At 63.2% G+C, this 55,919-nt stretch carries 52 protein-coding genes, 1 tRNA gene and 1 pseudogene (1 of these 54 cut by a window edge); 24 read left to right on the top strand and 30 right to left on the bottom strand.

Features of this window, described 5'->3' with window-relative positions; translation table 11 throughout:
* The 7 genes from ACSX1D_RS08085 to ACSX1D_RS08115 form a co-directional block, all read left to right on the top strand.
* Positions 1-169 carry the final stretch of an alpha/beta hydrolase gene (locus tag ACSX1D_RS08085; protein ID WP_439861750.1) on the top strand. The gene continues 602 nt to the left of window position 1, outside the view, so 169 of the gene's 771 nt are visible here — the last part of the coding sequence; the start codon falls outside the window, past its left edge; its stop codon occupies positions 167-169.
* Positions 170-173: 4 nt separating this feature from the next.
* Positions 174-578: a hypothetical protein gene (locus tag ACSX1D_RS08090; RefSeq protein ID WP_439861751.1), complete on the top strand. Its 405-nt coding sequence runs from the start codon at positions 174-176 to the stop codon at positions 576-578.
* Positions 579-813: 235 nt separating this feature from the next.
* The gene (locus ACSX1D_RS08095; protein WP_439861752.1) at positions 814-1,575 is read left to right on the top strand and encodes an SDR family oxidoreductase; all 762 of its coding nucleotides are present in this window, start codon (positions 814-816) and stop codon (positions 1,573-1,575) included.
* Between the two features lie 291 nt (positions 1,576-1,866).
* Complete coding sequence (locus ACSX1D_RS08100) at positions 1,867-2,208, top strand: ribonuclease E inhibitor RraB (protein ID WP_208709501.1); 342 nt, start codon at positions 1,867-1,869, stop codon at positions 2,206-2,208.
* A 357-nt stretch (positions 2,209-2,565) separates the two neighbouring features.
* Positions 2,566-3,975, top strand: coding sequence for a circularly permuted type 2 ATP-grasp protein (locus ACSX1D_RS08105; protein WP_439861753.1), 1,410 nt, complete (start codon positions 2,566-2,568; stop codon positions 3,973-3,975).
* A 2-nt stretch (positions 3,976-3,977) separates the two neighbouring features.
* Positions 3,978-4,928 carry an alpha-E domain-containing protein gene (locus ACSX1D_RS08110; RefSeq protein ID WP_208709505.1) on the top strand — a complete coding sequence of 317 codons (951 nt, stop codon included), beginning with the start codon at positions 3,978-3,980 and terminating at the stop codon, positions 4,926-4,928.
* Positions 4,925-5,722, top strand: coding sequence for a transglutaminase family protein (locus ACSX1D_RS08115; RefSeq protein ID WP_439861754.1), 798 nt, complete (start codon positions 4,925-4,927; stop codon positions 5,720-5,722). The genes ACSX1D_RS08110 and ACSX1D_RS08115 overlap by 4 nt, the downstream gene beginning before the upstream one ends.
* Positions 5,723-5,813: 91 nt before the next feature.
* Here ACSX1D_RS08115 and ACSX1D_RS08120 read toward each other — a convergent pair whose 3' ends face one another.
* Entirely contained in the window at positions 5,814-6,614 is an 801-nt protein-coding gene (locus ACSX1D_RS08120; RefSeq protein WP_439861755.1) for a c-type cytochrome, read from the bottom strand.
* Positions 6,615-7,366: 752 nt separating this feature from the next.
* Here ACSX1D_RS08120 and ACSX1D_RS08125 point away from each other — a divergent pair.
* The 4 genes from ACSX1D_RS08125 to ACSX1D_RS08140 all read left to right on the top strand — a co-directional run bounded on the left by ACSX1D_RS08125 (position 7,367) and on the right by ACSX1D_RS08140 (position 12,578).
* Entirely contained in the window at positions 7,367-8,572 is a 1,206-nt protein-coding gene (locus ACSX1D_RS08125) for an acetyl-CoA C-acetyltransferase (protein ID WP_439861756.1), read from the top strand.
* A gap of 163 nt (positions 8,573-8,735) precedes the next feature.
* A complete protein-coding gene (locus tag ACSX1D_RS08130) occupies positions 8,736-10,880 on the top strand; it encodes a 3-hydroxyacyl-CoA dehydrogenase NAD-binding domain-containing protein (protein WP_439861757.1) in 2,145 nt (714 codons plus the stop codon).
* Between the two features lie 221 nt (positions 10,881-11,101).
* Positions 11,102-11,704 carry a hypothetical protein gene (locus ACSX1D_RS08135; RefSeq protein ID WP_439861758.1) on the top strand — a complete coding sequence of 201 codons (603 nt, stop codon included), beginning with the start codon at positions 11,102-11,104 and terminating at the stop codon, positions 11,702-11,704.
* 145 nt (positions 11,705-11,849) lie between these two features.
* Positions 11,850-12,578, top strand: a complete 729-nt coding sequence (locus tag ACSX1D_RS08140) for an amidotransferase (protein WP_439861759.1) — start codon at positions 11,850-11,852, stop codon at positions 12,576-12,578.
* Positions 12,579-12,806: 228 nt separating this feature from the next.
* On the opposite strand, the gene ACSX1D_RS08145 is transcribed toward ACSX1D_RS08140, so the two are convergent.
* The 4 genes and pseudogenes from ACSX1D_RS08145 to ACSX1D_RS08160 form a co-directional block, all read right to left on the bottom strand.
* A complete protein-coding gene (locus ACSX1D_RS08145) occupies positions 12,807-13,529 on the bottom strand; it encodes a 1-acylglycerol-3-phosphate O-acyltransferase (RefSeq protein WP_439861760.1) in 723 nt (240 codons plus the stop codon).
* A 164-nt stretch (positions 13,530-13,693) separates the two neighbouring features.
* Entirely contained in the window at positions 13,694-14,521 is an 828-nt protein-coding gene (locus tag ACSX1D_RS08150) for a methyl-accepting chemotaxis protein (protein ID WP_439862281.1), read from the bottom strand.
* Between the two features lie 78 nt (positions 14,522-14,599).
* Positions 14,600-15,574, bottom strand: a pseudogene (locus ACSX1D_RS08155) (cache domain-containing protein); the annotation flags it as partial.
* Between the two features lie 548 nt (positions 15,575-16,122).
* Positions 16,123-16,812: a crotonase/enoyl-CoA hydratase family protein gene (locus ACSX1D_RS08160; RefSeq protein WP_439861761.1), complete on the bottom strand. Its 690-nt coding sequence runs from the start codon at positions 16,810-16,812 to the stop codon at positions 16,123-16,125.
* Between the two features lie 364 nt (positions 16,813-17,176).
* On the opposite strand from ACSX1D_RS08160, the gene ACSX1D_RS08165 reads away from it, so the two are divergent.
* Positions 17,177-17,266: transfer RNA gene (locus ACSX1D_RS08165), tRNA-Ser, on the top strand.
* A gap of 90 nt (positions 17,267-17,356) precedes the next feature.
* Here ACSX1D_RS08165 and ACSX1D_RS08170 read toward each other — a convergent pair.
* Positions 17,357-17,803, bottom strand: a complete 447-nt coding sequence (locus ACSX1D_RS08170) for a DUF3592 domain-containing protein (RefSeq protein ID WP_439861762.1) — start codon at positions 17,801-17,803, stop codon at positions 17,357-17,359.
* Positions 17,804-18,155: 352 nt separating this feature from the next.
* Here ACSX1D_RS08170 and earP point away from each other — a divergent pair, with 352 nt between their 5' ends.
* A complete protein-coding gene (earP, locus tag ACSX1D_RS08175) occupies positions 18,156-19,295 on the top strand; it encodes an elongation factor P maturation arginine rhamnosyltransferase EarP (protein ID WP_439861763.1) in 1,140 nt (379 codons plus the stop codon).
* Between the two features lie 33 nt (positions 19,296-19,328).
* A complete protein-coding gene (efp, locus tag ACSX1D_RS08180; protein ID WP_208709529.1) occupies positions 19,329-19,904 on the top strand; it encodes an elongation factor P in 576 nt (191 codons plus the stop codon).
* Positions 19,905-20,023: 119 nt separating this feature from the next.
* On the opposite strand, the gene ACSX1D_RS08185 is transcribed toward efp, so the two are convergent.
* Positions 20,024-20,878, bottom strand: coding sequence for a LysR family transcriptional regulator (locus tag ACSX1D_RS08185; protein ID WP_439861764.1), 855 nt, complete (start codon positions 20,876-20,878; stop codon positions 20,024-20,026).
* A 96-nt stretch (positions 20,879-20,974) separates the two neighbouring features.
* Between ACSX1D_RS08185 and ACSX1D_RS08190 the strand changes: the two genes are divergently transcribed.
* The 3 genes from ACSX1D_RS08190 (at position 20,975) to queF (ending at position 23,041) form a co-directional block, all read left to right on the top strand.
* Positions 20,975-21,238, top strand: a complete 264-nt coding sequence (locus ACSX1D_RS08190; RefSeq protein ID WP_439861765.1) for a DUF1127 domain-containing protein — start codon at positions 20,975-20,977, stop codon at positions 21,236-21,238.
* Positions 21,239-21,407: 169 nt separating this feature from the next.
* On the top strand, positions 21,408-22,106 hold the full coding sequence (gene pyrF, locus ACSX1D_RS08195) for an orotidine-5'-phosphate decarboxylase (RefSeq protein WP_439861766.1): 699 nt from the start codon (positions 21,408-21,410) through the stop codon (positions 22,104-22,106).
* A 104-nt stretch (positions 22,107-22,210) separates the two neighbouring features.
* Positions 22,211-23,041: an NADPH-dependent 7-cyano-7-deazaguanine reductase QueF gene (queF, locus tag ACSX1D_RS08200; RefSeq protein WP_439861767.1), complete on the top strand. Its 831-nt coding sequence runs from the start codon at positions 22,211-22,213 to the stop codon at positions 23,039-23,041.
* A gap of 48 nt (positions 23,042-23,089) precedes the next feature.
* Here queF and ACSX1D_RS08205 read toward each other — a convergent pair whose 3' ends face one another.
* Both ACSX1D_RS08205 and ACSX1D_RS08210 read right to left on the bottom strand, forming a co-directional pair.
* The gene (locus ACSX1D_RS08205) at positions 23,090-23,356 is read right to left on the bottom strand and encodes a DUF4404 family protein (RefSeq protein WP_208709539.1); all 267 of its coding nucleotides are present in this window, start codon (positions 23,354-23,356) and stop codon (positions 23,090-23,092) included.
* A gap of 156 nt (positions 23,357-23,512) precedes the next feature.
* A complete protein-coding gene (locus tag ACSX1D_RS08210; RefSeq protein ID WP_439861768.1) occupies positions 23,513-24,229 on the bottom strand; it encodes an HAD family phosphatase in 717 nt (238 codons plus the stop codon).
* 247 nt (positions 24,230-24,476) lie between these two features.
* Here ACSX1D_RS08210 and ACSX1D_RS08215 point away from each other — a divergent pair, with 247 nt between their 5' ends.
* Positions 24,477-25,178, top strand: a complete 702-nt coding sequence (locus ACSX1D_RS08215) for an MlaA family lipoprotein (protein ID WP_439861769.1) — start codon at positions 24,477-24,479, stop codon at positions 25,176-25,178.
* Between the two features lie 80 nt (positions 25,179-25,258).
* On the opposite strand, the gene ACSX1D_RS08220 is transcribed toward ACSX1D_RS08215, so the two are convergent.
* On the bottom strand, positions 25,259-25,558 hold the full coding sequence (locus tag ACSX1D_RS08220; protein WP_439861770.1) for a PilZ domain-containing protein: 300 nt from the start codon (positions 25,556-25,558) through the stop codon (positions 25,259-25,261).
* Between the two features lie 212 nt (positions 25,559-25,770).
* Here ACSX1D_RS08220 and rssB point away from each other — a divergent pair, with 212 nt between their 5' ends.
* Positions 25,771-26,955, top strand: coding sequence for a two-component system response regulator RssB (gene rssB / locus ACSX1D_RS08225; RefSeq protein WP_208709547.1), 1,185 nt, complete (start codon positions 25,771-25,773; stop codon positions 26,953-26,955).
* Between the two features lie 8 nt (positions 26,956-26,963).
* A complete protein-coding gene (rssC, locus tag ACSX1D_RS08230) occupies positions 26,964-27,446 on the top strand; it encodes an anti-sigma factor antagonist RssC (protein WP_208710219.1) in 483 nt (160 codons plus the stop codon).
* A gap of 60 nt (positions 27,447-27,506) precedes the next feature.
* Here rssC and tal read toward each other — a convergent pair whose 3' ends face one another.
* Complete coding sequence (tal, locus tag ACSX1D_RS08235) at positions 27,507-28,433, bottom strand: transaldolase (RefSeq protein WP_439861771.1); 927 nt, start codon at positions 28,431-28,433, stop codon at positions 27,507-27,509.
* A 64-nt stretch (positions 28,434-28,497) separates the two neighbouring features.
* Positions 28,498-29,508, bottom strand: coding sequence for a tRNA dihydrouridine(20/20a) synthase DusA (gene dusA, locus ACSX1D_RS08240; protein WP_439861772.1), 1,011 nt, complete (start codon positions 29,506-29,508; stop codon positions 28,498-28,500).
* 109 nt (positions 29,509-29,617) lie between these two features.
* Between dusA and ACSX1D_RS08245 the strand changes: the two genes are divergently transcribed.
* Entirely contained in the window at positions 29,618-30,799 is a 1,182-nt protein-coding gene (locus tag ACSX1D_RS08245) for a tyrosine-type recombinase/integrase (RefSeq protein WP_439861773.1), read from the top strand.
* Here the strand turns inward: ACSX1D_RS08245 and ACSX1D_RS08250 are convergent.
* The 17 genes from ACSX1D_RS08250 to ACSX1D_RS08330 form a co-directional block, all read right to left on the bottom strand.
* Positions 30,769-31,044: a pyocin activator PrtN family protein gene (locus ACSX1D_RS08250; RefSeq protein WP_074915953.1), complete on the bottom strand. Its 276-nt coding sequence runs from the start codon at positions 31,042-31,044 to the stop codon at positions 30,769-30,771. The genes ACSX1D_RS08245 and ACSX1D_RS08250 overlap by 31 nt on opposite strands.
* Positions 31,045-31,201: 157 nt before the next feature.
* A complete protein-coding gene (locus tag ACSX1D_RS08255) occupies positions 31,202-31,561 on the bottom strand; it encodes a histone-like nucleoid-structuring protein, MvaT/MvaU family (protein ID WP_208709555.1) in 360 nt (119 codons plus the stop codon).
* A 150-nt stretch (positions 31,562-31,711) separates the two neighbouring features.
* A complete protein-coding gene (locus tag ACSX1D_RS08260) occupies positions 31,712-31,981 on the bottom strand; it encodes a helix-turn-helix domain-containing protein (RefSeq protein ID WP_208709557.1) in 270 nt (89 codons plus the stop codon).
* Positions 31,982-33,307: a type II toxin-antitoxin system HipA family toxin gene (locus ACSX1D_RS08265; RefSeq protein WP_439861774.1), complete on the bottom strand. Its 1,326-nt coding sequence runs from the start codon at positions 33,305-33,307 to the stop codon at positions 31,982-31,984.
* Positions 33,308-33,489: 182 nt separating this feature from the next.
* Positions 33,490-33,717, bottom strand: a complete 228-nt coding sequence (locus ACSX1D_RS08270; RefSeq protein ID WP_439861775.1) for a DUF2274 domain-containing protein — start codon at positions 33,715-33,717, stop codon at positions 33,490-33,492.
* Positions 33,714-34,994 (bottom strand): TrbI/VirB10 family protein, encoded by a 1,281-nt coding sequence (locus ACSX1D_RS08275; RefSeq protein ID WP_439861776.1) that lies wholly within the window; start codon positions 34,992-34,994, stop codon positions 33,714-33,716. The genes ACSX1D_RS08270 and ACSX1D_RS08275 overlap by 4 nt, the downstream gene beginning before the upstream one ends.
* Before the next feature lie 2 nt (positions 34,995-34,996).
* Positions 34,997-35,980, bottom strand: coding sequence for a P-type conjugative transfer protein TrbG (trbG, locus tag ACSX1D_RS08280; protein ID WP_439861777.1), 984 nt, complete (start codon positions 35,978-35,980; stop codon positions 34,997-34,999).
* Positions 35,977-36,684 carry a conjugal transfer protein TrbF gene (trbF, locus tag ACSX1D_RS08285; protein ID WP_439861778.1) on the bottom strand — a complete coding sequence of 236 codons (708 nt, stop codon included), beginning with the start codon at positions 36,682-36,684 and terminating at the stop codon, positions 35,977-35,979. The genes trbG and trbF overlap by 4 nt, the downstream gene beginning before the upstream one ends.
* Positions 36,685-36,696: 12 nt before the next feature.
* The gene (gene trbL, locus ACSX1D_RS08290; RefSeq protein WP_439861779.1) at positions 36,697-37,875 is read right to left on the bottom strand and encodes a P-type conjugative transfer protein TrbL; all 1,179 of its coding nucleotides are present in this window, start codon (positions 37,873-37,875) and stop codon (positions 36,697-36,699) included.
* Entirely contained in the window at positions 37,872-38,060 is a 189-nt protein-coding gene (locus tag ACSX1D_RS08295) for a hypothetical protein (RefSeq protein ID WP_439861780.1), read from the bottom strand. Before ACSX1D_RS08295 ends, trbL begins: the two co-directional genes overlap by 4 nt.
* A gap of 12 nt (positions 38,061-38,072) precedes the next feature.
* A complete protein-coding gene (trbJ, locus tag ACSX1D_RS08300) occupies positions 38,073-38,807 on the bottom strand; it encodes a P-type conjugative transfer protein TrbJ (protein WP_439861781.1) in 735 nt (244 codons plus the stop codon).
* Complete coding sequence (trbE, locus tag ACSX1D_RS08305) at positions 38,804-41,233, bottom strand: conjugal transfer protein TrbE (RefSeq protein ID WP_439861782.1); 2,430 nt, start codon at positions 41,231-41,233, stop codon at positions 38,804-38,806. Before trbE ends, trbJ begins: the two co-directional genes overlap by 4 nt.
* 11 nt (positions 41,234-41,244) lie before the next feature.
* Complete coding sequence (locus ACSX1D_RS08310) at positions 41,245-41,517, bottom strand: VirB3 family type IV secretion system protein (protein ID WP_439861783.1); 273 nt, start codon at positions 41,515-41,517, stop codon at positions 41,245-41,247.
* Positions 41,514-41,855 (bottom strand): TrbC/VirB2 family protein, encoded by a 342-nt coding sequence (locus tag ACSX1D_RS08315; protein WP_439861784.1) that lies wholly within the window; start codon positions 41,853-41,855, stop codon positions 41,514-41,516. Before ACSX1D_RS08315 ends, ACSX1D_RS08310 begins: the two co-directional genes overlap by 4 nt.
* Positions 41,852-42,868 carry a P-type conjugative transfer ATPase TrbB gene (gene trbB, locus ACSX1D_RS08320; protein WP_439861785.1) on the bottom strand — a complete coding sequence of 339 codons (1,017 nt, stop codon included), beginning with the start codon at positions 42,866-42,868 and terminating at the stop codon, positions 41,852-41,854. The genes ACSX1D_RS08315 and trbB overlap by 4 nt, the downstream gene beginning before the upstream one ends.
* Complete coding sequence (locus ACSX1D_RS08325; protein WP_439861786.1) at positions 42,865-43,299, bottom strand: CopG family transcriptional regulator; 435 nt, start codon at positions 43,297-43,299, stop codon at positions 42,865-42,867. The genes trbB and ACSX1D_RS08325 overlap by 4 nt, the downstream gene beginning before the upstream one ends.
* Entirely contained in the window at positions 43,296-45,287 is a 1,992-nt protein-coding gene (locus ACSX1D_RS08330; RefSeq protein ID WP_439861787.1) for a conjugal transfer protein TraG, read from the bottom strand. Before ACSX1D_RS08330 ends, ACSX1D_RS08325 begins: the two co-directional genes overlap by 4 nt.
* 358 nt (positions 45,288-45,645) lie before the next feature.
* Between ACSX1D_RS08330 and ACSX1D_RS08335 the strand changes: the two genes are divergently transcribed.
* From ACSX1D_RS08335 to ACSX1D_RS08345, 3 genes are all read left to right on the top strand, one after another.
* On the top strand, positions 45,646-46,431 hold the full coding sequence (locus ACSX1D_RS08335) for an NYN domain-containing protein (protein ID WP_439861788.1): 786 nt from the start codon (positions 45,646-45,648) through the stop codon (positions 46,429-46,431).
* A gap of 292 nt (positions 46,432-46,723) precedes the next feature.
* Positions 46,724-47,491: a potassium channel family protein gene (locus tag ACSX1D_RS08340; protein WP_439861789.1), complete on the top strand. Its 768-nt coding sequence runs from the start codon at positions 46,724-46,726 to the stop codon at positions 47,489-47,491.
* Positions 47,481-48,671 carry a DUF4236 domain-containing protein gene (locus ACSX1D_RS08345; protein ID WP_439861790.1) on the top strand — a complete coding sequence of 397 codons (1,191 nt, stop codon included), beginning with the start codon at positions 47,481-47,483 and terminating at the stop codon, positions 48,669-48,671. Before ACSX1D_RS08340 ends, ACSX1D_RS08345 begins: the two co-directional genes overlap by 11 nt.
* Positions 48,672-48,900: 229 nt before the next feature.
* Here ACSX1D_RS08345 and ACSX1D_RS08350 read toward each other — a convergent pair whose 3' ends face one another.
* Positions 48,901-55,599, bottom strand: coding sequence for a DUF3320 domain-containing protein (locus ACSX1D_RS08350; protein WP_439861791.1), 6,699 nt, complete (start codon positions 55,597-55,599; stop codon positions 48,901-48,903).
* Positions 55,600-55,919: the final 320 nt, after the last annotated feature.

Below are 55,919 nucleotides of genomic sequence, written 5' to 3' on the forward strand. Positions count from 1 at the left end.
CCTGGTCAGGGCGCACAAGTGGGTCGAGAGCTGGCGACAACTGGGCCACGTAGCCACGCTCGAACTGGCGGAATTGCAGGGTGGCGAGCACGATTTCGCCCTGTGCGCCGAGCAGACCGACATGCTGCAAAGAGTTTCCCGCTTCCTGGCGCGGCCAGAAGGAAATTGAGGATATGAAAACACTATTGATGAGTTCCCTTGGCGCGATCCTGCTCGCCGGTTGCACGACCCTGGCCGTTCCCAGCAAGGACGCTCCGCAGTTGCTCGACGCCAGGCAGGTAACCGCCGCCTTTTCCGGCAACACCGTGCGCTCCTACAACCGCTCGCGGAAAATCAATACCTATACCTATTACGCTCCAGACGGCAGCGTGCTGCAGGAACGCTTCTGGGAGGTCCGCAAGGGGCGTTGGCAGGTCATGCCCGATGGCCAGATCTGCCTGGTCTTCAAGAAGAAATCCTGCCGTTTCATTGGTCGGGTCGGCGACAAGCTGTACAAGTACCGGCGCAGCTCCACCGGGCAGTTGAAGCCGATCATTCGCTACTCCGACTTCACCGCGGGCAACTACGTCGGCTTGTAGGCGACGAGCCAGCCTTGCCGGCGTAGCGGTTCCAGGCGGATCGCTTGCTCTCGTGGGCGCGTCTGGCTGACGCCCACAGCGTGGCGGGACTATACCTAGAACTGTGCGAGCTGACCCTGGCAGCGGATTGCGCCGCTGCTCCATGCTGCCGTCTAACTCAACCTGGCGCTCGGCCCTGCGGACTCGCTCCATCCCGCGTCGGGCGTTGATCGTGCAGAGCCTGCGAGGTGGCCGAGTGGACAATATCCTGATCACCGGCGCCGCTTCGGGCATCGGCGCCGCCACGGCCCGGTTGTTCCATTCCCGCGGCTGGACGGTCGGCCTGCTTGACATCAATCACCATGATCTGGCCGAGCTGGCGAGCGAGTTGGGTGGCGTCTGGCACGCCGAACTGGATGTGGCCGACCCGGATGCGGCGCAGCTGGCGCTGGCGGATTTCTGCGCCATGCATGACGGGCAGTTGCGGCTGCTGTTCAACTGCGCGGGGCTGATGTGCTGCGGTTACTTCGAGGAAATTCCCCAGGCCGAGCAGATGCGGATGCTGCAGGTCAATGTGCTCGGCGTACTCAACATGAGTCATGCGGCCTTCCCCTACCTCAAGGACACCAGCAATGCCCAGGTGATCAACATGGGCTCGGCCTCCGCAATCTACGGCGTGCCGCACCTGGCCAGCTACTCGGCGTCGAAGTTCGCCGTGCGCGGTCTGACCGAGGCGCTGGAGCTGGAGTGGCTCCGGCATGGCATCCGGGTTGGCGACCTGATGCCGCCCTTCGTCGCCACGCCGATGCTCGCCAGCCAGCATTTCGACGCGCCGGTGATGCGCCGTCTGGGCGTCAGGCTGCAGGCCCGGGATGTCGCCGAGGCCGTCTGGCAGCAGGCCCAGGGGGCTGCGGTGCATCGCCCGGTCGGTCTGCGCTTCCGGCTGCTGTACTGGGCCGCGCAGCTCGCGCCGGCCTGGATCAATCGGCGGATCATGGGCCGGCTCAGCCGCGAGTAGCCTGGGCGGCCACCGGTTACCGGCGCGCCGCCGGTCGCCACCGAAACTTTTCGTGATGGGTTGCCACAGCAAAGTTGTCCGGCTCGCGCTACCCTGCAATAGACGGCTCTGAATCATTCGATCTGAATGGCGCAACGTCGACCAGCCCTGGCTTCAGGTCTGGCTTATGACACATCAAGCAGCACTTGCTTGATTCTCGGGCGGCACCTTCGGGTGTCGCGACACCGCCGCAGTAAAGACGGTTGCAATGGGAAAGCGGTTAATCCATCCATCGCCTGAGGAGATCACTTCATGAGCACAGCCTTGCACGATGATGTCAGCAGCGGAGTATTACGGCGGATGAAGGAGGGCGGTTTCGACTTCGCCAGCTTCCATCCAATCGAGTTCTACGCCATTTTCCCGGACGAGGAGCGGGCCCGTATGGCGACCAGGAACTTTCGTGGAGAGTCCTTGCATGCCCTGGTGACCGAGCGCGATGACGGCGCCTGGCACCTGCAGGTGAGCAAGGTGATGTATGCGACCCATGCCGGTATCGGCGACTTCGAGCATGATCTGGAGTCGGTGGTGGTACCCCTTGGCGGCACCCTGGATGGCTGGGGGGTGACGCAGGAGGTCAAGGCTTCACGGCCTTGATCGCCGGCCTGCAGCAGTCCCTCATCGGCTCTCGGCCGGTGAGGGCGCGAGCCGCCTCGCCCATGCCTGAACCGACCCTGCGGCACACCCTGTGCGCTTTCGCGGGGCTTGCAGCCGACGACCGTCGTCGCGCCGGCCGGCGGCGCACTGGCGAATGCCTATACTGAACGTTAGTGATTTCTGATCGTGGCGCTTAATGCCGCGTCTTGGGGCGCGTTGAGCACGATTGTTCGCCCTGCTGTGCCGTCTTGGTGCGGGTAACTACCATCAGCTGCCTATCAGATTGATCTTTCAGGGATAAGCCTGATGGCTCGGGCTTTGCAACGCTCTAGTGCATCCGGGGGCAAGGAGTACGGCATGGCGCGAACTTACTACGATGAGATGTACCTGGCGAACGGCGAGTGCCGGGAGCACTACCGCGAGTTCACCCGCTGGCTGGCCGAAACGCCCAAGGACTCCCTGGCCCAGCGGCGGCGCGAGGCCGACCTGTTGTTCCACCGTGCCGGCATCACCTTCACCCTCTACGGCGATGACCAGGGCACCGAGCGGCTGATTCCCTTCGACATCATTCCGCGCAGCATTCCGGCGAGCGAGTGGCGCATGGTCGAGCGCGGCTGCATCCAGCGGGTGCAGGCGCTGAACATGTTTCTCGCCGACCTCTACCATGACCAGCGCATCCTCAAGGCCGGCATCATCCCGGCCGAGCAGGTGCTGACCAACGAGGGCTATCAGATGGCGATGCAGGGGCTCGACCTGCATCGTGACATCTACGCCCATATCGCCGGCGTCGACCTGGTACGCGACGGCGATGGCAGCTATTACGTGCTGGAGGACAACCTGCGCACGCCCAGCGGTGTCAGCTATATGCTCGAGGACCGCAAGATGATGATGCGGCTGTTCCCCGAGCTGTTCTCCGCGCAGCGGGTGGCGCCGATCAATCACTACCCGAGCCTGTTGCTCGATACCCTGAAGAGCTCCAGCGAGCTGGATAATCCCACCGTGGTGGTGCTGACCCCCGGGCGTTTCAACAGCGCCTATTTCGAGCACGCGTTTCTCGCCCGCGAGATGGGCGTTGAGCTGGTCGAGGGCGCCGACCTGCTGGTGCGCGACGACAAGCTGTATATGCGCACCACCTCGGGGGCCAAGCAGGTGGACGTGGTCTACCGGCGCATCGACGATGCCTACCTCGATCCACTGGCCTTCAACCCGGACTCCATGCTCGGCGTGCCGGGGCTGCTGTCGACCTACCGCTCCGGCAACGTGGTGCTGGCCAACGCCATTGGCACCGGGGTGGCGGACGACAAGTCGATCTACCCCTATGTCGACGAGATGATCCGTTTCTACCTGGACGAGGACGCCATTCTCAAGAATGTGCCGACCTGGCAATGCCGCAAGCCCGAGGAACTGTCCCATGTACTGGCCAACCTGCCCGAGCTGGTGGTCAAGGAAACCCAGGGCTCGGGTGGCTACGGCATGCTGGTCGGGCCGGCGGCGAGCAAGGCGGAGATCGAGGATTTCCGCGCTCGCCTGATCGCCAGGCCGGAGGCCTACATCGCCCAGCCAACCCTGTCGCTGTCGACCTGCCCGACCTTCGTCGAGAACGGCATCGCCCCGCGCCACATCGACCTGCGGCCGTTTGTCCTGTCCGGTCGCGAAACTCGCCTGGTGCCAGGCGGCCTGACCCGTGTGGCATTGCGCGAAGGCTCGCTGGTGGTCAACTCGTCGCAAGGCGGCGGGACCAAGGACACCTGGGTAGTGGAGGATTAATCATGCTGTCGAGAACCGCCTCCGATCTGTACTGGATGTCCCGTTATCTGGAGCGTGCCGAGAACCTCGCGCGCATGCTCGACGTCAGCTATTCGCTGTCGCTGATGCCGCAGGACGGTAGCGGCGACGGCCTGGACGAACTGGCCATGCCATTGCTGATCACCGGCACCCTGGACGAGTACCTGGAGCGTCATGGGCAGATGCATGCCGAGCGCATGCTGAACTTCTTCGCCCTGGATGCCGACAACCCGGCGAGCATCTATTGCTGCCTGCAGGCCGCGCGCACCAATGCGCATGCCGTCCGCGGCCGCATCACCGGCGACATGTGGGAGAACATCAACGCCACCTGGCTGGAGATTCGCGGCATCTCCGAACAGGGCTTGGGGCGCTTCGGCATCAGCCGCTTCTGCGAGTGGGTCAAGGAGCGCTCGCACCTGTTCCGCGGCGCCACTTTCGGCACCATCATGCGGGGCGATCCCTACCGTTTCATTCGCCTGGGCATCTTCATCGAGCGCGCCGACAACACCCTGCGCCTGCTCGATGCCCGCTACGAGTTGCTCGGCGAGGACATCGACGAAATCGACGGTCGTCCGGCGCGCAGCTATTACCAGTGGACCGCCTTGCTCAGGGCGCTGTCGTCCTTCGAGGCCTTCGCCGAGATCTACCGCGGCTCGCCCGGGGCGCGCAAGGTCTCCGAACTGTTGCTGCTGCGCCCGGAGGTGCCGCGCTCGCTGCGCGCCTGCCTGGAGGAGCTCAATCTGATGCTCGCCAACCTGCCCGGCGAAAACGGCCGCCCGGCCCAGCGCCTGGCCGCCGAGCTGGAGGCGCGCCTGCGCTATACCGGCATCAACGAAATTCTCGATGAGGGGCTGCATGCCTGGCTCACCGAATCCATCCAGCAGGTTCGCCTGCTGGGCCAAGCCATCCAAACGTCATACCTGGAGGTAGCATGAGACTGTCGATTAGCCATGACACCACCTACCACTACGAGGACCAGGTGCGCGCGAGCATCCAGTACCTGCGCGTGACCCCCCATGACAGCGAGCGCCAGCATGTGATCAGTTGGCAGCTCAAGCTGCCTCATCCGGTCCGCGCGCAACTCGACCCTTTTGGCAATATCCTGCATGTGCTGACCCTGGACGAGCCCCATGACACCGTGGTGATCGGCGCTCACGGGGAGGTAGAGATCGACGAGCACCGCGAAGCGGAGCACGAGGATCTTTCCGCTTTGCCGTTCCTGCGCAGCACCAGCCTGACCTCGGCGGACGAGGCGATGCGTGAGTTCGCCGTGCAGCACTGCCAGCAGCGTCGCGACCGCGCAGCGCTGATCGACCTGATGCACGCATTGAACGCGCATATCAGCTACCTGCCGGGCAGCACCGAGACAGGGACCAGCGCCGCCGAAGCCTTCGCCGGGCGCCAGGGAGTCTGCCAGGATCAGGCCCACGCCTTTCTCGCCTGCGCCCGCAGCCTGGGGATTCCGGCACGCTACGTTTCCGGCTACCTGTTCACCGGTGACGACGAGCAGCTGGCCAGTCATGCCTGGGCCGAAGCCTGGCTGGACGACGCCTGGTACAGTTTCGACGTGACCAACTGCCTGGCCATCGCCGAGCGGCATCTGAAGCTGGCCGTGGGCCTGGACTACCTGGACGCCTGCCCGGTACGCGGCGTGCGTCGCGGTGGTGGCGGTGAGCAGATGAACGCGAAGCTGGCCGCTCTACCGCAGTTGCGTGCCCGGGCCCAGTGACGGCTACGTGGTCATGTCTGCGCCGCTATGCCCGGGGCGGCGGCGCCATTGCTGGCGTTGCAGCGCCTGGTCGGGTCCGCGCAGTCACGGGTTAAGGGGCTTTCACCTTGCGTTGCGCCATATGCCGCAGGTAGTCGAGCAACTGGGCCAGTTCGCTGTCGCTCAGCTGGGCCTGGTCGAATCCCGGCATCCGTCCCTGGGGCCAGCGCCGCAGGCTTTGCGGATTGCGGATGTAGCGGGCGAGGAAGTCGCCGGCGAAATATTCGGTGGGGTTGTGTGGAATGTTCAGGTCGGGGCCGAACCTGGAATCGCCCGCGCCGTTCAGCCGATGGCAGGCCATGCAGTGCTTCTGGTACTGGGCGAAGCCCGCGTTGATCTGCTTGCCGGCGTTGCGGGCCGGTAGTAGCTGTGGAAAGCGCTGTGCGAGCGGCGCCAGTCTGCGGATCTGGGCGATGCGGAACGGCCATTGCTCCGGGCCGATGCGAGCGGCCGCGGGGTTTGTCCAGACCAGGTAGAAGGGCCCTGCGCTGGGCTTGTTCGGCGCCAGCGGCGGCCAGGGTCGAGCCGGATCCTCCACCGCCAGCCAGGCTACGGCGCCGCTCGAGCCGAGCAGTAACGCGGCCGGCAGTTCGGCGGCAAAGCCGTCGCTGGCTACCGCCTGCAGATGATCTTCCACGCCAACCCCTTGCAGCAGCGCAGCCAGTGGCACGGCCCGGTAGCTCATGCTGCGTTTGTAGCTGACGTCCTCGCCGACTTCGATGCGTTGTGCCCGCGGATGGGCGAGCAGCTCGGCGCTGCTCCAGTCGCGGCTGCCTGGGCCAATGTCCAGGCGCAGGTCGGCGCCCTGCACGCTGGCGCTCAGTACCATCAGGGCGATTATCAGTCCACGCATGTTCGTTTCTGCCGCTGGTCGAAAGGTCGGTGATGCCGGCCGTTTCGTGCCGCGATGGGCGTGCACGAATACGGAGGCCGGGGCCCAAGGCCCACAGCCGCCGATTCTAACGTGACAGGGTGGTATCCCGCTTTTCGCTGTGCGTAACGCGCTACGGCGACGCCCGGCGCCAGGGATGGTGGCGGGTCAGCTGACCAGACGGGTCAAGTTGGGGAGGATCAGGATAACGGTGGTGGCAAAGACGATCAGGCTTGCTTGCCGAAACTTGGGTTGTCTGAACATGGCCATCTGCCTTGTATTTATTGTTGGAGTGGCGTCGGGTGCCTGTTCGCCAGGCATCCTAGGCTACGGCGTCACACCAGGTGTGGACTGACATCCCGCCCCGGCAATACCCGGCGGCGGTCCTTGGCATGTGTCGATCACTGCATTCCAGCTCCTGTAACTCTAGGGGGCGCATCAGGTTTTTATTAGATGACTTGGTTTCAATAACCATGCTGCTTGGAACATCGGGTTATCGGGGATGATTCACTCCACTGCGCCGGGCCTTGAGCCAGACGCTCCACGCTGGGCCGTGCCGGTATAGGGCCAGTAGCCGACCGTTTGTCTGAACGGAGTGGTCAATGGCCCTGAGCATTTAGGTCATTGAGCCTGGCGGGGCCAGGGGTATGGTAGAGCGGATCAGCGATGGCAGCGCCCGGCGAAGAGCGACGGGGCCCTGCCGTTATCCAGCCCCAGGGAGGTCCGAGGACACCATGACCGAAGCATTCATTTTCGATGCACTGCGCACGCCCCGTGGCAAAGGCAAGAAGGACGGGGCGTTGTACAGCGTCAAGCCGGTCAGCCTGGTCGCCGGCCTGCTGAGAGCGCTGCAGCGGCGCAATGGCTTGGACACCAGCCAGGTCGATGACGTCGTCCTTGGCTGTGTCACCCCGGTGGGCGATCAGGGGGCCGACATCGCCAAGACCGCGGCCATGCTCGCGGACTGGGACGTCAGCGTCAGCGGCGTGCAGCTCAACCGCTTCTGCGCCTCGGGTCTGGAGGCGGTGAACATCGGGGCGATGAAGGTACGCTCGGGCTTCGAGGACCTGGTGGTGGTTGGGGGCGTGGAGTCCATGTCGCGCGTGCCCATGGGCTCGGACGGCGGTGCCTGGGCGATGGACCCGGAAACCAATCTGCACAGCCAGTTCGTCCCGCAGGGCATCGGCGCCGACCTGATCGCCACCCTGGAGGGCTTCAGCCGCGCCGATGTCGACGCCTTTGCCCTGCGCTCGCAGCAGAAGGCCGCGCGCGCCAGCGCCGATGGTTCGTTCAGCAAGTCCCTGGTGCCGGTCTGCGACCAGAATGGCATTGTCCTGCTCGAACATGACGAGTTCATTCGCGGCGACTCGACCCTGGCGGGACTGGGCAAGCTCAAGCCGAGCTTCGAGATGATGGGCCAGATGGGTTTCGACGCCACGGCCCTGCGTGTCTACAGCCAGGTCGAGCGCATCGACCACGTGCATACCCCGGGTAACAGTTCGGGCATCGTCGATGGGGCCGCGCTGATGCTCATCGGCTCCGCCGCCAAGGGGCAGGAACTGGGCCTCAAGCCCCGCGCACGCATCGTCGCCAGTGCGGTGACCGGTACCGATCCGACCATCATGCTCACCGGCCCGGCGCCGGCTACCCGCAAGGCGCTGGCCAAGGCGGGGCTCAAGGTGGAGGACATCGACCTGTTCGAGGTCAACGAGGCCTTCGCCTCGGTGGTGCTGAAATTCATGAAGGACATGGGCCTGAGCGAAGAGCGGGTCAACGTCAACGGCGGCTCCATCGCCATGGGGCACCCGCTGGGCGCCACCGGTTGCGCCATCCTCGGCACCCTGCTCGACGAACTGGAAGCGCGCCAGCTGCGCTATGGCCTGGCCACCCTCTGTGTCGGCGGCGGCATGGGCATCGCCACCATCATCGAACGGACCTAAGGAGTCTTCATCGGCCACTGCGCGCGACCCTGCAGCGTTGAGAGTCGAGCGGTAATGCGCATCTACAGCCCGTAGCCTGCGCTTGCCCCTCGACTGTCGCCTCGCCTGATCCGCGATTCTGACGCCTGTGAAGAGCTCCCCAACTGACTTGGGGTTGAAAGAAATGACTGACGCCATTCGTTACGAAAAGGGCCCGGACAATATCGTTGTCCTGACCATGGACATGCCAGGGCAAAGCGCCAACACCATGAACGCGGCGTATCGCGAGGCCATGGGCCAGGTGATCGAGCGCCTGGAGGCCGAGCGCGACGCCATTGCCGGCGTGATCATCAGCTCGGCGAAGAAGACTTTCTTCGCCGGTGGCGATCTCAATGAGCTGATCAAGGTTGGCAAGGCCGACGCCAAGGACTTCTACCAGATGATCCTGCGGATCAAGGGCCAGCTTCGCCGCCTGGAGACCTTGGGCAAGCCGGTGGTGGCCGCGATCAACGGCGCCGCCCTGGGCGGCGGCTGGGAAATCTGCCTGGCCTGTCACCAGCGTATCGCCCTGGATAGCGCCAGCGTGCAGCTCGGCCTGCCGGAGGTGACCCTGGGCCTGCTGCCGGGCGGTGGCGGGGTGGTGCGCATGGTCCGCCTGCTTGGCCTGGAAAAGGCCCTGCCATATCTCCTCGAGGGCAAGAAGGTGCGCCCGCAGGCCGCGCTGAAAGCCGGCTTGATCGACCAGCTCGCCTCGGACCAGGGCGACCTGCTGGCCAAGGCGCGCGCCTGGATAGTGGCCAACCCCGAGGCCAGGCAGCCTTGGGACGAGCAGGGCTACAGGATGCCCGGCGGCACCCCGTCCAGCCCGAACGTGGCGCAGATGCTGGCCATCGCGCCGAGTGTGCTGCGGGAAAAGACCAGGGGCTGCTTGCCGGCGCCGGAGAAGATCCTCTGTGCCGCGGTCGAGGGCGCCCAGGTGGACTTCGACACCGCGCAGCTCATCGAGGCGCGCTACTTCACCGAGCTGACCACCGGGCAGGTGGCGAAGAACATGATCGGCACCTTCTGGTTCCAGCTCAACCAGATCAATGCCGGCGGCTCACGGCCGCAAGGCCTGGCCCCCTCTACCACGAAGAAGGTCGGGGTCATTGGCGCCGGCATGATGGGCGCGGGCATCGCTTATGTGACGGCCGCGGCGGGGATCGAGGTGGTGCTCAAGGACGTCTCGCTGGAGAGGGCGGAAAAGGGCAAGGGCTATTCGGCCCGGCTGCTGGAGAAGAAGGTCAGTCGCGGGCAGATGAGCGTCGACAAACGTGACGCCATCCTGGCACGGATCACGCCCAGCGACAGGGACGCCGATTTCGCCGGCTGCGACCTGATCGTCGAGGCCGTCTACGAGGATCGCGACCTCAAGGCCAATGTCACCGCGGCGGCCGAGCGGGCGGCACTGAGCGATGCGCTGATCGCCTCGAATACCTCGACGCTGCCGATCACCGGCCTGGCCACCGCGGTGGACGGTCAGGATCGGTTCATCGGCCTGCACTTCTTCAGCCCGGTGGACAAGATGCCGCTGGTGGAGATCATCCGCGGCGAGCATACCAGTGACGCCACCCTGGCCCGCGCCTTCGACTACGTCATGCAGATCAACAAGACGCCGATCGTGGTCAGCGACAGCCGCGGCTTCTTCACCTCGCGGGTCTTCGCCACCTACACCCATGAGGGCATGGCCATGCTCGGCGAGGGCGTGTCGGCGGCGCTGATCGAGAACGAGGCGCGCAAGGCCGGCATGCCGGTGGGGCCGCTGGCGATCAGTGACGAGGTGTCGCTGAGCCTGATGCAGCATATCCGCCAGCAGACCCTGAAGGACCTGGCCGAGGAGGGCAAGGAGGCGCCCGAACACCCGGCCTTTGCGGTGATCACGCAGATGCTTGAGCAATACCAGCGAGCGGGCAAGGCGGCCGGAGGTGGCTTCTATGAGTACCCCGAGGCCGGCAGGAAACACCTGTGGCCGGAGCTCAAGCGCCATTTCGAGAAGGCCGACCGGCAGATCCCGGCCGCGGACGTGCGCGATCGCATTCTGTTCATCCAGGCGATCGAAACCGTCAGATGCCTGGAGGAGGGCGTGTTGCAGTCGACCGCCGACGCCAATATCGGCTCGATCTTCGGCATCGGTTTCGCCGCGTGGACCGGCGGTGCGTTGCAGTTCATCAACCAATACGGTCTCCAGGACTTCGTCGCTCGCGCCCAGTACCTGGCCGAGCAGTACGGCCAACGCTTCCAGCCGCCGGCGTTGCTGCTGGAGAAGGCGGCTGGCAAGCAGGCGTTCTGAGCGGCGGCAGGCCTTGGCGCCTGCCAGGTGTGATCCAGTCGTACCGGTGGTCGGTTCAGGCGACCCAATTGCCGGGGCGTTCACGTTTTATCCAGCGTGCCGCCTCGGTTCGCCGCCGCCTCCGGCGCAACGGAGCTAGACTCTGCGAAGTTACCTGGCCCGATCAGGGCCGTGCTGGCGCCGTATCCTGGAGAGCTGCCATGTTGAAAATAAAGACACTCATGACCTTGTCATTCTGTGCCCTGATGTTGTCGTCGGTGGCCGTGCCGCAGATGAATCTGCTGGTCGACTCCGCCTACGCTAAAGGCGGTGGCGGTGGCGGTGGCGGTGGCGGTGGCGGTAATGGTGGTGGCAACGGTGGCAACGGTGGCGGCGCTGGCAATGGCGGTGGAGGTGGTCACGGCGGTGGCCACGGTGGTGCCGGTGCCGAGGGCGGTCATGGCCATGGTCATGGCGGCGGCATAGGTGGCGGTCGTGCTGGGCACGCCGAAGGCGGCTCCAACGGCAAGGGCAAGGGCGCCAGCGCGAGTGGGGGGCATGGCGCGGCAACCTCCGAAGCGGCGAAATCCAAGGAGACCACTGGCCTGGCCAAGGCCATGTCGGTGGTGGCCAGCACGCCGGCAGCCTTGGCTGCTGCGCTGGGCTTGGAAAACGCCCTGGCCAACAGCACAAAGCATGATGGCGAGGCCGAAGACGGCACCGATACATCCGACGACGATGCGGCCGATACCGATACCGATACCGATACCGATACCGATACCGATACCGATTCGGGAGAGGGCGAAGGTGAGGGTGAGGCGAGCGGCAGCGAACTGGCCGACTGACCTCAGGCTATTGCGGCGCGACCCCGGCCCGGCTTATCTGCCGGGCCTTTTCATTCTGCCGCCGTCGTCCACTTGCCTTGCGGTCCGTGCTTAGGCAGGCTTGAGCCTTGTAGTCATCATCTCCCGCGTTTCAGGTACCCGCCCCATGTCGCTGAACATCTGCATTCTGGAAACAGACATTCTTCGTCCCGAGTTGATCGACCAGTACCAGGGCTACGGCCGGATGTTCGAGCGGCTCTTCGCGCACCAGCCGATCGCCGCCGAGTTCAGCGTGTACAACGTGATGGAGGGCAACTACCCGCCGGACAGCGCGCATTTCGACGCCTACCTGGTGACCGGCAGCAAGGCCGACTCCTTCGCCACCGATCCATGGATCGAAACCCTCAAGACCTACCTGCTGGACCGCTACGCCAAGGGCGACAAGCTGCTGGGCGTGTGCTTCGGCCATCAACTGCTGGCGCTGCTGCTCGGCGGCAAAGCCGAGCGTGCCGAGCAGGGTTGGGGCGTGGGCATCCATCGTTATCGCCTGGCACACCAGCCGGCCTGGATGACACCGGTACTGGAGGAGCTGACCCTGCTGATTAGCCATCAAGACCAGGTCACCAAGCTGCCCGATAATGCGACGTTGCTAGCGTCCAGCGACTTCTGCCCGATCGCCGCCTATTGCATCGGCGACCAGGTGCTGTGCTTCCAGGGGCATCCCGAGTTCGTTCACGACTATTCCAAGGAGCTGCTGGAAATCCGCCAGCAGCACATTGGCGAGCAGGCCTATCGCCAAGGGGTGGACAGCCTCCAGCATGATCACCAGGGCCATACGGTGGCCGAGTGGATGATGCGTTTCGTCGCCCATGGACGCTCGGGGCTGGAGCTCTAAGCGAGACTGCGCGAAGGCTCGGGTCCGCGCGGGGTATTCTGATCCCCGCGCACCTGATTCGAGGGTGGTGTCGGGGATCTTGCGGTTCCGGCGGCAGTCACGGGAGCAGTGCGGACTCGCGCCCTGCCGCGTTCTTGTGGGGTGAAGACCAAGGCGGCGTGCAGCCAAGCGCGCCCGAAGGCCCACGTTTCGCCGTGGACGGCGTCGCTGCGGTCTCGTCTCCGGGACTCAGGAGCTGGCCAGTTGCCGATCCATCGCGGCGATGCACTGCTGCATCTGCTGGCGGCACTGCTCCATCAGGCGCGGCAGGTCGTCTAGGCTCAGGCCGGCGGTGGGAATGGCCGGCAACGAGCGGATCAGGATGCGCCCGCTGTGCCAGCGGTTCAGGCGCATCTGCCTGACGTAGCTGCTGGCGCATACCGGGATGATGGGCACGCCGGCGGCTATGGCCATCTGGAAGGCGCCTTTCTTGAATGGCAACAGCTCACCGCCGCCGTTGCGCGTGCCCTCGGGAAAGACCCAGATCGAGGTGTTGCGCTGCTTGAGGGTGTCGGTGGTCTTGAGCATGGCCCGCTTGGCCCGCTGCGCGTTGCTGCGGTCGAGCAGCACATTGCCGGCCAGCCAGTAGAGTTGGCCGAAGAACGGCAGCCACTTCAGGCTTTTCTTGCCGATGCTCACGGTGCGCTGCGGCACCACGCGTCCGAGGACGTAGAGGTCGTAGTTGGACTGGTGATTGGCGATTATCACGCAGGCGGGATGGTGCTCCAGCAACGGCTTGACCTCGGTCTTCACTTTCAGGCCGAGCAGGCAGAGCGCCGGTAGGGAGTAGAGGCGGGCGCAGATGCGGCTGTTATCCGGGTTGAACGGCCGCAAAAGGCCGAGCAGCAGGCCAAGCATGCCGGCTAGAACGAAGTGCACGGCCATCGCTAGCATGCGCAGAAGAAACAGCATTGGGAACGCCCGAGAGGAGAAAGGGCGCGCAGTGTAGGGGGGCGCTCTGCACTCGGCAAATGCTGCTGATCGGTGGCGCTGGCCGGGTTCTGCAGCGAGCGAGGCGCCTGCCTGGCGCTCGCTCGTTGCCAGCGGGCGGCTTGCCCGCTGGGCTCGCCGTCGACTCAGACCTTGAAACGGCCCAGAAGGCGATCCTGGTGCCCGACCTGATCGACCATCACCGCGCACTGGCGAACCTGCTGCTCGGCGCCGTTGGCGACCTCATGGCTGATGTCGCGAATGTTGGTGGTGTTGCGGTTGATCTCCTCGGTGGTGGCGCTCTGCTCTTCGGCTGCCGTGGCGATCTGCAGGTTCATGTCGTTGATGCGGGTGATCGCCTCGCGGATGCGCCCCAGCATGGCATTGGCTGCACTGGCGTCCTCTGCGGTCTGGCTGGCGGTGTCGCGGCTCTGCTGCATGCGCGCTTCCGCCTGTTTTACCCCGGACTGCAGTTGATCGATCATCTGGCGGATTTCCTGGGTGGATTGCTGGGTGCGCGAGGCGAGCGAGCGCACCTCGTCGGCCACCACGGCGAAGCCGCGTCCGGACTCGCCGGCACGCGCGGCCTCGATGGCCGCGTTGAGCGCCAGCAGGTTGGTCTGGTCGGCGATGCTGGTGATGACCGAGAGGATCGACTCGATGTTGTGGCTGAGCTTGGCCAGCTCGTTGATCGACTGGCTGGTGTCGTTCATTTCATCGGCCAGGCGCTTGATTGCCGCGGTGGACTGGGAAACCACGGTCACGCCGTTCTCGGTCTCGTCGTTGGCGGCGATCGCCGCCTGGGCCGCGGCCTGGGCATTGCGTGCCACCTCTTCGGCGGTGGAGGCCATTTCCTGCATGGCGGTGGCCAGCTGGTCCAGCTCCTGCAGCTGCTCCTGCAGGCGACCGGAGGCCTGGTCGGCCTCGATCGAGGTCAGCGAGGTGCTTTCGCGAACCTGGCGCGAGCTGCCCATCACATCGCCGATCAGGCTCTGCAGGTTCTGCAGGAAGCCGTTGAACTCGCGCTCGACCGCGGCGATCTCGTCATTGCCCTCGGCTGGCAGGCGGCGGGTCAGGTCGCCTTCACCGCTGTTGATATCGCGCAAGGAGTTTTGCAGCTGGCTCAGCGGGCGCAGCAGGTGGGCCATCAGTGCGCCCAGCAGCAGCAGGCTCAGGGCCACGCCGATCAGGGTGCCGGTGGCTGCGCGCCAGCTGAGCGCGTTGGCCTCGGCGAGGACCTTGCTTTCATCCAGCACCACGCCGATGTACCAGTCCATGCCCTTGAGGTTGCTCAGCGGAGTGAAGGACACCAGCATGTTCTCGCCGTTGCCGCTGATGGCGGTCAGTTCTTGCTTGAGGGCCGGGGCTTGGCCATCGAACAGCTCGCTCAGTGGCTTGCCATTGAGCTCGGTGCTCGGGTGCGAAATGATGTTGCCGTTACGGGCCAGCAGGAAGGCATAGCCGGCGCCGTTGAAGTTCAGGGTGTTGATGGTGTCGGAGATGGTCTTCAGGCTGATGTCGCCGCCGAAGGCCCCTTTGAACTGACCGCGGTCGCTGAGCTTGGCTACGGCGGAGATCAGGATCTCGCCACTGGCGGCGTCGGGGTAAGGCTCGGTGAGCATCGCCTGATTGGCCGACTTGGCCACCGGGTACCAGGGCCGCTGCCGCGCATCCCAACCGGTAGGGTTCCAGCTCGGGTCATTGGTGATGCGCTTACCATCGGTATCGAGTCCGCCGAAGATCAGCAGAAACTGCTGCTTGAGAATCGGTTGGTCGAACACGCTTTGGATCCGCTCGGCGCTGAAGCCGCTGTCGATGTTCTGCGCCATCATGTCGATCAGCTGCAGTTTGCCGTTCAACCAGTTCTCGATCTGACGCGCCAGGGCGCCGCTGGCCTCTTTGATGCTGGACTCGGTCTGCTCGTTCAGGCTGGTGCGGACCTGACTGATCTGCACCAGTGACAGCAGGCTGGTGGTGAGAAACAGCACGGTCGCCGCCGCGAGGCCAACTTTGTGGGCAATTTTCATAGGCGCTTATTCCTTATTGGTTCGGACCTCGCCAACTGCTGGAGGTCCGGTACAAGGGAGTCGGCCATCAACTCGGATTCTTTACGCCTGACGAACAATTGAAGGTTCTTTAATTGGCTGATGGCCGTTCCGGTGTGATCTCCCCCTGCGACCCTCCAGTTGTGCACTGATTGTTCGCCTCGGCTGCGCTGGTGCCTGCGGGCGTTTCATTCGTATCCAGCGCCTATCCGTCGGAAAGCGCTGGTGGCGATTACAATGGCAAGGGCGGCGAGGGCAAGGGCCGACGCTAGCGGTGGCTATTTGGGCCGCAGCCGGTGCTGGCGTGATGTACCGTCGGACAGCGATGAGCTTGCCAGGCCGGCATAGGTCGGGGGGAAGGCAGGCATGTCGGCCACGAGCATGCCATCAGTAGTCCAGACCAGATCAGGGATGGCGGCATTGGCTGCAGTGCCAGTCACTAGGCGGTCAGGATGAATTCGTACTTTCTGGTAACCAATGCAAGAAAAGCCCGTTACTCCCACCGGGCTTTTTCGTTGCGCGAGTACCGGTTAGAGCAGTTGCTGGCGATCCTGCTCGATGGCCTTATCGAGGGTTTCCAGCAGCGCCTGGCGCACTTTCAGCTTGGTGTTGCGGTGCGCGGTCATGTTGATCTTCTTCAGCTGTTGCGCGGCTTCCAGGGCGGTGGCCATCAGTTGCTCCGCCGGCACCACCTTATCCAGGAAGCCGGCATCGACGGCGCCTTGCGGGTCGAACATCTCGCCATTGATCACCGAACGATGGAACGCCGACTTGCGCAGGCGGTCGCGGGCCAGTTCGATGCCCACGTGGTGCATGGTCATGCCGATCTGCACCTCATTCAGGCCGATGCTGAACGGACCCTCGACACCGATGCGGTAGTCGGCCGAGAGCAGGATGAAGGCGCCCTTGGCCACCGCATGGCCGGGACAGGCAACGATGATCGGGAGGGGATGGGCGAGCATGCGCCGCGCCAGCGTCGAGCCGGCGGCAACCAGGGCGATGGCGTTCTGCGGACCGGAGGTCATCACCTTCAGGTCGTAGCCGCCCGAGAGAATGCCCGGCTGGCCGGTGATGACGACGATGGCCTTGTCCTGCTCGGCGCGATCCAGCGCAGCATTGAAGGCGGCGATCACGTCCGGGGAAATGGCGTTCACCTTGCCATTGTTCAGGGTCAGGGTGGCAATGCCGTCTTCGAGTTGATAGCTGATCAGGTCGCTCATCGCGGGGTTCCTTGTGCTGAGGTGGGGCAGACGTTACTCACCCGTTCCGTCTAGGTAAAGCGCGGCGGCTGACCGGTTGGTCAGCCAACAGGCCCGGTTCTTCTGAGGCGGGCGCCACGCGACGCGAGCGGCTCGGCTGGAGCGCGTGGTCACCGGCAGTCGATAGAGTCCGTTTCGGATGCGGCGGTCGCAGAGCATGATCGCCGGCTTGCCTTCCCTATGGCCGCGCCGGGAGCAGGACGTAGCAGCCCAATAACCAGCATTTGGCATAAGCGCATGAATCTTTTGAAAAAAACTTTTGCCTTTGGCGAACTGTTCGGCTAGATTAGCGCGCCTCGACAGACAGCGATGTCCGGCGAGATCCGGTGAAGTGTCCGAGTGGTTGAAGGAGCACGCCTGGAAAGTGTGTATACGGGAAACCGTATCAAGGGTTCGAATCCCTTCTTCACCGCCAGATAGATACAGCTAAAGCCCTGAGAGCTAGCAAGTTCTCGGGGCTTTTCGCTTTCTGAGGGCTGGGGCGACTGCTCAGCCCCTCAGCCCCTCAGCCCCTCAGCCCATAAGCCATCATGCTCAGGCTGATCACCAAGCTGACCCCGGCCAGGGCGAGTTCGACGTAGCGGCTGCCTGGCTTGCTACCTGTGATCAGGGTGGCCTCGGCAGGAGCTGCCGGGTCGTAGTGCACGGCAACTTTCTGGCCTGGGGCAAAGCGCTGGGCGAGCTTCTCTGCGTCCTCCTGTTGAAGGATTGGGTAGAGCGTCGCTCGGTTACCCTGGTAGCGCACTCCGCTTACCTGGTACTCATAGTGCAGTAGGAAGTCATGGCGGTCGGCGTCGGCGCTGTGGGCAACGATTTCGGAGCTGAGAACGCGACCGGGCACTGCCGGCCAGCGCTTGCTCGCCTCATGGCGAAGGAATGACTTCAGTGCGTGCCACAGCAGGTAGGTGGATAGCACAAGGAGAAAGGTGCCTCCCCAAAAGGCTGAATTCATGACTACTCCTGGGGTTGAGGGGTTAGCATCTGCCTGGGTTTGACGAAGGGCAGTAGAGTGGCTGCTGCGGTGCGGGATGGAAATAGGATTGGCGCGGAGGGAGCGGAATTCTACCGCCAGGTCCCACGCCTTGGTCAACGGCGGATGGCTGTTGCCTCCGTTCTCTCAGTCTCTCGGTCTTGCTTCGTCAGTTCAGTCGGCAAGCGTGAATGTCTTCGTTCTGTATCGGCATCATTCGTCCGGGGCTTATCAGCCAGCAATGGGTTTAACTCTGTGAGTCCGTCACGCAGCCGGCTGCCGCTCATTCAGGCCAAGGCATCAGGCTGGTTGGCCGTACTCTGGGAAAGCAAACGTGAAGTGGGACATTTTCTGCAGGGTCGTCGATAACTACGGCGATATTGGGGTGACCTGGCGCCTGGCCAGGCAGCTGGTTGCCGAGCATGGACTGGGGGTACGCCTGTGGGTGGATGACATGGATGCGTTCGCGCGCATCTGCCCCGGCGCAGATGCCAGCGCCAAGCGCCAGGTGCGGCAGGGCGTGGAGCTGTGCCTTTGGGCGGGGGACTGGCAGTCAAGGGCGCCGGCGGATGTGGTCATCGAGGCGTTCGCCTGCGAGCTGCCGGCGGCCTATGTGGCGGCCATGGCGGCGCGACCGGCGAAGGTGCTGTGGCTCAACCTCGAATACCTGAGTGCCGAGGACTGGGTCGACGGCTGTCACGGCCTGCCGTCCCTGCAGTCAAGTGGGCTGCAGAAGTTCTTCTTTTTCCCGGGATTTACCGTAGGTAGCGGCGGTCTGCTGCGCGAGCGCGATCTGATGAATGAACGCCAGGCGTTTCAGGCCGATGCCGGCGCGCGGGCGGCTTTTCTTGCCGGGCTCGGTGTAACGCATTCGCCCGGTGCGCGCCTGATCTCGCTTTTCGCCTACGAGAACCCCGGATTGGCCGGTTGGTTGGATGCCTTGGCAGCGGACAGCCGTCCCAGCCAGCTGCTGGTGCCGGAAGGGCGCATTCTCGACGACCTGCAGGCGTGGATCGGCGCGCAGCGCTTGGCGGCCGGCGATATCCGCCAGCGCGGGCAGTTGCAGGTTCAGGTGCTGCCATTTATCGAGCAGGCGCAGTATGACCGGCTGCTCTGGTGCTGTGACTTCAACGCGGTGCGTGGCGAGGATTCCTTCCTGCGGGCGCAGTGGGCCGGGCGGCCGCTGCTCTGGCATATCTATCAGCAGGCGGAGGGGGCGCACTGGGACAAGCTCGAGGCATTCCTGGCGCTCTACACACAAGGCCTGCCGCCCGAAGCGGCAGGGGCGCTGGCGCGGCTATGGCGCAGTTGGAACGCCGGGGAGGGGATGGGCGAAAGCTGGCAGGCCTTGCACCCGCACTGGCCGGTGCTGGTCGCGCATGCGCAGCGCTGGAGCCTGGAGCAGGGCGCGCGGACCGATCTTGCCGCGGCGCTGGTACAGTTTTACCGAAATTGGCTATCATACGCGGCCTAGAAATTTGTATCCCCATCCAAACCGGATATTCGTATGAAAACCGCACAAGAAATGAAGCCCAACAGCGTGGCCCTGATCGACGGCCAGCCGTGGCTGGTCCAGAAGGCCGAGTTCACCAAGTCCGGCCGCAACAGCGCCATCGTCAAGATGAAGCTGAAGAACCTGCTGAACGGCTCCAAGACCGAGACCGTTTACAAGGCCGACGACAAGATGGAGCCGGTGATCCTGGAGCGTAAGGAAGTGAACCTTTCTTACATCAGCGGTGACGACTACGTGTTCATGGACCCGGAATACAACTCCTACGAGCTGCGTGCCGAAGACTTGGAAAGCGTCCTGCCGTTCATCGAAGAAGGCATGACCGACGTCTGTGAAGCCGTGTTCTTCGAAGGCAAGGTGATCTCCGTCGACCTGCCGACCACCATCGTGCGCCAGGTGGTCTACACCGAGAACGCCGCTCGTGGCGACACCTCCGGCAAGGTGATGAAGCCTGCCAAGCTGCGCAACGGCACCGAGATCAAGGTCGCCGAGTTCGTCGAAATCGACGACTGGATCGAGATCGATACCCGTGACGGCACCTACAAGGGCCGCACCCAGGCGCCGCAGGCCTGAGTCCAGGTCTGATGCGTTGAAAAAACCCGACCCTGGCGTCGGGTTTTTTTATGCCTGGGTTTTTCGACTTCAGGGTTTACGACAGGTAGGCCTGTGGCTTCGTGCGCGGGCGTTCGGGCTTAGAGTCTGAAGCCCTCGACGATGTGCTCGGCCAGGGTTTCGGTTACCGGCGACTGGGTGTGGGGGCTGCGCAGCAGGACGATGCTAGCCGACGGCATGGCTGGCAGTCCTTCGGCTTCGCCGATGATGCGTTGGTCCGGGGTGATCAGGCTCTGCAATTGCGCGGTGACGGCGAGCCCGGCGCTGACCACGGCCATGATCGCCGACAGGCTCGGGCTGGTGTAGGCGATGCGGTACTCGCGCTCTATCGCGTCCAGCGCGTTGCAGGCCCAGGAGCGGCAGAAACACTGGGAGTTGAACATAGCGAGCGGCAGCGGCTCCTGTTCATGGGGGCTGAAACCCTGCGCCTCGGCCCAGACGATGCGCTCCTGGCGCAGCAGTTGGCCGATCTCGTTACCCGGTTCGCGGGTGACGATGGTCAGGTCGAGGTCCTGACGCTGCAGAAGGCCGGATGAGGGTTCGCAGTGCAGCTCCACCTGCACCAGGGGGTAGGCCTGGGCGAAGCGCGAGAGAATCCCCGGCATGAAGCGCATCAGGTAGTCATCCGGCGTGCCAATGCGCACCGCGCCGACCATATGCGGCTCGCGCAGGGTGGTCATCACCTCGCCGTGCAGCTTGAGAATGCGCCGTGCATAGCCCAGCAGCACCTGGCCCTCGGCGGTCAAGCTGACCTGGCGGCCATCGCGCTGGAACAGCGGGCGCTGCAGTACGTCTTCCTCGAGGCGCTTCATCTGCATGCTCACCGCCGACTGGGTGCGATTGACCATCTCGGCGGCGCGGGTGAAGCCCCCGTGGTCGGCAATCGCGACGAAGGTTCGCAGCAGTTCGCTGTCGATGCTCGGGTAGTTGGCCATTCATCAATCTCCAAGATGCATGACATAAGAAACATTCGTTGGATTGATCATAAGCCGGGCGCGAGACTGTCGCCAACCCCACAGGAGGGCGACGAGATGAAAGGTCAGAAAGGTTATGCAATTGCTCATGGCTTGTCTTATCCCGGCGTGAGTCCGAGCGCTCTTGTCAGGGCGCTCTGGCTGCAACTCAAGCGCTGGCGGCAACTGGCGGAGCAGCGGCGGCGATTGGCCAGCCTGAGCGACGAGACGCTCAGCGACCTCGGCCTGAGTCGCGCCGATGTGCTGCTCGAAAGCGAACGGCCATTCTGGGACGATCCCCTGGCGAGATCTGCCGGTCACCACGAGCGGAGTCGTCGATAGGCTGAAGTCGATGCCGGCCAGGGTGCTGTCTAGCGGCATCGGCATCCTGGCCAGCGCCTGCTGGGAGAGGTGTCGGCCGCTCTGATAGGGCGGCCGGATCGGTGGGGCGGCAAGCGTCCCTGGCTTCCGTTACAATGCGCGCCGATTTCCCCAGCCAGAGAGCCCGCCCATGTCCGCTTGCCAGACTCCGATCATCGTTGCCCTGGATTTTCCGACCCGCGATGCCGCACTCGCGCTGGCCGATCGGCTCGATCCCCGGCAGTGTCGCGTCAAGGTCGGCAAGGAACTGTTCACCCGCTGCGGGCCGGAAATTGTCGGCGCCCTGGGCGACAAGGGTTTCGAGGTGTTTCTCGACCTGAAATTCCACGACATCCCCAACACCACGGCGATGGCGGTCAAGGCCGCTGCCGAGCTGGGCGTGTGGATGGTCAACGTGCACTGCTCGGGCGGTCTGCGCATGATGGCGGCCTGTCGCGAGACCCTCGACAAGCTGGGTGGCCAGGCGCCGCTGCTGATCGGCGTCACCGTGCTGACCAGCATGGAGCGCGAGGACCTGGCCGGCATCGGCCTGGATGTCGAGCCGCAGGAGCAGGTGTTGCGCCTGGCCGGGCTGGCGCAGCAGGCCGGCCTGGACGGCCTGGTCTGCTCGGCCCAGGAGGCCGGTGCGCTGAAGGCCGCCCATCCGTCGCTGCAACTGGTTACCCCGGGGATTCGTCCTGCCGGCAGCACCCAGGACGACCAGCGGCGCATCCTGACCCCGCGCCAGGCCCTGGATGCCGGCTCCGACTATCTGGTGATCGGCCGGCCGATCAGCCAGGCGGCCGATCCGGCCCAGGCGCTGGCGGCGTTGGTGGCGGAGCTGGCCTGAATCCCCGGGGCGCTGGGCGGGAGCTAAAGAGGCAGCCGTCCGGCGCTGAATTCATCGGGGTTGTTGTATACAATCGCCCCATCACGCTTACTCAGGTTTCTGCCATGCATCCCGCCGCCGAAGATTCGCCTCTGGGCAAATCCAGCGAATACATCGCCACCTATACGCCGTCGTTGCTGTTTTCCATCCCGCGCGCGCCGAAATGGGCCGAGCTGGGCCTGACGGCGGCGACCTTGCCTTATCAGGGGGTGGACCTCTGGAACTGCTTCGAATTGTCCTGGCTGCTGCCCTCGGGCAAGCCGGTGGTGGCGATCGGTGAGTTCGCCATTCCGGCGGACTCACCCAATATCATCGAGTCGAAGTCGTTCAAGCTGTACCTCAATTCGCTCAACCAGACGGTATTCGCCGATACTTCCGAGCTGTGCGCCGTGTTGCAGAAGGACCTGTCGGCCGCCGCCGGCAAGGCGGTCGGCGTGCGGGTACGCAGTCTGGGTGAGGTGGCCGCCGAGGGTGTCGCGAGTTTGCCGGGCCGCTGCATCGACGAGCTGGACGTGCCCATCAGCAACTATGCCCAGCCACAGGCGCAGCTGTTGCGCTGCGAGCCCGGGCGCATAGTCGAGGAAAGCCTGCACAGCCACCTGCTGAAATCCAACTGCCCGGTCACCGGTCAGCCGGATTGGGGCAGCGTGGTGGTGCAATACCGGGGCCCGGCGCTGGATCCTGCCAGCCTGCTGGCCTACCTGGTGAGCTTTCGCCAGCATGCCGACTTTCATGAGCAGTGCGTCGAGCGCATTTACCTCGACCTGTTGCAGTTGCTCAAGCCGCAGCAGCTGACGGTGTATGCGCGCTATGTGCGCCGCGGCGGTCTGGATATCAATCCGTATCGCAGCAGCGAGGCGATCGAGCCGGACAATCGCCGCCTGGTCCGCCAGTAACGAGAAACCCCAGCCGCAGCTGGGGTTTTCTGTTCGCCGGCTGGAGCTTCAGATCCCCATGTTGGCCAGGCTCTGCAGGATATTGCGCAGGGTGCCCGCCAGGGTCGGATGGCTGGCCTCGAAGCGCTCCACCGCCAGGTTGACCCCGTCGATCAGCGTCGCATCGGGCGCGGCAGCGGCTTGGCGGGCCAGCTGCAACTCGATCTCCTGAGTCAGCACGTACAGCGAGGCGCGCTCCTCTTCACTCAGCGGGGGATCCTGTGCCAATTGATTGCGCAGGTCTTCCAGTTGCTGCTGCAGACGGTTTGCAGGCATAGGGTTCTCCCTTTTCGAATAGGCAAAAGCATTGACCCTGCGCACCCGCGAAAGGTCCCTGCCTGCCTTCAGGGTAATCCAAGCGCGGCGGCTTTGCCTGCCCTGACTCACGCTTGCGCGCCGGCCCTCGAGATGCGGCGGCGCAGTTGCCCAGCCTCAGGGTTTCTCGCCCTTGTGTCGCCGAGCGCTCAGGTCGTCCAGACAGGCGGGCAGATCGGTCAGATGGTCGATCACCGAGTGCACGCCGAGACGGTACAGGCTGAGGGTCGCCTGGCTGCGCAGGCGGTCACGCTCGTCGCCGTTCAGTGCGCGCCAGTCGGCGGGTGCCAGGCCGCAGAGCGGCCCGCAGGCAGCCAGGCCGACGGTCCAGAGGCCGGCGTTGAGCCCGGCCTGGAGCAGGCGCGGCTCGCCGCTGATCAGCACGCAGCCCGCCAGTTGCTCCACCTGCAGCTCGACCAGCAGCTGCCAGCAGGCGTCAGGGGCCGGCCAGGGGCGATTGCTTGCGTTTGGGGCAGCGCCGTGCAGCCAGTCTGGCAGGTGCTTCGCCAGGCCGGCGCTGGCGTCGCGCGGCAGCTCGTCAAGCCAGGCGCAGGGGATGTCCTGCTGGTGCAGCTGTACGAGCAGCTCCTTTGCCCCGGGCGTGTACTCGGCATGTTCACTGGCCGCCTCGCCAAGGGCTCGATGGTAGGCGAGTAGCTCGTCGCCCTGCGGCGAGCGGCCGAGCAGTTGTTGCAGGTTGTTCGGCACGTCAACGCGCGCTGGGCACAGGCGCTGCAGGGCAACCGGGATGGTGCGGGCGCCAAAGTCGACCAGGCAGCCTGACAGCCCGAACAACAGGGCGGAGAAGGGGGCGGGGCGGGCAAGCGGCGGCATGGCGGTCGACTTCGATAAGGGGCTGCGCCAGGCTAACGAGTGGAGATGACGAGGCGATGACTGGCTCGTGACAGGCGCCGCCTTATTGCCGATAGCGGCGGCGTTTGGTGGCAGGCGGCAGGGCTTGGGGCTTAGCGGAGAGTCACTCCGCTATGCTGCCTATATCCGGTTGCAGGCTTTATACTGCGCGGCTGCTACCAGGGCCGCCTGCTGACCGGCCTCCGTTTTTTCTCAAGGAGCGATTGCAATGTATGTATTCGGAACGAACTGGATTGAGCGCCTGGGCCGATTGCTGGTCTGCGTCGGCTTGGGGATGCTTCCGCTCGTCACGCAGGCGGCCGAAGAGGATCCTTGGGAAGGCGTCAATCGGGTGATCTTCCGCTTCAACGACACCGTCGATACATACGCGCTCAAGCCGCTGGCCCAGGGCTACCAGGCGGTTACCCCCGAGTTTCTCGAGGACGGCGTGCACAATGTCTTCGGCAACCTCGGCGATATCGGCAACCTGGCCAACGATCTGTTGCAAGGCAAATTTCATGATGCCGGCGTAGACACGGGGCGGGTGATCTTCAACACCACGTTCGGCGTGCTCGGTTTCTTCGACGTGGCCACCCGCATGGGCCTGCAGCGCAATGATGAGGACTTCGGCCAGACCCTGGGCGCCTGGGGCCTGGGGAGTGGGCCCTATATCGTGCTGCCGCTCCTGGGGCCCAGCACCATTCGTGACGCAGCCGGCAAGGTTCCGGACGCCTTCCTCGAACCCTATCCCCATATGAGCCATGTGCCCACGCGCAACCTGACCCGTGGCGTCGATGTCATCGATACCCGCGCCAGCCTGCTGTCGGCGGAGAAGCTGATCAGTGGCGACAAGTACCTGTTCATCCGTAATGCCTACCTGCAGAATCGCGAGTTCAGGGTGCAGGACGGACAGGTCGAGGACGACTTCTAGCGTCCACCTTGGCGCGGCGTTGAAAACAAGAAAGGCGGCCCGTGGCCGCCTTTCTTGTTCGGGCGCAAGCGCGCGAGGTTTCAGTTCATTGAGATGATCGCCAGGCCCAGCGCCTGGCGGCCGTCCTCCAGTTGACTGACTCGCACGACTTCGGCGTGGGCATCCAGGCCCTTGAGTTCGTTGTGCTCCGAGGCGATATGCACCCGGACCTGGTCGCCCATGTCCAGCGTCGATCTAGCTTCCAGCTGCATGCCGGTGCTCGACAGGTCGAGGCACAGCGCGGGAATTTCCTGGCCGGCATGGTGCAGTGTGACCGGCGCTTCCAGTCGCATGCGGATGTAGTCGCGTTTTTCACTGTAGGCACGATCACTCTGGCTCATGGGGCTATCCTCTTATTATGCCGCTCTCCTGCCGCCCTTATAACCTTGGCCGATTTGGGGTGTAAAGTCGCGATGCGATGATCGGCGTGCGCTTGAATCGGGCAAAGGATGGGAGTACCGTCTGCGCCTTAACGCAAACCGAGTATGCGCGGGCAGGCTGCGGCCTGACGTCTACGTCCACTCATCCCCGGCGCAGTTTGCCTGGATATCCCATGCACAGAACCAGTGCCACGCTGCTGATCATCGACGACGACGAAGTAGTGCGAGCGAGCCTCGCGGCCTACCTCGAAGACAGCGGCTTCCACGTCCTGCAAGCGGCCAACGGTCTGCAGGGGCTCGAGGTGTTTCAGCGCGAGCAGCCCGACCTGGTGGTCTGCGATCTACGCATGCCGCAAGTCGATGGGCTGGAGCTGATCCGCCGGATCAACGCGCTGGAAGTGGAAACCCCGGTCATCGTGGTGTCCGGCGCAGGGGTGATGACCGATGCGGTCGAGGCTCTGCGTCTTGGTGCCGCCGACTACCTGATCAAGCCCCTGGAAGATCTCGCGGTGCTCGAGCACTCCGTGCGCCGCGCCCTGGATCGTGCTCACCTGCGCCAGGAGAACCGCCGCTACCGCGAGAAGCTCGAGGCGGCCAACCGCGAGCTGCAGGCCAGTCTGCACCTGTTGCAGGAAGACCAGAATGCCGGGCGCCAGGTGCAGATGAACATGCTGCCGGAGACGCCCTGGAAGGTCGATGGTTTGCAGTTCGCCCATCAGATCATCCCGTCGCTCTATCTGTCCGGCGACTTCGTCGACTATTTCCGGGTCGACGAACGGCGTGTGGCCTTCTACCTGGCCGACGTCTCCGGTCACGGCGCGTCCTCTGCCTTCGTCACCGTGCTGCTCAAGTTCATGACCACGCGACTCTTGTACGAGTCGCGCCGCGGCGGCCGCCTGCGCGAATTCAAGCCCTCGGAAGTACTCACGCATATCAACCGCGGCCTGATCAACTGCAAGCTCGGCAAGCATGTGACCATGCTCGGCGGGGTGATCGATGAGCAGAGCGGCGAACTGAACTACAGCATCGGCGGCCATTTGCCGTTGCCGGTGCTGTTCAGTGAGGGCCAGGCCCAGTACCTGAGCGGTCGTGGTTTGCCGGTCGGACTGTTCGAGGAGGCCGACTACGCCGATCACAAGCTCAAGCTGCCGGAGTCCTTCAGCCTGACGCTGCTGTCCGACGGGATTCTCGATCTGCTGCCTGGCGAGACGCTGCAGGAGAAGGAAACCGCGCTGCCCGAACTGGTGGCCTCGGCAGGCGGCACCCTGGAGGGGTTGCGTCAGGTGCTCGGGCTGGCCAATCTGGCGGATATGCCGGATGATATTGCCTTGCTGGTGTTAAGCAGGAACCTTGCATGAATCCTGGGATGAACCCCGGTAGAATCCAGTTCGCCGAACAAGACGGTACCTTTGTCCTGAAGTTCGTCGGCGAAGTGCGCCTGACCCTCTGTTCGGCGCTGGATGCCACCATCGAAAAGATCTTCACTGCCCTGAATTTCTCGGCCATCGTCATCGACCTGACCGAGACGCGCAGCATCGACAGCACCACCCTGGGATTGTTGGCGAAGCTGTCGATACTCTCGCGGCAGAAGATCGGCCTGTTGCCCACCGTGGTGACCACCCATGCGGACATCACCCGTCTGCTGCAGTCGATGGGGTTCGATCAGGTGTTCAATATCGTCAACAAGCCAATTCCCTGCCCGGAATGCCTGGCCGACCTGCCATCACAGGATCAGTCTGAAGAGGTGGTCCGGGCCAAGGTCCTGGAGGCGCACCGCATCCTCATGGGCCTGAACGAATCCAACCGCGAAGCCTTCCACGATCTGGTCAGTGCGCTAGAGCACCACTGAGTGTTCATCGCCTGAGTTCGCTGCGGGGCGCCTGATGCAAGTCGGCGCCCCGCAGTGCATTCAGGCGAGGTTGGCGAGCAATGCTTCCAGCTTTTCCTGGTCGCGGGCGAACAGGCGAATGCCCTCGGCGAGCTTCTCCGTGGCCATGGCGTCCTCGTTGAGTGCCCAGCGGAACTGGCTTTCGTCGAGGGACTGGCGGGCCTCGGCCGGTTTGCCGCCGCTCAGCTTGCGCTCGAGAGGGCTCTGCTCGTCGGCCAGTTGCTGCAGCAGATCGGGGCTGATGGTCAGTCGATCGCAGCCGGCCAGCTGCTCGATCTGGCCGAGGTTGCGGAAACTGGCACCCATCACCACGGTCGAGTAGCCGTTGGCCTTGTAGTAGTCGTAGATGCGCGTGACCGACTGTACGCCGGGGTCTTCCGCGCCGACGAAGTCGCGGCCCTCGGTTTTCTTGTACCAGTCGTAGATGCGCCCTACGAATGGCGAGATCAGGAACACGCCGGCTTCGGCGCAGGCCTGGGCCTGGGCGAAGGCGAACAGCAGGGTCAGGTTGCACTGGATGCCGGCCTTCTCCAGTTGCTCGGCCGCGCGGATACCCTCCCAGGTCGCGGCGATCTTGATCAGTACCCGCTCGCGGCCGATGCCAGCCTGTTCATAGAGCTCGATCAGGCGCTCGGCGCGACGCAGGGTGGCCTGGGTGTCGAACGACAGGCGGGCGTCCACCTCGGTGGAGATGCGCCCTGGAATCACCTTGAGGATCTCCTGGCCGACCGCCACGGCGAAGCGGTCGCAGGCCAGCCCCAGGTCGCCATTGCTGGCGGCGACAGCGCCACGCAGCAGTTCGGCGTAGCGCGGCATGGCCGCGGCCTTGAGCAGCAGGGAAGGGTTGGTGGTGGCGTCGACCGGCTTCAGCCGGGCAATGGCGTCGAGGTCACCGGTATCGGCGACCACGGTGGTGAACTGCTTGAGTTGATCCAGCTTGGAGGTCATGACACAGCCTTGTCGTTGCAGATGTCACGACCTTACCCGAGCCGCCGGGGCGGCTCAACGGCGACTAGTGACCTTGCAGCAATTGCGCGGCCTGGTCGAACAGCGCCAGCGGTTCGGCGGTCTTGTGGATGTCCACCGAAAGCAGCTGACGGAAGCGCCGCGCGCCCTTGAATCCCTGGGCCAGACCGAGCATGTGGCGGGTGATGTGGTGCATGCTGCCGCCTTCGGCCAGATGCGCGGCGATATAACCGCGCATCGACTGCATGGCCTCGAAACGGCTCAGCGACGGCGCCTCGGCGCCGAACAGCTGCTGGTCCACCTGGGCCAGCAGGTAGGGATTGTGGTAAGCCTCGCGGCCGAGCATCACGCCGTCGAAGGTCTGCAGGTGGTTGCGGCACTCATCAAGGGTCTTGATGCCGCCGTTGAGGATTATCTCCAGGTCCGGGAAGTCGCGCTTGATCTGCGCCGCCACGTCATAGCGAAGCGGCGGTATTTCGCGGTTCTCCTTGGGCGACAGGCCGGAGAGGATGGCAATGCGTGCATGCACGGTGAAGCTCTCGCAGCCGGCTTCGCATACCTGGCCGACGAAGTCGCACAGCTCGGCGTAACTGTCGCGACCGTCGATGCCGATGCGGTGCTTGACCGTCACCGGAATGCTCACCGCATCGCGCATCGCCCTGACGCACTCGGCGACTAGCGCCGGATGGGCCATTAGGCAGGCGCCGATCATGTTGTTCTGTACCCGGTCGCTGGGGCAACCGACGTTCAGGTTGACCTCGTCGTAACCGGCATCCTCGGCCAGCTTGGCGCAGGCGGCCAGATCCGCCGGCACGCTGCCGCCCAGCTGCAAGGCCAGTGGGTATTCCGCTGCGCTGTGGCGCAGGAAGCGCGCGCTGTCACCATGCAGCAGGGCGCCGGTGGTCACCATCTCGGTGTAGAGCAGGGTGTGCCTGGACAGCTGGCGCAGGAAGAACCTGCAGTGCCGGTCAGTCCAATCCATCATCGGCGCCACGGAAAAGCGGCGGGACAGCGCAGGGCGCGTGGTTTCTGGTGTTGAGGCTGATTCTAGAGGCATTGGTTCAGGTCAATTGAAGGCCGAAAAGGCTTGTTTTTGCCCATTTTTGCGCATGTGGTGCTAAAATTTAGCACTGGTAAATGCATTTTTAGCACTGGTGATGAGCGATATGGGAACGATCACTCGGCGCGTGAACAAAAGCGGGCAGACCAAGTACACGGTTCAGATTCGGCTGCGCCGCAAGGGAGTCATAGTCTACCAAGAAAGCCAGTCCTTCGACCGTAAGCCGGTTGCCCGCGCCTGGATGATGAGGAGGGAGGCCGAGCTTGCGTTGCCCGGTGCTCTCGAAAAGGCTTCGCGGGAAGATGTGCCGCTCAAGAAAATCATTGAGCGCTATCTGGAGGAGTACGAGCTGATCCGCCCGCTCGGAACGACGAAGCGAGCCACCTTGAAGGCGATCAGTGGAACCTGGCTAGGCCAGGTCGCTGATGTCGATTTGACAAGTCAGAAGCTGGTTGAGTACGCGCAATGGCGAATGGGCAAGGAGGGCGGCGGCGTTCAGGCCCAGACCGTTGGGAACGATCTCGCACACCTTGGCGCGGTCCTGTCTGTCGCTAAGCCTGCCTGGGGGTATGAGATCGACGCGAGCGCTATGACTGATGCGCGCAAGGTGCTACGTAAGCTGGGTATGGTGACTCGGAGTCGAGAGCGTGATCGGAGGCCGAGCGGGGATGAGTTGGACAGATTGCTTGCCTACTTTTTCGATCTCCAGGCACGCAGGCCTAGCGCGATACATATGCCCAAGGTCATAGCTTTTGCGATCTTCTCGACGCGTAGGCAGGAGGAAATCACGCGGATTCGCTGGGAGGATCTGGATGAGCGGCGGCGGGCGGTGCTTGTTCGGGATATGAAAAATCCTGGGCAGAAGATTGGTAATGATGTCTGGTGTCATCTGCCGGAGGAGGCTTGGCAGATTATTCAGAGCATGCCTAAGTCTTGCCGAGAGATATTCCCGTACTGCTCGGACTCAATTTCTGCGGCCTTCACTCGCGCCTGCAAGTTTCTGACTATCAAGGATCTGCACTTCCATGATCTGCGCCATGATGGCGTGAGCCGGTTCTTCGAGATGGATTGGGATATACCGAGGGTCGCGAGCGTATCAGGGCATCGCGACTGGAACTCCATGCGTCGTTATACGCATTTGAATGGGCGAGGAGATCCCTACAAGAATTGGCCCTGGTTGGAGAAGATCATCGGAGCCCCTGTAGTACTGGGTGCGCGGGTGGCGCCTGACGCTCCTGAAGACCGAGGGGGTGCGCTTCAGGCGAGGCGCCGTCGATCCATCAACTGATCCTGCTCTCTGATTGCAGCCTCTCGCTGTCTATCGATGTAGGCAGCGAGATCCTCCAGGTGCACGCCAAGGTTGGCCTTCTGCGAATTTGCGCCCAGTCGCATCACTGGAAGGTCTATTTCTCCCATCAGGCGCTTGCGTTTGAACTTGTCTACCGAAAGGCCAAGGAAATCTCGGCATACCCATTCGATAGGAATTACGGCCTGTCCGTCGTACTGAGCCATCAGCAAAAACAGTGTCTTCATTGCCCCATGCCATAGCGCCATTCCAATGGATTCAGCGTATTGGCGCTAGGTCTGATGGCAAACAAGCTACTTCGTAGTTGGGCGCGGGGGAGCGAGTGACGCCTTGGGCGGCGTCGGCGCCGTTGGTGAAACGAGGCGCCAACGGCTCGGTAAATCGTTATTGCAACCAGCTTTCGACGACGTCGGCGCCGAATTCTTCTTTCCAAGCTTTCAAAACTTTGTGGTTGCCGCCTTTGGTTTCAACAACCTCGCCGGTCTTAGGATGCTTGTAGCGTTTAACTTGGCGAGGACGGCGTACGCCGGAGTCCTGTTTGCTGAGCTTGCCGATTTTGGTTTGCGGATCGAGGATAGCAATGATGTCGCGCAGGCCTTTGTCGTACTTCGACATCAGGGTGCGGAGTTTTTCCTCGAATTCCATTTCCTTCTTCAGGCCACCGTCTTTCTTGAGAGCGTCAAGCTCTGCCAGTTGAGCGGCCAGTTGCTGTTCAAGGGCGCGAAATTCGGCAAGCTTCGACATTTTATGTGCTTCCTTTTATATGGCTGATTTGAGTATCAACTATAACTCGATTCCACGACTGTTGCAGACGATGGAGGTGAGGGTTGCCGCCAGTTTTCAAGATCGTAGCGGTGGGCAGAAATATCACCCTTGAGGAGGGGCAGGCTGCCTCTATTGCGCTCGTGTCTTCGGCACAATGCCAACTTGCATCCCAAATGGATTGAACACGCTATTCAGGGTCTGCACGGTTGGATTTGACTCGTCATGCTCCAGCTGACGAAGGGCACGCAGGGAAAGTTTGCACATCTGCGCGAAACGGGCCTGCTGCAATCCGGTGATTTCCTTCCGCAACTTGCGCACAGCCTGGCCGATGCTCAACTCGCCCGACGCCAGTTGGGTCTGTATTTCGCTCAGAATACGGTTGCGCTCGATGATGTCCATTCAGACAAGTCCCCACCGGCTGAGTCGTTGCTGGAGGTTTCGCAGCGCAATACGTGGATGATTCATGGTGGAGTTTGGCAGCCCCTGATCGTTCAGTAGGTCGGGAAGGGCGAGGAGGTTGTGCGCTGCGCCTCTGAGCCTTTCATATAGAACATCTGCGTCGGTCCATTGCGCCAGTGCGGCACAGGCTTGGCGCCAGTTAACCTCGCCGGCAATCTCTATAGGTTGAGGCCATTTTGTAGTGCGAGTGATGCCTTCATCATCCATCACCATGGGGGCAAGGTCGTAGATGGGGGCGAGTTTCAGGCCAGTGCTGTTTCGCAATATTGAAGTATTGCGGCCATGGTTGTCCGAATTGCCAAGAATCTGGTTGAGTAAGTCGCGCTGCAGATACTCAAAGATCATGTCACCAACTTGCGCGCCTTGCCCCGTCTGCTGCCACAGCCTGACCAGGTGCTTCAGGGCGTCGGTATGCAGTAGGTAACTGCCCGGCACGGTTACTCCTGCCAGTGAGTACAGGGACTCCATGGCGCTGCGCTCTACACCAGCGGCACTAAGACGACGGTCAAAACGACGCATCCACAGGCTAGGCTTGCGGCCTTCCTCTAGAGCCAGACCTTCGGCGGGTACGGTATCCAGGCCAAGCCGCTGGACGGCCCTGTAGAAGCAGAACTCGCTACGCAGTATGTCTTGGTCGGTCTGTCTAGCCTGGTTACGCGCGAACTTCACGAACCAGTGACAGGTCGCATAGGCATCCGGCAGAGCCGCATCCGGATGCAGGGCACCTTCTCTGTCTTCAGTCAGTAACAGTTTGGGCGCTTCGCCACCCGCGCCTGTGGCGCCACCGATAGCCGCACCCTGCTCGTAGGCGTATTCCAGAAAGCGCGAATCGCGGTTGATTACATCTTCGCGAGAGAAACCCAGCAGCGGATTTCCTTGAAGTGCTAATGCCGCCTCCTTGATGCGCAGGTTGCCCACCGGCGCCGGAGCGCACCGACTCAGCAGGAATAGATCCAGTTCCAGATTCTCGGGTTTCTGTTTGCCCAGACGCTGGAGTAGGAAGCGGCGTGCCGCCCCTGCGGGCAATATGTCGTGAAGGAATGCGGGAGCCGGGGTGCCCCGATAGGAGTCCCAGCCCAATGGCACTGTGGCGCTAACTGCATGCTCAAGGCGGCTGCCCATGTGCTCCAGCGTGTCAAGCAGATATGTCTGCTCATAGCCAAAAGAACACGCACCTGCCAGACCCACCTCGGGCTGCTCGAAGTTGAGGTGCATGGCGTCGTACCAGGCATGACCACTGTACAGTTGCAGGGTGAGAGAGTGCATATGGACTCCGGCACTTTAATGCCGTTAAGGCTACTGGTTGTCGCGAATAAAGGCAATAAAATGCCTTAAATCACTCCATTACCAGGTCTTAAGAGCACTTTAGTGCCGATTCATTTGGGGCTGATCAAGTAGCGATTTCCATGTTTGATCGCAATGGCTGGCTTGCGACAAAGCGCTCAACTTCAAGAAGTGGACTCCGTGTTGGCTCTCCTGAACACCCGATCCCTCGCCATAAACGCCTCCAGCATGTGCGGAATGAGCGTCAGGGCATCGACCTCTTCGCCATACGCTTGCGAGTGCAGCGAGGCGTAACGCTCGAGGTCAGCCTTCAGGCTGGCGGGGCACGTAATGGTCAGCTTCAGGTTCTCGGTTTTTGGCAGTGGGCCGAGACGCAGTTTGGTTGTGCTCATTGCGGATTCCTCTGGTGAGGGGAGAAAGGCTGATAGGGGCGCAGCACCAGGTCTCGGTTGACGATCACCCGCAAGGGCAGCCCCGGGCGCTGGGTCAGCGTGGGTTGGATATCGAGGTTGCGGCGGGTGACCTCCTGGCCGACCTGGTTCACCGTGCCCTGCAGGCTGTCGCGCCCGGCGATGATGATGCGGTCGCCGTCGGTGCGACTTTCAGGCGCCGCTAACTCTGCACCGATGCCCAGCAGGCTGGTCATGGCCGCGCCGGCGACGAGTCGATCCCAGTGCCAGTCGACGCCATCCTCCAGGCCGGCATAGCCGGCGGTATCGCTGCCGACCAGGTTGTCGAGCTGGAAAGACGAGGTATCTGGCAGGATCACCCGCTGCCACACCACCTGCACGCGACTCTGCCCGTAGCTCACCTGGCTGTTGTAGCGGCCGAGCAGGCGTGCGCCCTGGGGGATCAGTACATGCTGGCCGGTGGCGCTGTCGTAGACCGGTTCGGTCACCGTGGCGATGACATCGCCGGGCAGGTCCGACTTGATCCCGGTGACCAGGGCCGCAGCAATGACGGTGCCGGCCATCACCTGGTAGGGCGACTCGGGCATTTGCAGAGATCCTGAAATACGGATTTGTGCATTCACGGATTTACTGAGAAACGCCTCGTTCTGCTCCTGCCGGTTATGTGTTCCAGATACTCCGTCTACCGCGGCTGCCGCGGCTGCCGCGGCTGACGACGTGGCGCCCAGGATCTCCGGCTCGAGTGGGGTGAACCCAGTGGATGCGACGTTCGACTTCCGTGCACTGCCGGTCTGGAAAAACACCGAAGACAACGCCGCCTCCTCGGTCTCCTTAAGCCGGGCAAGACGTTCGGCTTCCGCGGCATCCGGACCATGGCCATAACCCTGCGCCTGCTGCTCGGCCCTGAGGATCGGCACGCCCAGGTCGCCGGGCAGCGGTGGGCCCAGCTGCGGTATCTCGGGAGCAGGTGGCGGAAGCTGCGAGTAGTCTGCCGGCAACTGCTCCAGACCCTCGGAGCGTGTCACGCGGTCGACGTTGTACAGCTCCTGTGGCGCCGTTCCCTGGCGGCGCGGCTGCGGTTGCAGCGACCACAGCAGGGCGCCGAGCACCGCAGCGGCCAAGCCGCCGGCGAGCAGCGCCAGAATGCGCGGATTGAGACGAGTTACGGGGCGCGGTTGCGCACGCAGTTCCAGCGCCTCCGGTGCCTCCTTGGGCGGCACTGCAGGGGCCGCGCTGTGGATGTCGTCCTTGGCACTCATGCTCAGGGCCTCCGTGCCACGCCGTCGGTGCGCTCGATCCGCACCACATCGCCCTGGTCGGCGCCCAGGCGCAACTCGGCCGCACCGAACAGCCGGTCGACGATGTAGTAGGGCGAGCGGAAGCGGTAGTTGACCAGTTGTCCGTCGCCTTCAGGGCCGAGCACAAACAGCGGCGGCAGCTCACCCTGGGCGATGCCGACCGGGAACTGGATGTACACCTTCCTGCCATCATCGAAGGCGCGCAGCGGTTTCCACGGCGGGTTACTGCCACTGATCCCATAGCGAAAGCGCAGCTGTTCCAGGGCCAGGCCGGAGTCCACCGGCGCCGCGGCCTGGGCGGCACTGGCGCGGCGTTGCAGGGCGATCATGCGGTCCTTGGGGTAGTCCCAGGACACCGAGGCCATCCAGGCCCGCTCGGTGGAGGTCAGCTCGAGCAGGTAGGTACGGCGCGTGGTGGTGATCACCAGGTTGGTCTTGAGGTCGACCCGGGTCGGCTTGACCAGCACGCTGGTGCGTAACGCCTCGCCGCTGCCGCTGGTGGTGTCGCCCACAATCCAGCGCACCGTGTCGCCGGCGGCCACGGTGCCCAGCTCCTCGCCGGCCTGCAGGTTGATCGCGGTGACCCGGCCGGGGCTGGTGTACAGCTGATAGAGTGCCCCCTCCGAGTAGGGCCAGACCTGGATGGCGTTGATATAGCCCTCCCGGCTCGGCGCGACCCGCGCGTCGTGGTTGGCTCGGGAGACGCGCAAGCGCTCATCGGCCGGCTCCTGGGCCGGCTTGCGGTCTTGATCCGGCAGCGGTTTGAGCTGCGCCGGCAAGGCCAGGGGCTTGGGCACTGCCACCACCTCGATGGGCGTGGGCGGCTCCGGCAGGTGCTGCGCCTCGACCGGTTCGTCCAGGGCGATCACCGGCGGCTCGTGGCTGGCGCAGCCGGCCAGCAGGGCCAATAGAAGAGGGCTGGCGTAGCGGTAGGCTGAGGTTTTCATGGTGTTTGCGCTCCTTGCGTAGTGTCCAGTTCGCGGCTCCAGGACAGGCCGTTGACGTAGATGCCCAGCGGGTTGCGGCGCAGCTTCTCCTCGGTGCGCGGTGGCTGCAGCACCAGAGCGATCACCGCCGTCCAGCGCTCCAGCCCCGCGGCCGCACCGTTGACGAAACGGCGCTCGATCCAGCGCAGCTGGAAGGAGCTGTCGCTGGCCCATACCACGCTGGTCACCTCCACCGTCACCGATTCCTTGCCGACCCGAGCGAAGGGATCGTGGGCGCGGGCATAGTCGTTGAGGGTGGCGGCGCCGCGGTCGGTGGTGAAGTGGTAGGCCTCCAGCCAGTTCTGCCGCACCACCACCGGGTCGATCGACAGGCCGCGCACCAACTCGATGAAGCGCGCCAGGTGGTGGGCGATCTGCGCGTCCTGGGGCTGGTAGGGGCTGGCCGCCTCGCCGACGGCGCGTACCTGACCGAGCTGGTCGACCTCCACCACATAGGGCGTGACCGTCGCCTGGGCCGCGCGCCAGAGCAGCCCGCCGGCCATCAGCAGGGCCAGGCCCAGGCAGCCGAAGGCCATCAGCCGCCAGTTGCGCGCCTGCGCCAGGCTGCTGCCCAGGCGCCGATCCCAGACCTGGGCCGCCGCCTGGTAGGGCGTGGTCGGTTGTGGGCTGTCGCCGTAGCGCACCCGTGGACGTCTGAATCTCATCCTCGTTCTCCTTTACGTGTTCGAGGGGTCGCGTACCTGCGGCCCGGGGGATGAACCACCGCCATCGCCACCGCGCAGGCTGTGGGCGACGGTGGTGGCGGCTTGGTTGAGCTGTTGCCTGCGCTGCAGGCGCTTGGCCCAGTCGGGCGGCTTGTTGGGAGCAGTCGATGGGCCGGCAGACGCCGCCACACTTCCGCCAGTTGCAGCAGGCGCTGCCGCATCTGGCGTCATACCCGCGGCCAGCGGCTTGGCTCCGCCCATGACCAGGCGCGCCGCAGCGGGGGCCATACGGGCGCCGGCCAGCACGGCGCCGCCGACGCCCGCCGCCACCGCGGTGGCGCCCGCGGCCATGCCGGTAGCCGCGAGGGCGGTACCGGCCGCGGCACCGGCTCCGAGTTGCGGGGCACCGGAGACCAGGCCGGTGGCGATGCCCGGGCCGAAGATGCCCAGGCCGAGCAGTGCCAGGGCGGCGAGCATGACCACCAGGGCATGGTCGATGGAGGGCTCGTCCGGCAGCGTCTGGAACTCGGCGAACAGCCCGCTGCCGATTCCGACGATCACCGCCAGGACCAACACCTTGATGCCGGAGGCCACCACGTTGCCCAGCACCTTCTCGGCGAGGAAGGCGGTCTTGTTCCACAGGGCGAAGGGCACCAGAACGAAGCCGGCCAGCGTGGTCAGCTTGAACTCGACCAGGGTGACGAACAGCTGAATGGCCAGGAAGAAGAAGCTGACGATCACCACCAGCCAGGCCAGGAACAGCACCAGGATGCTGTGCAAGTTTTCGAAGACTTCCGGAAATCCGCTGAGCATGCTGATCTGCTCGAGCAGCGGGGCTCCGGCATCGATACCGATAGCGGCCAGCCGTCCTGGTTTCAGGAATTCGGCGGGGCTTAGCGCGGATCCTGCCGCCAGTAACCCTAATCCGGCGAAGGAGTTGAAGATGATCTTCGCCAGTGCGTTGAAGTTGCCGATGATGAAGGCGAAGGCGCCGACGTAGAGGATCTTGCGGATCAGCTTGGCGCTGACGTCCTCGCCGCCCATGGCCCAGAACAGCCCTGCCAGGGTCATGTCGATGGCCACCAGGGTCAGGCTGAGAAAGGCCACCTCGCCGCCGAGCAGGCCGAAGCCCGAGTCGATGTACTGCCCGAACACCGCGAGGAAACGGTCGATCACGCTGACGTCGTTCATGGCACGGCCTCGTCGAAACTCGGCGGAATGGCCGGCAACTCCGCGGCGCGGCGAAACTCACCCGGTCGCGCGCAGCCGGAGTAGAAGCGCTCGCTCAACGATGTGGCCTGTTCGCCGGCGATCTCGACGTCCGGGTTGCAAGCTGCCAGCCCGAGAAGCACCGAACTCAGGATCAACACTCTCATCGTCCGCACTCCCTAGCGATAGAACTGCACGGGGTAGGGCGTATAGGGCGTGCCGCTGCCCATAAAGCGCCGGCGCAGCTCGCGCGCCTCCTCGGCGGCGGCGGCCTGGCGGGCCAGCTCCAGGGCGATCGCGCGGTTCTGGGTGATCTGCAGCTGCTGGGCCTGGATCGACTGCTTGGCCTGCAGGGCCAGCAGCTGGTTGGTGGCCTGGGTCGCCTGCAGGGCGCCGCCGGCGGCCTGGCTCTGGTTGACCAAGTCGGCCAGTACGCTCTCGTCCTGGGCCAGGTTCTGCGCGACCTGGGCCTGCACGCGCATGGCGGTGTGCAGGCCGTCGAGGCCCTGCCGCCAGCGTTCGCGTGCCTCCTGGGCCATGCGCTGGCCGCTGGTGTCGTGTGCATATTCGGCGGGATAGAGGCGGGCGAACTCCCGGTCCAGGCGCTGCACCTCGAAGGCCAGGCCCTGGGCCTCGGCCAGCAGCCGCTCGGTGCTGGCCAGGGTCACGCGCAGGCGGTTGACCACGTTGTAGTCCAGGCGCGCCAGGTGGCGGGCCTGGTTCAGCAGCATCTGGCTTTCGTTCTGCAGCTGGCTGACCTGGTTGTTGATCATCTCCATCGTGCGCACCGCGGTCAGGGTGTTCTGCACCAGGTTGGTCGGGTCGATCACGGTCACGGCGTTGGCCGGTTGCAACCCCAGCAGACCCAGGGCCAGCAACGTGACGACAGGAAATAGACGGGTAAGGGGCTTCATGGCAGGCACTCCTTGCGTGGTGGGATATGGGAAGCAAGCAGCTCAGCGGCCCAGTCCAGGCCGCGGTGACGCAGCCAGGCGGCGGCGAAACCAGCCGTACCGGACTCCTGCAGGATCCGGTCGATCTCGCGCTGCTCGGCCGGGCTGGCGGAGGCGGCGAAGGCCAGCGCCAGCGGACCCAGGTCGAGGTCGAACAGGCGGTTGCCCAGGCGCGACTGGTAGTAGTAATCGCGCTTGGGCGTGGCCTGGGCGATGATCTCCAGCTGCCGGTCATTGAGGCCGAAGCCCTGGTAGATGCCGCGGATCTGCGGCTCGCCGGCCTGGGGGTTGGGCAGGAAGAGGCGGCTGGCGCAGCTCTCGATGATCGCCGCGGCGATGCTCGAGTCCTGGATGTCGGCCAGGGACTGGGTGGCAAAGATCACGCTGACGTTCTTCTTTCGCAGGGTCTTGAGCCACTGGCGGATGCGCGCGGCGAACAGCGGGTCGTCGAGGAACAGCCAGGCCTCGTCGAGGATCAGTAGGGTCGGCGCGCCGTCGAAGCGCTCCTCGAAACGGGCGAACAGGTAGCTCAGCACGGCGGCCACCGCCGCCTTGCTGTGCATCAGCTCCTCCATCTCGAAGCACTGCACGTCGGCCATGCCCAGGCGGTCCGCATCGGCGTCCAGCAAGCGGCCGTGGGCACCGCCCAGCACATAGGGCTGCAGCGCCTGGCGCAGGGCGTTGTCCTGCAGCAGCACCGACAGGCCGGTCAAGGTGCGCTGCGCCACGGGGGCCCCGGCTAGGCTATCGAGGGCGGTCCACAGTGCGGCTTTTTGCTCCGGGCTGACGGACACACCTTCCTGCAACAAGCGCGCCTCCAGCCACTCGGCGGCCCAGGCGCGGTAGCTGTCCTGGTCGATGCGTGCCAGGGGCTGGAAGGCCAACTCGCCATCGCCGCCGAGGTCGTAGTGCTCACCGCCCAGGCCCAGCACCGTTGCGCGCAGGGAGCGGCCCATGTCGAAGAGAAACAGGCGCGCGCCCGGGTAGCGACGAAACTGCAGGGCCAGGGTCGCCAGCAACACCGACTTGCCCATGCCCGTAGGACCGGCCACCAGGGTGTGGCCGACATCGCCGACGTGGGTGACCAGGCGAAACGGCGTTGCGCCATCGGTGCGGGTGATCACCAATGGCGGGCCATCCAGATGGTCGTTGCGCGCCGGGCCGGCCCAGACTGCCGAGACCGGCATCAGGTGCGCCAGGTTGAGCGTGGAGATCAGCGGCTGGCGGACATTGGCGTAGACGTTGCCGGGGATCGACGACAGCCAGGCCTCCACCGCGTTGAGGCCCTCGGCAATGGTGACGAAGCCGCGGCCCTGGATCACCCGCTCGACCCGGCGCAGCTTCTCCTCGGCGACCTGGGCCTCGGCGTCGCTTACCGTCACCGTGGCCGTCACATAGCCGAAGGCCACTTGGTCGGCGCCCAGCTCCTGCAGCGCCGCGTCGGCGTCGCCGGCCTTGTTCGCCGCGTCGCTGTCGAGCAGCGGGCTTTCCTGCTGGAAGATCGCCTCGCGCAGCAGTGCCAGCACGCCCTTGCGCTTGGCGAACCATTGGCGGCGCAGGCGCAGCAGTTCCTTCTCCGCCTCGTCCTTGTCCAGGCAAATGAAACGGGTCGACCAGCGATAGGCGAAGCCCAGGCGGTTGAGGTCATCCAGCAGCCCCGGCCAGGTCGAGGTGGGAAAGCCGCGTACCGTCAGCAAGCGCAGGTGCTGCTCGCCCAGGCGCGGCGCCAGGCCGGTGGTCAGCGGGCAGTCGGCGAGCAGGGCATCGAGGTGGAAGGGCACCTCGGGCACGGCCAGCCGCTGGCGGTGGGTCGAGACCGTGGCGTGCAGGTAGCTCAGCGTCTGGCTGTCGTCGAGCCAGGCGAGCTCCGGCATCACCCCGTCGAGCAGGTCGAAGAAGCGCTCGCTCTCGGCGATGAAGGCTGCCAGCCGCGAGCGCCAGTCGACGCCGCGCCGGGGTCGGTGCTCATAGAGCAGCCCGGCGGCGCGGGCGCGCGATTCTTCCGGCGGCAGGTAGAGTAGCGTCAGGTGATAGCGGCTTTCGAAGTGGCTGCCCTGGGCTGCGAAGGTCGCACGACGTTCCTCGTCCACGAGCCAGGACAGCGGCTCGGGAAAGTGGCTGTCCGGGTAGTCGGCGGCGGCCAAGCGTTCGGCTTCGATAAACAGCGCCCAGCCGGAACCGAGGCGGCGCAGGGCGTTGTTCAGACGCGCAGTGGTGGCCAGCAGTTCGCCCTGGGTGGCGCTGTCCAGGTCCGGCCCGCGAAAGCGCAGGGTGCGCTGGAAGGCGCCGTCCTTGTTCAGCACCACGCCCGGGGCAATCAGGCCGGCCCAGGGCAGCCAGTCGGCGAGTTGGGCGGGACGCCGTTGGTATTCGTTGAGGTTGAGCATGGCGGTGCTCCTCACACGTCCAGCAGCGCGGGCAGCTTGATGTGCCGGGCGAATACCTGGAGAAACTGCGGGTCCAGGCGTGCGCCCCAGACCGCCAGGAAGTGGCCGACCAGCCAGAGCAGCAGCCCCGGAATCCACAGCTGCAGGCCCAGGCCGACCACCGCGGCCAGGGTGCCGTTGAGGATCGCCACGTTGCGCGGCGCGCCGCCGAGCAGGATCGGTTCGGCCAGCGCGCGGTGCAGCGGCATCTCGAAACCGGGGATGAGTTCACGGGCGCCGTTCATGCGATCAGTGCCCCGCCGGCGAAGCTGAAGAAGCTGAGGAAGAACGAGGAAGCGGCGAAGGCGATCGACAGGCCGAAAACGATCTGGATCAGCTTGCGGAAGCCGCCGCTGGTGTCGCCGAAGGCCAGGGTCAGGCCGGTGGTAATGATGATGATCACCGCGACGATGCGCGCCACCGGACCCTGCACCGAGTCGAGGATCGACTGCAGCGGCCCTTCCCAGGGCATGCCGGAGCCGGCGGCGAACGCCGGCAGGGCAGTACTCAGCAGCAGGGCGCCCAGCAGCAGGGCGCGGGCGGTGCGTTGGCGTACAGCGACGCGGGAGTGGAGGGGATTCATGGTTGATCTCCTGAGGCAATGGACAGGGCAGGAAGGTGGTCGAGGGTGTCGATGGGCTGCAGGCGATAGCCGCGGGGATCGTGACCGACGACCCGGGCGATCTGCTGGACCTGGCGGGCGCGACCGCGGCCGGCGAGGAACACCACGAGATTGACCGCCTCGGCGATCAGCGCCCGTGGCGCCGCCAGGGCGACCTCGAGGATCAGTTGCTCCAGGCGCAGCAGGGCGCCCTGGGCGGAGCCAGCATGGATGGTGGCGATGCCGCCGGGGTGGCCGGTGCCCCAGGCCTTGACCAGGTCCAGGGCCTCGCCGCCGCGCACCTCGCCGACCACCACCCGGTCGGGGCGCAGGCGCAGCGTGCTGCGCACCAGGTCGGCCATGCTCACCACGCCGGGCTTGGTGCGCAGGGCGACGTGGTCGAGGGCCGGGCACTGCAACTCGACCGTGTCCTCGAGCACCAGCACGCGGTCGCCGCTGCCGGCCACCTCGGCGAGCAGGGCGTTGGCCAAGGTGGTCTTGCCGCTGCTGGTCCCGCCGGCGACCAGGATGTTCTGTCGGTCGCGCACGGCGTCGCGCAGGTACTCAGCTTGTCCGTAGGTGAGGATGCCGTCGGCCACGTACTGCGCTAGGGGAATCACCCCGACGGCGCGCTTGCGCAGGGCGAAGGCTGGCCCGGCGGCCACCGGCGGTAGCACGCCCTCGAAGCGCTCGCCGCGCTCCGGCAGTTCGGCGCTGAGCAGCGGCTGGCCGCGATGCACCTCGGCGCCGATGTGGGCGGCGACCAGGCGGATGATCCGCTCGCCGTCGGCGGCCGGCAGGCTGCCCAGCCTGGATCGGCCGCTGGAGAGGCGGTCGAGCCAGAGTGTGCCGTCGGGGTTGAGCAGCACCTCGACCACGTCCGGGTCGTCCAGGGCGGCGGCGATCAGCGGGCCCATGGCCGTGCGCAGCATGCGGGTGTGGCGATCCAGGGAAGCGGCTGCTGCGCTCAAAACGCTGGAAGAGGCGGCGGTCATGGACGCTCTCCCGGGGCCTGCGCCTCCGGCTGAACCTCTTCGTGCACCTCCCTGACCAGGCTACGGCCGCGCTGCAGGTGCCGGCCCAGTTGCTCGACGAACTGACCGAAGCGCAGCTTGCCCTGGGCCCTGGCCGCCTCCTGATGGGCCTCGGGCACCGGTGTGCTGACCGTGAGGTAGTAGCGCACGTAGAGGGCGAGGGTCTCGATCAGGATGTGCTGGTCGCGCTCCAGCCGCTCGAACTGCCGCGACAGCCGGTCCAGGCGCTTGGCCATGGCCACCTCGCGCCGCTCGCCGGACTCCGGCGACAGCCAGGCCGCCAGCGCCGCGGCGATGATCGAGGACTTCGACACGCCCTTGCTGATCGCCAGTTCGTTCAGGCGCTTGGCGTGCTCGGGTTGGATGAACAGGTTCAGGCGGGCTCGGCTCATAGGGCTATTCCGTCGTCAGGGTCGAGGGCGGCCAGCCGCGCCGCGCGCTGCAGGCGCGGGTCGGGCTGGTTGGGAAAGGGGGGCGGGACGTCGTCCTCGTCGAGCAGCAGCAGGTCGCCGGCCAGCTCGTCATGCTCCGGCAACGGCACGCTCTGGGCCAACTCTGGCTCGCGGCGGGGGCCGCCGTCCTCGACGGACTCGGCGTCGGCCAGGCCAGCTGCAGACGCGTCAGCGGCCACTGGCACGGTCAGGCCGCTCCAGTCGTCCGCCCGTGGCGCCGGGGCATCGGCATAGCGGCCGGGCTGCAACTGCGGTGCCGGCAGCAGCCGGCGGCGGAAGTTGCCGTCGTTGAAGTAGCGCAGCTTCTTGGCGCGGATCGGCGCGTGGCCGGAGAGCATCACCACGGCCTCGTCGCTGGGCAGCTGCATCACCTCGCCCGGGGTCAGCAGCGGCCGCGCCGTCTCCTGGCGCGACACCATCAAATGGCCGAGCCAGGGCGCTAGGCGGTGGCCAGCGTAGTTGCGCTGGGCGCGCAGCTCGGTGGCGGTGCCCAGGGTCTCGGAGATGCGCTTGGCGGTGCGCTCGTCGTTGGTGGCGAAGGTCACCCGCACATGGCAGTTGTCGAGGATCGAATGGTTCTGGCCGTAGGCCTTGTCGATCTGGTTGAGCGACTGCGAAATCAGGAAGGCGCGCAGCCCGTAGCCGGCCATGAAGGCCAGGGCCGACTCGAAGAAGTCCAGGCGCCCCAGCGCCGGAAATTCGTCGAGCATCAACAGCAGCTTGTGCTTGCGCGCGATGCCGTCGGTGCCGTCCAGGGACTCGGTCAGGCGCCGGCCGATCTGGTTGAGGATCAGGCGGATCAGCGGCTTGGTGCGGCTGATGTCCGAGGGCGGCACTACCATGTACAGCGACACTGGATGCTCGGCCGAAATCAGGTCGGTGATGCGCCAGTCGCAGCGCGAGGTGACGGTGGCCACCGTCGGGTCGCGGTACAGTCCGAGGAAGGACATGGCCGTGGACAGCACGCCGGAGCGCTCGTTCTCGCTCTTGTTGAGCACCTCCCGCGCGGCCGAGGCCACCACCGGATGGGGACCGTCGCCCAGGTGGGGCGTGCTCATCATCCGCTGTAGCGTCAGCTCGAAGGTGCAGGCCGGATCGGAGAGGAAGTTGGCGACGCCGCGCAGGGTCTTGTCCTCGCCGGCGTACAGCACATGGAGGATGGCGCCGACCAGGAGCGCATGGCTGGTCTTCTCCCAGTGGTTGCGCCGCTCCAGCGCGCCCTCTGGGTCGACCAGGATGTCGGCGATGTTCTGCACGTCGCGCACCTCGTGGGTGCCGCGGCGCACCTCGAGCAGCGGGTTGTAGGCCGCTGAGCTCGCATCGGTGGGGTTGAACAGCAGGCAGTGGGAGAAGCGTGCGCGCCAACCGGCGGTCAGGCTCCAGTTCTCGCCCTTGATGTCGTGGATCACCGCCGAGGCCGGCCAGGCGAGCAGGGTGGGTACCACCAAACCGACGCCCTTGCCCGAGCGCGTCGGCGCGAAGGCCAGCACATGCTCGGGGCCCTCATGGCGCAGGTACTGCTCATTGAACAGGCCGAGGAACACCCCTGCCGGCCGGGTCAGTCCGGCCTGACGTACCTCATCCGCCTCGGCCCAGCGCGCCGAGCCGTAGGTGGTGACCCGCCGAGCCTGGCGGGCGCGCCAGAGGGCCATGCCGATGGCCACTGCCAGCGCCAGCAGGCTGCTGCAGGCAGCGATGGTGCCACCGACGTTGAACACCTCCGGCGCATAGGCATCGAAGACGAACCACCACTCGAACAGGCGCCAGGGGTGATAGATCGGCGTGCCCAGCATCTCGAACCAGGGCGCACCCAGGCGCGCCTGATAGCCGAGCGCGGCCGCCGTCCACTGCGTGGCACTCCATACCCCGCCAAGGGTGATGGCCAACACCGCCAGCACCTGGCCGTACAGCACCGTCGTTGCTTGCATCCTTGCCCCCAACCTCTCCGACAGAACTCACGGCACGCATGGGTGCCGCGGGCGAGAGGTTCGGCATTGGCCGGGAAGGGGTCAAAGACAGTTTCGAGAAGATTTCAGAGCGAGTCGGAAAATGTTCGGGCTCCGGCGGCGAGCAGCTACACGCAGCCGGTAGTGGCGTAGCGCGCAGTTTGCTTGGCAAACTGGGAGCTGTGGGCGACCGGCAGACGTCGATCTGAAGCAGACATATCCTAACGCCTGCTTGAGTGCTCTCCGCAGGCTGTGCTTCAGATCGGGTCGGATGGCTTGGTTGCGGCGTTGGAACTCAAACAGCAAAACATCCGGGATAAGATTTATTGGGAGCCAGGGAATGAATGGGGATCACTCAGGCGGCGAAATGCGCGTCGCTGTACTAGTAGATTGCGACAACGTGTCACCCGATATCTTGGATCATGCGCTTAGAGTGGTTGCCCAGTTTGGGCGGGTGGTGCTTCGGCGTGGCTACGGCAACCACGCTACGCTGGGCAATAGATGGCAGGAAGCATTGGTCCGCCAGGCTTTTACGCCTTGCCTGCAATACCAATACGCTGCCGGAAAAAATACTGCTGACATAGCCCTCGCACTTGACGCTATAGAGGCGCTTTTCGACAAGCGGGCTGATGCCTTCTGTTTAGTAACAAGTGACTCTGATTTCGCCTATCTGTGCCGTAAGCTGCGAGAGCGGGGGGCGACGGTCTGTATTGTTGGTGAGTCCAAAACACCAGACGCACTGCGCAATGCCAGCGATCACTTTTTCGAGTGGGGTCGCTCTGAGTTCACTCCTGATGCGGTGAAGGATACCGGTGCTGCAACGGAGGACTCTGCGCCTAAACGAAATGAGCCTCCAAAGTCATCCGTCAAGCTAAGACCACGGTTTATAGTCGAAGCCGTGTCGCTCATGGCCAGCAATACTAGTGACGGAAAGGTCGCAATGGGTGCGCTGGGCAGCTATCTCCGACGAACCGACCCAGCTTTTTCTCCCAAAAGCTATGGACATTCTGGGCTCTTGGACATGATCAAGACCTATGATCTTCTGGCCTCAGTCCAAGAGCCTGGAGGGCACTGGTCCGTGATGTTGGCTCCTAAAGAAGAGCTACTGACCACGTCTCTCGTGTGACCTTCCTCGATTGCCCGCTTTGACCGTTTTCGGCCCAGACCGTGTAAAAACGCAGCAAGCGATGGCAATCAACTGCCGGGGGATTTTCTCAGCGTCCGGGAGGCCGTGGGAGGCCCAATCAGGCGCATTCGGTGAATCTGGTTGCTACGGCACTTTAGGCTTCGGCACGACTGATGGAGGACGGCAGGACTCGTAAAACAGACCTCAGGCCTTCATGGCTGCCATCGGTATTTGAGATAAATCCCGTCAGAAGCAGTGTCCATGCATATACCCAACATAGAGAAGCATCACGATGAATATCAGGGAACGTATTTTTCTTGAGGTCGATGCAACTGCCAGAAGCCATGGCATATCACGGTTCAACCGTTTTATCTGCGTGCTGATTGTCGGTGCAGTGCTGGTGGCGATATTCGAAACCGAGCAGTCTGTAGCCGAAACCTACCATCAGATGTTCAGGGCAGTGGAGTGGGTGCTGTTTGGAATTTTTCTGATTGAGTATTGCTTGAGGGTCTACGTTGCTCCGATGAATTCCCTGTTTTCGGGAAAATATGGCCGGTTTAAATACATTTTTAGTGTCTGGTCAGTACTTGACCTCTTTGCGCTGCTGCCATTGCTGCTGACCGCATACGATGGCAGCGCTTTTTACTTGCGATTGATCAGACTGTTGCGAATTCTCAGGGCTTCGAAGCTTGGGCGCTTCACAAAAGCCTGGATACTGCTATGGCAAGCCATCTCCAAGCGCCGTTACGAGTTAATGCTAAGTGGCTTGGTCGCATTGATGCTGCTTCTGGTCTCCAGCACCTTTCTCTACCTGCTTGAAGCTGCTGAGCAGCCGGAAGCGTTTGGCAGCATCCCGAGAGCCCTGTGGTGGAGTGTCGCCACGTTGACAACGGTTGGCTATGGAGACGTCACCCCGATAAGCGCCGCCGGCCGCTTTTTTGCCGGTATTACTGCGGTTGCCGGTATTGGGCTGGTCGCGATGCCAACCGGCATATTGGCGGCGGCTTTCAGCGATGCCTTTCAGAGTCAGGAAAGCAAGGAGGCAAGTGATGGCATTTAGATTTCAGCGCCGGATCAAGATCGCACCTGGACTGCGGTTGAACATCAGCAAAGGCGGAGTCAGTGTCTCGGCAGGACCACGCGGAGCAAGCGTTACAGCGGGGAAAAGAGGACTGTTTGCCAGTGTAGGGTTGCCTGGCACGGGTTTGAGTTATCGCCAACGGCTGTTCGCCAGTGATAACAGTCATCAATCCAATATCCGTGCAGCCTCAACACAAACCACTACAGTCAGATTCACTGCCGATGAAGACGGCAACTGTTCCCTGATCAGGGCGGATGGGAGTCTTTTGTCAGACGCTGAAGTAAAGATCGTAAGAAGGCAGCATGGCGACACCATACGACAGGCGCTGGAAGAGCTGTGCAACAGCCGCAATGAATTGCTTGCCGAATTGGGTCAATTTCACTTGAGTACGCCAGAGCCGACAACAGCTCCGCAGTACGAGAGGCAGCCTTTTCCCTCGGCACAGCCGCACTTGACCACCGTCCAAAAGGTGTTGGCACTGATATGGCCACCCTTCAATCGTCGCCAAGAGCAGCTTCATCAGCAGTGGAGGCAAGGCAATCAAGCCTGGGAAGCGGCAGAGCAGCACAGGCACGAAACTGAAACCAGATTGGTGTTTACGTCCACAACCGCTATCGAGGAAACCCTGTCGCGCTACCTATCCGAGATTGACTGGCCCAAATCACCGGATATCAGCTTCGACCTCGGTACTAACATCAGCACTATCGCCCTCGATCTTCAGCTCCCCAATGAAGACGAGATGCCGGACAAGGAGTGGACTCTACCTACGCGCCAATACCGGCTCACGCCCAAAGCGCTGTCGGCCACCAAACGCCGACAGCTGTATCGAGATTATGTTCATGCCATCGCCTTTCGAGTTGTTGGCGAAGTATTTGCCCGTCTGCCGACCATTGAGTTCGTATCAATTTCTGGTTACCGAGAGCGAACCAATCCGGCAACCGGAGGCTTGGAAGACGAGTACATTCTGTCTGCTCTGACTACCCGTAAAAGATGGTCTGAGATTGAGTTGAGCAAATTGAGATCCATCGAGCCGACAGAATCAATGCAGCTATTCGAGCTACGCAGGAACATGACTGGCACAGGGGTCTTCAAGCCAATAGTGCCGTTTGCGGCTGGGGAACTGGAAGCTTTCCAGTCAAGTCAGTCAAATGCCGTGTGATTTGGACCAACAGCATGATGTCACTTTAGGGGAGTCTCCTGGACCGCGTTAATTTGTCCATCAGGTATGTGACCGTCCGCTTCTGGCCGGTTAGCGAGGTCACGACTTATCGAAAACCTTCCTCTTCGTTGCGCATGACCTGAGGCGCCGCCACCCTCGCTCGACTTCGGGAGAAGTGGGATGGCGGCGCCGCGAGTAGCCATGCGACACATCAAAGAATGTCTGCGCTTCAAGCTTGAGGCCGGTTCACGTTCACGATGACCTGTTCAAGTCGCTGCTTGCTATGTGCAGAGACTTTCTGCAGCCCTATAGCACGTGCCATGGCATAGAGCAGGTTATCGACCAGTTCTCCGCGCGCCAAGACCTCTCGCGCCAGAGCCTCAAGCTCTTTCTGACTAATCTCATCAACGGCGCGTAGGCTGTCACTATCGGCAGCCTTTCGGAACGATATTGCGCTGTCATCTTCGAGATGGGATGGCCAATAGAAGTCGCCGATATCTTCTACCGTCTTGCGGTGCGACTTCTCCGCTAGCCGGCTGACGCGTTCCCGAATGCGATTGCCGGTGCGTACCCAGCCATGCGCCCGTGCAATCCGCTGAGCCAGGATAACGTCAAGCACTGGGCCCTCATGGACCACGACGTGAGCGATCATGGCGGTCAGGATGTCGTCGTAATGCTCCTCGAAGAATGCCACCGGGTCAACGGACGCAACGGCGGCAAGCGGATCGACCTTACGGTACACCGCCGACTGTTGTTCAAGTATGGCACCAGAAGTGGGGGTAAATGCCCTCGCATATTGGTTGCTGACCGCAGGGGCGTCGGCCATGCTGCCAACAGGCAGGGCAATCTCCTCCATCGGTGGTGCGTCTTCGCTGGCGACCTCTACTTCCTCTTCCATCACGTCAGCGTGGTGTGCCAAGTCGGCTTGTGCACTGGCGTGGCGGGCACGGCTTTCAGTTAGCAGAGCTTCCAGGCGCTCATGGAGTTTTTCGGCGGTTCCGATGGGGTTGATCCACCAGTCGGTCGACCAGACACGCAATATCTCCCAGCCGAGACCACGTAGCACCTGCTCGCGGAGCTTGTCCCGGTCCCGGGCCGTGGCGCTGCGATGATAGGTGGCACCGTCACATTCAACGCCGGCGAGGTAGCGGCCCGGAGCGTCCGGGTGAACCACGGCGAGGTCAATCCGGAACGCAGAGACGCCAATCTGAGTCGCAACATGCCAGCCCTTGCGGCCCAACGCCTTGGCGACTTGCTCCTCGAAGGGGCTGTCGAAGCTCCCAAGACTATCAGCGGTCGCCTCGATGATTGCGCGCGGACCGCGCTCGGCGAATTCGAGGAAGTGCTTCATGTCTCGCACGCCGATGGACTGGGTTCGGGCCAGATCAATGAGGTCCGGGCTGATGGTGGAGAATACGAGTAGCTCATGGCGGGCGCGGGTAACCGCAACGTTTAAGCGGCGTTCACCACCTGGACGGTTCATCGGCCCGAAGCTCATGGTCATATGGCCTGCGGCATCTCGGCCATAGGTGATGGAGAAGTAGATGATGTCCCGCTCATCGCCCTGCACACTTTCCAAATTCTTGACGAAGACCGGTTCCAATTGGGTATCGGCAAAGTAGCTCTCGAGTGAGGGGTCCTTTCGCCGCTCGGCATCAAGCAGGTCTTCTATGAGGCGCTGCTGCTCGCCGTTGAAGGTAACGACGCCGAAGGTCAGCTTGTTCTCCTTCGCCTCGCGGGTGCGCAGGCGTGCAACGAGATGTGCCACTAGGGCTTTTGCTTCGCCCAGGTTGGTGCGTGAGCCGCCCCTGTCATAGACGCCTTGAACGATGTTCAGGCTTACCGCTCGATCTGATGTGACCGGTGCCGGGAAGGTGACCAGGTTGCCTTTGTAGTACCGATGGTTGGAGAAAGTGATCAGACTTTCGTGCCGGCTGCGGTAGTGCCAATTTAGATCTAGCGTTGGCAGGTTTGCACTCAGGCACTCGTCCAGGATGCTCTCCAGATCCGGTTCGATATCATCGTCTTCATTCGTCGTTTCAGCGCGATCGAAGAAAGAGGTTGGGGGCATCTGCTTCGGGTCCCCAACCATGATCACTTGGCGTCCCCGTGCGATGGCGCCGATGGCATCCCACACCGGAATTTGTGAGGACTCGTCGAAAATGACCACGTCGAACACAGTTGATGTCGTCGAAAGGTATTGTGCAATGGATAGTGGGCTCATCAGCATGCACGGCGTGAGTTTTGCCAGGGCTGATGGAATCGTCGACATCAGTTCACGAAGTGGCTTGTGCCGGGTTTTCTTCGAAATCTCGTGGCGCAGTACGCCCCATTCCGAGGCTTGAGTGACGCTGTCGGGAGTTGGCAGCCCTGCACACAGACGAGCTCGCAGCAAGTCTCGGGTGAGGGCGGTAAGTTGCTCGTCGAGCGCGCGGAAATCTCGGATGCGTTGTTCATGCTCAACGCTGACGAAGTTGCGAATAATCGGCTCTTGGTCGACTGTCGCATTCAACCACCAGCGAGCATAGTTGGCTTGGAACACTTTCTTGATCGTGCCTTGAGCCAGGAGCCCATTCTCAAGGGCTTGTACGAGTGGTCCGAGTCCCAGTGCAGATGCCTCGTCACGGACTTTGCACCACGCGCTCCAAGCATGCAGGCTGTGTTCGGCTTGGACGATACCTTCACACTGCTGACGTAGCGCGTCTAGGGTAAGGCTGCCAATACGTTCTGCGCCTTCGATACTGAATTTCCCAGCCGAGGCCAGTCGCTCCAGGCTGCTATTGAGCTTTGCCGAGGAATCCAGGTACTGCCGACCATATTGGTTAACCAGCCCTTGCGGTTCGAGGAGGGCGTTGCCATCACCCAGTAGCTGCGTCAACGCCGACTTCAGGGCGGTGATTTCATCGGGGGTACGCGCCAGCTGGGAAACGGCGGTTGCGATGTGCCCTTGAAAATTCACTGCGGCCAAGGCCACGTCTGTCTTGGTGTGTAAACCGGTCCAGATGCCGGAGGTGAGGTCACGCAGCTCAGCGTATTCCTTCAGACTCCGTTCGCTGTTTGCCCGCTGTTCGAGCAAGTTGTGCTCTGCCTGCAGTGCCGGCCCACACTTGCCGCTGGCGATCAGGTCATGGTCCTGTTCCAGGCACCCTTCCTCGACTATCGCACGACGTTCTTTCTGGAACGCAATCGCGGCAGCGAGATTGGTTTTGCTCGTGTTGAGATCCTGCCATAGGCCTTTGACGGCTGACTTCATAGACTCGCCGTGGGCAGTAATTTTCCGCTTAAGCGCGCGTTGTTCACGCATCGCGTCGAGTGTGCCCTTCAGCGCAGGGCCGGCCACACCCTGACTGATCAGTTCAAAGCCTACATCCTCCCATTCGCGGTTTTCCTTGGCTGCTTGAATGGCGATTTGAAGCGTTTTCACCTGGTGGATTACAGCTGGATCTGAGCTCGCTCCCCGCCAGAACTCGGCGGTTTCGGAAGCGAGCCGTAGTCCTTCTATCTGCTGACGCACAGTGCGGATTGAGACCAAGTTCTGGAGGTCGACGGGGATGTTGGCTTCGGAGCTACCGTCGATCACCTGACTCAGTTGCTGCTTGATCCGCCGCTTACCCAGCCAGGACTTAGGCCAGAACGATTGGTCGGTCTGGTTCCATTCGTCAAGTAACGCGGCGACATCCAAATCTTCAATGCCGGGGCCGTAGGTAACCGATAAGCACTGATGCAATGCTGCGATTTCGTCAAACAGCTTGAGTGCCTGTGACAGCACGACCATGGTCGGAACGGAGAGTGGCTCCGACAACGACTGCGTCAGCCGGGTGTGCTGCTCAAGAAGCTCCAAGCCATCCTGGCAGGCAGTAATCGTGTTTTGCGGCCAGGGCGCTGGAAGCTTGCCGTTGATCTCGCGATGCAAGTTAACCAGCGCGCAGCCTTGTTGTAGGCGCTGTGCAATGAGACGGGCATCTGGCCTAAGGGCGAATCGCCAGTCCTGTCCGGCTGCCTGGGGCAGGGTGGTGGCGAGAGCGGAGAGGCCGTCGCGCACAGTAAGAGTGAGCTCTGCGTTAGGAAGGTTGGCTGCCCCAATGAAGTTTGCTGCGTCCTTCGCAGTTGAATTGATCGCTGGGATAACCTCGCGCGCGGCTAGAATTACCTGCTGCTGCCAGGTTGGTGACCAATCGTGTTGGCTAATAGCGCCAAGGGGGTGTTCGGTCAGCTTGTGGTACCCAATCGATTGCGCATTTACTTCCAGGCGATCAGTGATTTCCAGCAGGCGATGCAACGCTTCTCGGTCGTGCATCAGTGGTGTGGGCCATGACAGCGAAACGACGGGCAGGTCTTGGCCGGCGATGGTGGCGCCGATTGCGTCGAAGATGCTCAACCCATTTGGGTAACGATGGTGCAATCGATCGACGTAGATGTTGAGGCCCGTGCGCAGCGACTCAAGGCGTTCGGCCTCAGCTTTCCAGGTCTCAGCGTCCGCGTTGCCGCGAGCCTGCCAAGCGGCATTGAGTTGCGACAGCACATCTGTCTTGCTCGCCTTATTGGAATGGACCTCTAGGCAGAATTCGCCCAGCCCCACTTCTCGTAGGCGGCGGTACACCACGTTGAGCGCTGCGATCTTCTCCGAGACGAAAAGCACGCGTTTATCTTCGGCGATGAACTGGGCGACCATGTTCACGATGGTTTGGCTTTTGCCAGTTCCCGGCGGTCCGATCAGGACGAAGTCCTTCTGCTGTGACGCAGCCAGCACCGCTGACAGCTGTGAAGAGTCATAGGGCAGGGGGCAGAAAACCTGCTTCGGACTGTACTCGGCGTCGAGCTTGTTGCTGGCAGGGAAGGGGGTATTGGTGGCTGAGGCATACGCGTCGCGGGGCGTATCCAGCAGATGACGCACCACTGGGTTGTCCCGCAGAGCATCGGTGCGCTCGGTGAGATCTTTCCACATCAGATACTTGGCGAAGGAAAACATTGAGAGAACAACGTCCTCACTCACTTCCCAGCCTTTGATGTCCTTGACTGCATGCGCGACATTGCGCCAGATCGCATCGATGTCCAGACCCGATTCGTCTCGCGGCAACTCGCCCTCGGCAACGCCAAGGTTCAGATCGTAGTCCTGGCGCAGCATTTCGATCAGGGTCGGGTTAAAACGTGGTTCGTCGTCATGCAGGATGATCGTAAAGCCCGAGCGCGCACTCTTACGCTCCAGCGTTACCGGAATCAGAATCAGCGGTGCACGATAGCGCTGGTTGTCCCGATCCTCCCGTGTCCATGAAAGAAATCCAAGAGCGAGGAACAGGGTGTTGGCGCCCCCTTCCTGAAGGTTGGTCCTGGCTCCCCGGTACAGCTCGATCAAGCGGCTGTCGAGTTCTGCTTGCGACAGGGCGATGAATACCTCATTGCGCTTAAGCGCATCCAGGGCGTGTTGCCTCCGAACGTTTTCGTGCTCACGGGCTTCGTAAAGCTCCTTGTCGCGCGGATCCGCGCCATCCATCAGATCCGGTCGTGTCATCAGTTTGATTTGCTTGCCGGTGGCTAACAAATCTTCGAGCGCACCTGGGCTAGGTGCCTCCAGTTTCAGCGCTTTTTTTCCGGCTTTGAAATTGAGCAGGTTGTTTCGTAGAGACAGGTCGAGCAGCTTGCGCTGCCAGCGACCGAGACGATCCCGAGGGTCGAGGCCGGCTACATCCACGGTATCCGCGACATCGCTTGGTAAGGCCATGGGCGCTTCGATCTCGGGGGCAACCACCGGAGTGGTTTCCTCTTGAGCAGCACCACTGCCATGAACTTGCGCGTCGCTGCTGGCCATTGGCTTGATTCGCTGCAAGCGTGCTCGACGAATGTCCAACGCCATTTCGAACGAAGTCTCTTTACCTTCGGCCAGGTGATCCGCCCCACGCTCGATGGCGTAACGCAACCCCACCGACGGGCGCTGGGTTACGAGGGTGGTTTCGAACAGCACGAGTTCGTTGAGCTTCATGCGCTTACGCAGCGCGGCGATATCGTCGACGACGGTTGTCGTGAACTCTTCGTTCTTCAGCCATACGCCGGCAAACGCGTGGCCATGCGTAAAGATGATCAGAGGATTAAGGCCTGCTTGCTCAAGTAGGGCACAAAACAGCATGGTGGTGTCGAAGCAGGTCGCAAGACCGTGCTCAGCCAGGTGGCTGGAGCTTCGCACTTTCTGCCCGTCTCTCTCGAAACTGGCCGGTGGTAGCGCATAGTCCAGACCCATGGACACCACCGTACTCCAGACTGCGGAAACAATTTCCCAGGCATGCTCTGAGCCGCTGGTATAACCATCAAGAGCGGCGCTCTTGCCGTTCTTGCGCAGCAGTTCGGCCGCCTTCTTAAGCAGGGCCTCCACGGCCAGATCGTTGGGCTGCACGAACGCGGCCGTTAGTTCCGGAAGGTGGGCCAGTCCCCCCCACTGATTCCGTGGCAATACTTCCAGCGGGAGTTCAGTCTGAGCAATGACTGCGCGGGGCTCTTCAGGAGAGTCAGCTCTGCAGGTCAGGACGAAATTGAGTGTCGAGTGCTCGGCCTCGGTCAGTTTGGCGAGCATGCCTCCATCGACGGCCAGGTCGAGCCCTGGAATTTGCCGAAAAACCTGCGCCCCGAGCTCCGAGATATGCCAGGTTTTCGGCTTGAAAACTGCTGGATCGGAGGACAGCGTAAGCTCTAGATCGCTGTACTTCGTTGTGGTCTCGTTGATGACGCGTAGCTCACGGATAAGCGGAACAGCATTCTGATAGTCGGCGAGGTTGAGCTTGGCGACGACGGTGGCTTGGATCTTCACCGTTTTGACTGGCGCCGGCTCGATCGGCTCGATTGACGACGTATCTTCGACAATCAAGGTCTCGGAGGTTGGGGTAGCTATCTCAACGCTGGGCAGGTCACTGCTACCGCTCTCAACTACATCATCGCTCATCTGAGCCTCCCTGGCGCTTAAGGTCAGCCATTAGCCAAGCTGAGCCCTCTGGAGTTAATTTCGGTACGTTCTCGCTGCAATGCTTTCCACGAGCCCGCCCAACAAAAAAGCTAGCTAGCGGATCGTATTGCTCGACTATAGGTCAAGCGCGTAGGTAGGGAATCCTGCTGCCCCCCCTATACAAGCATTCCGCCACTAGAATAGATAATCTGGCGCGATGGTAACTGTTTCGTGGGAAGGGTGGCCATTGACTGAATTCAGCGGACGGGAAGACCACCCAGCGGGCCCCCATTGATAGACATACCCAGCCTACGATCTCT

This window comes from Pseudomonas sp. MBLB4136, from assembly GCF_051904765.1.
Taxonomy (GTDB): domain Bacteria; phylum Pseudomonadota; class Gammaproteobacteria; order Pseudomonadales; family Pseudomonadaceae; genus Aquipseudomonas.

Bases quoted from the DNA above. Each gene is read 5' to 3' on its own strand.
- ACSX1D_RS08090 (WP_439861751.1), top strand. From the start codon at position 174: ATGAAAACACTATTGATGAGTTCCCTTGGCGCGATCCTGCTCGCCGGT.
- ACSX1D_RS08100 (WP_208709501.1), top strand. From the start codon at position 1,867: ATGAGCACAGCCTTGCACGATGATGTCAGCAGCGGAGTATTACGGCGG.
- ACSX1D_RS08105 (WP_439861753.1), top strand. From the start codon at position 2,566: ATGGCGCGAACTTACTACGATGAGATGTACCTGGCGAACGGCGAGTGC.
- ACSX1D_RS08110 (WP_208709505.1), top strand. From the start codon at position 3,978: ATGCTGTCGAGAACCGCCTCCGATCTGTACTGGATGTCCCGTTATCTG.
- ACSX1D_RS08115 (WP_439861754.1), top strand. From the start codon at position 4,925: ATGAGACTGTCGATTAGCCATGACACCACCTACCACTACGAGGACCAG.
- ACSX1D_RS08120 (WP_439861755.1), bottom strand. From the start codon at position 6,614: ATGCGTGGACTGATAATCGCCCTGATGGTACTGAGCGCCAGCGTGCAG.
- ACSX1D_RS08125 (WP_439861756.1), top strand. From the start codon at position 7,367: ATGACCGAAGCATTCATTTTCGATGCACTGCGCACGCCCCGTGGCAAA.
- ACSX1D_RS08130 (WP_439861757.1), top strand. From the start codon at position 8,736: ATGACTGACGCCATTCGTTACGAAAAGGGCCCGGACAATATCGTTGTC.
- ACSX1D_RS08135 (WP_439861758.1), top strand. From the start codon at position 11,102: ATGACCTTGTCATTCTGTGCCCTGATGTTGTCGTCGGTGGCCGTGCCG.
- ACSX1D_RS08140 (WP_439861759.1), top strand. From the start codon at position 11,850: ATGTCGCTGAACATCTGCATTCTGGAAACAGACATTCTTCGTCCCGAG.
- ACSX1D_RS08145 (WP_439861760.1), bottom strand. From the start codon at position 13,529: ATGCTGTTTCTTCTGCGCATGCTAGCGATGGCCGTGCACTTCGTTCTA.
- ACSX1D_RS08150 (WP_439862281.1), bottom strand. From the start codon at position 14,521: ATGGGCAGCTCGCGCCAGGTTCGCGAAAGCACCTCGCTGACCTCGATC.
- ACSX1D_RS08160 (WP_439861761.1), bottom strand. From the start codon at position 16,812: ATGAGCGACCTGATCAGCTATCAACTCGAAGACGGCATTGCCACCCTG.
- ACSX1D_RS08170 (WP_439861762.1), bottom strand. From the start codon at position 17,803: ATGAATTCAGCCTTTTGGGGAGGCACCTTTCTCCTTGTGCTATCCACC.
- efp (WP_208709529.1), top strand. From the start codon at position 19,329: ATGAAAACCGCACAAGAAATGAAGCCCAACAGCGTGGCCCTGATCGAC.
- ACSX1D_RS08185 (WP_439861764.1), bottom strand. From the start codon at position 20,878: ATGGCCAACTACCCGAGCATCGACAGCGAACTGCTGCGAACCTTCGTC.
- ACSX1D_RS08190 (WP_439861765.1), top strand. From the start codon at position 20,975: ATGAAAGGTCAGAAAGGTTATGCAATTGCTCATGGCTTGTCTTATCCC.
- pyrF (WP_439861766.1), top strand. From the start codon at position 21,408: ATGTCCGCTTGCCAGACTCCGATCATCGTTGCCCTGGATTTTCCGACC.
- queF (WP_439861767.1), top strand. From the start codon at position 22,211: ATGCATCCCGCCGCCGAAGATTCGCCTCTGGGCAAATCCAGCGAATAC.
- ACSX1D_RS08205 (WP_208709539.1), bottom strand. From the start codon at position 23,356: ATGCCTGCAAACCGTCTGCAGCAGCAACTGGAAGACCTGCGCAATCAA.
- ACSX1D_RS08210 (WP_439861768.1), bottom strand. From the start codon at position 24,229: ATGCCGCCGCTTGCCCGCCCCGCCCCCTTCTCCGCCCTGTTGTTCGGG.
- ACSX1D_RS08215 (WP_439861769.1), top strand. From the start codon at position 24,477: ATGTATGTATTCGGAACGAACTGGATTGAGCGCCTGGGCCGATTGCTG.
- ACSX1D_RS08220 (WP_439861770.1), bottom strand. From the start codon at position 25,558: ATGAGCCAGAGTGATCGTGCCTACAGTGAAAAACGCGACTACATCCGC.
- rssB (WP_208709547.1), top strand. From the start codon at position 25,771: ATGCACAGAACCAGTGCCACGCTGCTGATCATCGACGACGACGAAGTA.
- rssC (WP_208710219.1), top strand. From the start codon at position 26,964: ATGAACCCCGGTAGAATCCAGTTCGCCGAACAAGACGGTACCTTTGTC.
- tal (WP_439861771.1), bottom strand. From the start codon at position 28,433: ATGACCTCCAAGCTGGATCAACTCAAGCAGTTCACCACCGTGGTCGCC.
- dusA (WP_439861772.1), bottom strand. From the start codon at position 29,508: ATGCCTCTAGAATCAGCCTCAACACCAGAAACCACGCGCCCTGCGCTG.
- ACSX1D_RS08245 (WP_439861773.1), top strand. From the start codon at position 29,618: ATGGGAACGATCACTCGGCGCGTGAACAAAAGCGGGCAGACCAAGTAC.
- ACSX1D_RS08250 (WP_074915953.1), bottom strand. From the start codon at position 31,044: ATGAAGACACTGTTTTTGCTGATGGCTCAGTACGACGGACAGGCCGTA.
- ACSX1D_RS08255 (WP_208709555.1), bottom strand. From the start codon at position 31,561: ATGTCGAAGCTTGCCGAATTTCGCGCCCTTGAACAGCAACTGGCCGCT.
- ACSX1D_RS08260 (WP_208709557.1), bottom strand. From the start codon at position 31,981: ATGGACATCATCGAGCGCAACCGTATTCTGAGCGAAATACAGACCCAA.
- ACSX1D_RS08265 (WP_439861774.1), bottom strand. From the start codon at position 33,307: ATGCACTCTCTCACCCTGCAACTGTACAGTGGTCATGCCTGGTACGAC.
- ACSX1D_RS08270 (WP_439861775.1), bottom strand. From the start codon at position 33,717: ATGAGCACAACCAAACTGCGTCTCGGCCCACTGCCAAAAACCGAGAAC.
- ACSX1D_RS08275 (WP_439861776.1), bottom strand. From the start codon at position 34,994: ATGAGTGCCAAGGACGACATCCACAGCGCGGCCCCTGCAGTGCCGCCC.
- trbG (WP_439861777.1), bottom strand. From the start codon at position 35,980: ATGAAAACCTCAGCCTACCGCTACGCCAGCCCTCTTCTATTGGCCCTG.
- trbF (WP_439861778.1), bottom strand. From the start codon at position 36,684: ATGAGATTCAGACGTCCACGGGTGCGCTACGGCGACAGCCCACAACCG.
- trbL (WP_439861779.1), bottom strand. From the start codon at position 37,875: ATGAACGACGTCAGCGTGATCGACCGTTTCCTCGCGGTGTTCGGGCAG.
- ACSX1D_RS08295 (WP_439861780.1), bottom strand. From the start codon at position 38,060: ATGAGAGTGTTGATCCTGAGTTCGGTGCTTCTCGGGCTGGCAGCTTGC.
- trbJ (WP_439861781.1), bottom strand. From the start codon at position 38,807: ATGAAGCCCCTTACCCGTCTATTTCCTGTCGTCACGTTGCTGGCCCTG.
- trbE (WP_439861782.1), bottom strand. From the start codon at position 41,233: ATGCTCAACCTCAACGAATACCAACGGCGTCCCGCCCAACTCGCCGAC.
- ACSX1D_RS08310 (WP_439861783.1), bottom strand. From the start codon at position 41,517: ATGAACGGCGCCCGTGAACTCATCCCCGGTTTCGAGATGCCGCTGCAC.
- ACSX1D_RS08315 (WP_439861784.1), bottom strand. From the start codon at position 41,855: ATGAATCCCCTCCACTCCCGCGTCGCTGTACGCCAACGCACCGCCCGC.
- trbB (WP_439861785.1), bottom strand. From the start codon at position 42,868: ATGACCGCCGCCTCTTCCAGCGTTTTGAGCGCAGCAGCCGCTTCCCTG.
- ACSX1D_RS08325 (WP_439861786.1), bottom strand. From the start codon at position 43,299: ATGAGCCGAGCCCGCCTGAACCTGTTCATCCAACCCGAGCACGCCAAG.
- ACSX1D_RS08330 (WP_439861787.1), bottom strand. From the start codon at position 45,287: ATGCAAGCAACGACGGTGCTGTACGGCCAGGTGCTGGCGGTGTTGGCC.
- ACSX1D_RS08335 (WP_439861788.1), top strand. From the start codon at position 45,646: ATGAATGGGGATCACTCAGGCGGCGAAATGCGCGTCGCTGTACTAGTA.
- ACSX1D_RS08340 (WP_439861789.1), top strand. From the start codon at position 46,724: ATGAATATCAGGGAACGTATTTTTCTTGAGGTCGATGCAACTGCCAGA.
- ACSX1D_RS08345 (WP_439861790.1), top strand. From the start codon at position 47,481: ATGGCATTTAGATTTCAGCGCCGGATCAAGATCGCACCTGGACTGCGG.
- ACSX1D_RS08350 (WP_439861791.1), bottom strand. From the start codon at position 55,599: ATGAGCGATGATGTAGTTGAGAGCGGTAGCAGTGACCTGCCCAGCGTT.